Source organism: Coprococcus sp. OM06-34AC (genome assembly GCF_003462545.1).
GTDB classification, from domain to species: domain Bacteria; phylum Bacillota; class Clostridia; order Lachnospirales; family Lachnospiraceae; genus Coprococcus; species Coprococcus aceti.
The window spans coordinates 1-57,671 of the sequence record NZ_QTZF01000005.1 but is presented as its reverse complement, the minus strand read 5'-3'; the positions used below and the strand labels follow the sequence as shown (position 1 = coordinate 57,671).

At 40.5% G+C, this 57,671-nt stretch carries 44 protein-coding genes, 1 tRNA gene and 1 pseudogene (1 of these 46 running past the window's edge); 43 read left to right on the top strand and 3 right to left on the bottom strand.

Annotated features, from left to right (window positions below; genetic code table 11):
• Positions 1–285, top strand: partial view of a relaxase/mobilization nuclease domain-containing protein gene (locus DXB91_RS09385; protein ID WP_118017689.1) — the end only. 1,548 nt of this gene lie to the left of the window's left edge; the window shows 285 of its 1,833 coding nt (coding positions 1,549–1,833); its start codon lies beyond the left edge, outside the window; it ends in the stop codon at positions 283–285.
• A gap of 91 nt (positions 286–376) precedes the next feature.
• Here DXB91_RS09385 and DXB91_RS09380 read toward each other — a convergent pair whose 3' ends face one another.
• The gene (locus DXB91_RS09380) at positions 377–709 is read right to left on the bottom strand and encodes a hypothetical protein (RefSeq protein WP_118017687.1); all 333 of its coding nucleotides are present in this window, start codon (positions 707–709) and stop codon (positions 377–379) included.
• 127 nt (positions 710–836) lie between these two features.
• Here DXB91_RS09380 and DXB91_RS09375 point away from each other — a divergent pair, with 127 nt between their 5' ends.
• The 29 genes and pseudogenes from DXB91_RS09375 to DXB91_RS09240 all read left to right on the top strand — a co-directional run bounded on the left by DXB91_RS09375 (position 837) and on the right by DXB91_RS09240 (position 39,911).
• Positions 837–1,670, top strand: a complete 834-nt coding sequence (locus tag DXB91_RS09375) for a helix-turn-helix domain-containing protein (RefSeq protein ID WP_118017685.1) — start codon at positions 837–839, stop codon at positions 1,668–1,670.
• 205 nt (positions 1,671–1,875) lie between these two features.
• The gene (locus DXB91_RS09370) at positions 1,876–4,689 is read left to right on the top strand and encodes a Z1 domain-containing protein (protein ID WP_243003554.1); all 2,814 of its coding nucleotides are present in this window, start codon (positions 1,876–1,878) and stop codon (positions 4,687–4,689) included.
• Positions 4,679–6,766, top strand: a complete 2,088-nt coding sequence (locus tag DXB91_RS09365; RefSeq protein ID WP_118017681.1) for a hypothetical protein — start codon at positions 4,679–4,681, stop codon at positions 6,764–6,766. Before DXB91_RS09370 ends, DXB91_RS09365 begins: the two co-directional genes overlap by 11 nt.
• Positions 6,766–7,707: a hypothetical protein gene (locus DXB91_RS09360; protein WP_118017679.1), complete on the top strand. Its 942-nt coding sequence runs from the start codon at positions 6,766–6,768 to the stop codon at positions 7,705–7,707. Before DXB91_RS09365 ends, DXB91_RS09360 begins: the two co-directional genes overlap by 1 nt.
• A gap of 47 nt (positions 7,708–7,754) precedes the next feature.
• A complete protein-coding gene (locus tag DXB91_RS09355; RefSeq protein WP_243003553.1) occupies positions 7,755–8,435 on the top strand; it encodes a hypothetical protein in 681 nt (226 codons plus the stop codon).
• Positions 8,435–9,766: a DNA cytosine methyltransferase gene (locus DXB91_RS09350; RefSeq protein ID WP_118017675.1), complete on the top strand. Its 1,332-nt coding sequence runs from the start codon at positions 8,435–8,437 to the stop codon at positions 9,764–9,766. Before DXB91_RS09355 ends, DXB91_RS09350 begins: the two co-directional genes overlap by 1 nt.
• A gap of 3 nt (positions 9,767–9,769) precedes the next feature.
• Complete coding sequence (locus tag DXB91_RS09345) at positions 9,770–10,669, top strand: PD-(D/E)XK motif protein (RefSeq protein WP_118017673.1); 900 nt, start codon at positions 9,770–9,772, stop codon at positions 10,667–10,669.
• Between the two features lie 16 nt (positions 10,670–10,685).
• Positions 10,686–11,945: a DNA (cytosine-5-)-methyltransferase gene (gene dcm, locus DXB91_RS09340; RefSeq protein WP_243003552.1), complete on the top strand. Its 1,260-nt coding sequence runs from the start codon at positions 10,686–10,688 to the stop codon at positions 11,943–11,945.
• Positions 11,942–12,697, top strand: coding sequence for an HNH endonuclease (locus tag DXB91_RS09335; RefSeq protein ID WP_118017669.1), 756 nt, complete (start codon positions 11,942–11,944; stop codon positions 12,695–12,697). The genes dcm and DXB91_RS09335 overlap by 4 nt, the downstream gene beginning before the upstream one ends.
• 2 nt (positions 12,698–12,699) lie before the next feature.
• Positions 12,700–12,909 (top strand): helix-turn-helix domain-containing protein, encoded by a 210-nt coding sequence (locus DXB91_RS09330; RefSeq protein WP_012741086.1) that lies wholly within the window; start codon positions 12,700–12,702, stop codon positions 12,907–12,909.
• Between the two features lie 13 nt (positions 12,910–12,922).
• Entirely contained in the window at positions 12,923–13,372 is a 450-nt protein-coding gene (locus tag DXB91_RS09325) for a very short patch repair endonuclease (RefSeq protein ID WP_055306284.1), read from the top strand.
• Positions 13,373–13,454: 82 nt separating this feature from the next.
• Complete coding sequence (locus tag DXB91_RS09320) at positions 13,455–14,888, top strand: RNA-binding domain-containing protein (protein WP_118017667.1); 1,434 nt, start codon at positions 13,455–13,457, stop codon at positions 14,886–14,888.
• An 815-nt stretch (positions 14,889–15,703) separates the two neighbouring features.
• A complete protein-coding gene (locus DXB91_RS14135; protein ID WP_158564592.1) occupies positions 15,704–15,862 on the top strand; it encodes a hypothetical protein in 159 nt (52 codons plus the stop codon).
• Between the two features lie 871 nt (positions 15,863–16,733).
• Entirely contained in the window at positions 16,734–18,443 is a 1,710-nt protein-coding gene (locus DXB91_RS09310) for a recombinase family protein (protein WP_118017662.1), read from the top strand.
• Positions 18,444–20,141 (top strand): recombinase family protein, encoded by a 1,698-nt coding sequence (locus DXB91_RS09305; RefSeq protein WP_118017660.1) that lies wholly within the window; start codon positions 18,444–18,446, stop codon positions 20,139–20,141. It abuts the gene before it with no gap.
• A gap of 1 nt (position 20,142) precedes the next feature.
• Positions 20,143–21,771 carry a recombinase family protein gene (locus tag DXB91_RS09300; RefSeq protein WP_118017657.1) on the top strand — a complete coding sequence of 543 codons (1,629 nt, stop codon included), beginning with the start codon at positions 20,143–20,145 and terminating at the stop codon, positions 21,769–21,771.
• 55 nt (positions 21,772–21,826) lie between these two features.
• A complete protein-coding gene (locus DXB91_RS09295; protein ID WP_118017655.1) occupies positions 21,827–24,553 on the top strand; it encodes a hypothetical protein in 2,727 nt (908 codons plus the stop codon).
• On the top strand, positions 24,526–25,581 hold the full coding sequence (locus DXB91_RS09290) for a hypothetical protein (RefSeq protein WP_118017653.1): 1,056 nt from the start codon (positions 24,526–24,528) through the stop codon (positions 25,579–25,581). The genes DXB91_RS09295 and DXB91_RS09290 overlap by 28 nt, the downstream gene beginning before the upstream one ends.
• A 63-nt stretch (positions 25,582–25,644) precedes the next feature.
• A tRNA-OTHER gene (locus tag DXB91_RS14130) sits at positions 25,645–25,717 on the top strand.
• A gap of 77 nt (positions 25,718–25,794) precedes the next feature.
• Positions 25,795–28,023: pseudogene (locus DXB91_RS09285) on the top strand (DUF3427 domain-containing protein); the annotation flags it as partial.
• Between the two features lie 12 nt (positions 28,024–28,035).
• Entirely contained in the window at positions 28,036–28,437 is a 402-nt protein-coding gene (mutT, locus tag DXB91_RS09280) for an 8-oxo-dGTP diphosphatase MutT (protein WP_055224309.1), read from the top strand.
• Positions 28,438–28,524: 87 nt separating this feature from the next.
• Positions 28,525–32,112, top strand: a complete 3,588-nt coding sequence (locus tag DXB91_RS09275; RefSeq protein ID WP_118017651.1) for an AAA domain-containing protein — start codon at positions 28,525–28,527, stop codon at positions 32,110–32,112.
• A 73-nt stretch (positions 32,113–32,185) separates the two neighbouring features.
• Positions 32,186–32,953 (top strand): zinc ribbon domain-containing protein, encoded by a 768-nt coding sequence (locus DXB91_RS09270; RefSeq protein WP_118017649.1) that lies wholly within the window; start codon positions 32,186–32,188, stop codon positions 32,951–32,953.
• Positions 32,954–33,016: 63 nt separating this feature from the next.
• Positions 33,017–34,693, top strand: a complete 1,677-nt coding sequence (locus DXB91_RS09265) for a hypothetical protein (protein WP_118017647.1) — start codon at positions 33,017–33,019, stop codon at positions 34,691–34,693.
• Complete coding sequence (locus tag DXB91_RS14555) at positions 34,686–35,474, top strand: TPM domain-containing protein (protein ID WP_158564591.1); 789 nt, start codon at positions 34,686–34,688, stop codon at positions 35,472–35,474. The genes DXB91_RS09265 and DXB91_RS14555 overlap by 8 nt, the downstream gene beginning before the upstream one ends.
• Positions 35,475–35,690: 216 nt before the next feature.
• Positions 35,691–36,320 carry an RNA polymerase sigma factor gene (locus tag DXB91_RS14650; RefSeq protein WP_199414261.1) on the top strand — a complete coding sequence of 210 codons (630 nt, stop codon included), beginning with the start codon at positions 35,691–35,693 and terminating at the stop codon, positions 36,318–36,320.
• 161 nt (positions 36,321–36,481) lie between these two features.
• The gene (locus DXB91_RS09250; protein ID WP_055224298.1) at positions 36,482–37,507 is read left to right on the top strand and encodes a lysylphosphatidylglycerol synthase transmembrane domain-containing protein; all 1,026 of its coding nucleotides are present in this window, start codon (positions 36,482–36,484) and stop codon (positions 37,505–37,507) included.
• On the top strand, positions 37,504–37,800 hold the full coding sequence (locus tag DXB91_RS09245) for a hypothetical protein (protein ID WP_015533463.1): 297 nt from the start codon (positions 37,504–37,506) through the stop codon (positions 37,798–37,800). The genes DXB91_RS09250 and DXB91_RS09245 overlap by 4 nt, the downstream gene beginning before the upstream one ends.
• A gap of 92 nt (positions 37,801–37,892) precedes the next feature.
• The gene (locus DXB91_RS09240) at positions 37,893–39,911 is read left to right on the top strand and encodes a PAS domain-containing hybrid sensor histidine kinase/response regulator (RefSeq protein ID WP_117875369.1); all 2,019 of its coding nucleotides are present in this window, start codon (positions 37,893–37,895) and stop codon (positions 39,909–39,911) included.
• A 128-nt stretch (positions 39,912–40,039) separates the two neighbouring features.
• On the opposite strand, the gene DXB91_RS09235 is transcribed toward DXB91_RS09240, so the two are convergent.
• Positions 40,040–41,362 (bottom strand): sodium-dependent transporter, encoded by a 1,323-nt coding sequence (locus DXB91_RS09235; protein ID WP_118017645.1) that lies wholly within the window; start codon positions 41,360–41,362, stop codon positions 40,040–40,042.
• A gap of 239 nt (positions 41,363–41,601) precedes the next feature.
• On the opposite strand from DXB91_RS09235, the gene DXB91_RS09230 reads away from it, so the two are divergent.
• The 4 genes from DXB91_RS09230 (at position 41,602) to DXB91_RS09215 (ending at position 45,365) form a co-directional block, all read left to right on the top strand.
• Positions 41,602–42,114, top strand: coding sequence for a DNA-deoxyinosine glycosylase (locus tag DXB91_RS09230; protein ID WP_192934988.1), 513 nt, complete (start codon positions 41,602–41,604; stop codon positions 42,112–42,114).
• A 157-nt stretch (positions 42,115–42,271) separates the two neighbouring features.
• Positions 42,272–43,108, top strand: a complete 837-nt coding sequence (locus DXB91_RS09225; RefSeq protein ID WP_015533460.1) for an undecaprenyl-diphosphate phosphatase — start codon at positions 42,272–42,274, stop codon at positions 43,106–43,108.
• 117 nt (positions 43,109–43,225) lie between these two features.
• Positions 43,226–44,374, top strand: coding sequence for a glycosyltransferase family 2 protein (locus DXB91_RS09220; protein ID WP_118017643.1), 1,149 nt, complete (start codon positions 43,226–43,228; stop codon positions 44,372–44,374).
• Positions 44,375–44,384: 10 nt separating this feature from the next.
• Positions 44,385–45,365 carry a glycosyltransferase family 2 protein gene (locus DXB91_RS09215; protein WP_015533458.1) on the top strand — a complete coding sequence of 327 codons (981 nt, stop codon included), beginning with the start codon at positions 44,385–44,387 and terminating at the stop codon, positions 45,363–45,365.
• A gap of 63 nt (positions 45,366–45,428) precedes the next feature.
• On the opposite strand, the gene DXB91_RS09210 is transcribed toward DXB91_RS09215, so the two are convergent.
• Entirely contained in the window at positions 45,429–46,283 is an 855-nt protein-coding gene (locus DXB91_RS09210; protein ID WP_117875367.1) for an ROK family protein, read from the bottom strand.
• 492 nt (positions 46,284–46,775) lie between these two features.
• On the opposite strand from DXB91_RS09210, the gene DXB91_RS09205 reads away from it, so the two are divergent.
• The 9 genes from DXB91_RS09205 (at position 46,776) to DXB91_RS09165 (ending at position 57,570) form a co-directional block, all read left to right on the top strand.
• The gene (locus DXB91_RS09205; protein WP_022216305.1) at positions 46,776–48,155 is read left to right on the top strand and encodes an MATE family efflux transporter; all 1,380 of its coding nucleotides are present in this window, start codon (positions 46,776–46,778) and stop codon (positions 48,153–48,155) included.
• A 166-nt stretch (positions 48,156–48,321) separates the two neighbouring features.
• Positions 48,322–49,812 carry a helix-turn-helix domain-containing protein gene (locus DXB91_RS09200; protein ID WP_118017641.1) on the top strand — a complete coding sequence of 497 codons (1,491 nt, stop codon included), beginning with the start codon at positions 48,322–48,324 and terminating at the stop codon, positions 49,810–49,812.
• Between the two features lie 225 nt (positions 49,813–50,037).
• The gene (locus DXB91_RS09195; protein ID WP_158564590.1) at positions 50,038–51,939 is read left to right on the top strand and encodes a fibronectin type III domain-containing protein; all 1,902 of its coding nucleotides are present in this window, start codon (positions 50,038–50,040) and stop codon (positions 51,937–51,939) included.
• A 178-nt stretch (positions 51,940–52,117) separates the two neighbouring features.
• Positions 52,118–53,452 carry a glycerate kinase family protein gene (locus DXB91_RS09190; protein WP_158564589.1) on the top strand — a complete coding sequence of 445 codons (1,335 nt, stop codon included), beginning with the start codon at positions 52,118–52,120 and terminating at the stop codon, positions 53,450–53,452.
• 117 nt (positions 53,453–53,569) lie between these two features.
• Positions 53,570–54,115 (top strand): domain HDIG, encoded by a 546-nt coding sequence (locus DXB91_RS09185; RefSeq protein ID WP_022216309.1) that lies wholly within the window; start codon positions 53,570–53,572, stop codon positions 54,113–54,115.
• The gene (locus tag DXB91_RS09180) at positions 54,112–55,251 is read left to right on the top strand and encodes an SLC13 family permease (protein WP_118017636.1); all 1,140 of its coding nucleotides are present in this window, start codon (positions 54,112–54,114) and stop codon (positions 55,249–55,251) included. The genes DXB91_RS09185 and DXB91_RS09180 overlap by 4 nt, the downstream gene beginning before the upstream one ends.
• A gap of 78 nt (positions 55,252–55,329) precedes the next feature.
• Positions 55,330–55,884, top strand: coding sequence for a flavin reductase family protein (locus DXB91_RS09175; RefSeq protein WP_015533453.1), 555 nt, complete (start codon positions 55,330–55,332; stop codon positions 55,882–55,884).
• 185 nt (positions 55,885–56,069) lie between these two features.
• The gene (locus DXB91_RS09170) at positions 56,070–57,095 is read left to right on the top strand and encodes a branched-chain amino acid aminotransferase (protein WP_004853734.1); all 1,026 of its coding nucleotides are present in this window, start codon (positions 56,070–56,072) and stop codon (positions 57,093–57,095) included.
• Between the two features lie 268 nt (positions 57,096–57,363).
• Positions 57,364–57,570: a FeoA domain-containing protein gene (locus DXB91_RS09165; protein ID WP_055147308.1), complete on the top strand. Its 207-nt coding sequence runs from the start codon at positions 57,364–57,366 to the stop codon at positions 57,568–57,570.
• Positions 57,571–57,671 lie beyond the last annotated feature (101 nt).

Below are 57,671 nucleotides of genomic sequence, written 5' to 3'. Positions count from 1 at the left end.
AATGAGCCAGTGGACAAAGTTAGTTGGATTGTCAGGAAGATATCAGAGCTTGATGGTTATGAGAATGTCAGTGATTCTGTTAAGGCTGATATATTTGGATTTGATATTGCTGATGTAAGTGGAAGCATAAGGTTGTTCTCGGATGTAATGAAAAGGCTGGGGATAAAGCTGGATGGGGATGAGCTTTATGAAGAGTTTCAGAGGATTTATGATAAGAGTGTCGATAGAGATGCTGATAAGGAAAAGACTGGAGATAAGATTTGGAACAATGGCAGAGGAAGGTGATTCCTCTGTCATAACATCGTGTAGAAAAGTATTGTTTTAGCAAATGACTATATAATATATGGTAAAATGGAAACATAATACAAGTTTGGAATTATGTTGTGAAAAGTTTACGAACATTTTTCATAGCCATGGGACTGGCAACTGCTACTCCTAATACGCTAAATGGAATGATGGCAAAATATAGTAAATTTTGCCAGCGTTCATGATTACGTTGTTCGTAATTCTTATCCAATGATGTTAGCTTTTCTTGGGTGCTCATGTCGTTGGATGATTTAATTAGCATAGTTTTCGTTATGTATTTTTCTTTAGATGTATTTTCTGCATCAGAGATGGATTCAAATGCTTTTAGGCACATATTTTCAATGATGCTGTCCTGTAGGGTGCTGTTTTCGTCTATTGTTTGGATATAATTATTTTCATTCATGTGATGCCTCCTGATTAAAAATCTTTGAATTGACAAGATATATTTTAAGATTTATTCTTACAAATGTAAATACTAATAATGATATACAAATGATGTAAATAATAAAATTAGGAGGATAAAATATATTATGAATGATATAAATAAGGCGCAATGCTGGTGCAATCGCCTGTATAAATTGATGAAAGAAAAGAATTATACTCAAAAAAGCTTCTTAAAAGAATATAAGGAAAAATACGGAGGCGGAACGCAGGCAAATATAAGCAGATGGCTGCGTGTAGGAAGTAAAATTGAAAATGGAAAAACAATAGGGTTTCCTTCATATGAAACAATGTCAAATTTGGCAGATTTTTTTGGAGTATCAGTAGGTTATCTTATTGGTGAAACAGATTATGAATCATTTGAAATGGAAAAAGTGTGTAAGTTTTTAGGACTGGAGGAAGAAACCGTAAAAGCTATAAAAGGAATAACTTCTGGTGAAAATATGGGCATTGGAGCAAACAGTATGTGCGGCGAATATAAATCAGCATTTCGTTATATTTTAACAGCAAGTAGTTTTCCTGTTTTTATTAAAGAGGTTAGAGAATATGCAGAAAATGTCTACAGATTGAAGCATCCGATAAAATATATGGATATAGTTTCTGCAAAAATGAGAAAAGATTTATTTGATTTGGCTGTTAAGTGTATGGATTATCAATGCATATCAGATGATAAATATGGAAGAATAGATGATTTTGAGGAAAATAGTGTAGAACCTACAGAAGAATTGTTAGAGGCAATTAGGATACTGAAAGATGCACGAGATGAAGATTATGCTCAAAAATGTCATATAGAACAAATGGTTAAACTTTCTGAATATGAACTTCAGAAAATATATTTTGAAGTTATTAAGGAATTAACCAAAGAAGAGCATTTATCAGATATGGTAATTCCTGTATATATTGAAAAAGATTTAATAAATTAAGGTTAAAATTAAAATAGCTTTCTGCTTTTGAAAAGTTAGTGAGAGCAGTTTTTAAATTTTAATTTACCAGCAATTTTGATTGGAGACAACTCCTTGAAAAGTAAAAAACAAAGTTGACGATATAAAACTCTGGTTTTATAATAGGGTTATGGAAAAGGTAAAAAATTGTCGATAAAATTTCAAATATACCAATGGAGGAATGCATATGTCTAATTTTGGTTTGCCTGAATATGATCAACACAGAGAATGGATTCGTAATGCGAGAAATCGTAACATGAAGTGGGAAGAGATTGATTATGCGGGGCGTGGTAATGATGAAGGATTATCAGAATTCCTAACCCAACAGTCCTTATTGAATTTTTGGAAAGAAGTTAGTTGCAGTGAATGGAAAGAACTCGTTCACTTACAAAAAGAGGCAGAAGAACAGACACAGGTTATAGATTATCTTAGTGGTCAGGCTATGATTATGGGTGAAGGCGAAGATAATGATGTTACGGTACCAGCAGATCCACAATCCGCATGGCAGTTATATAGAAAAAAATTGATTAAGGGTGGTTTTAAAGAAGAAATCGTTGATGAGATGGAGAGAACTACATTAAAGATTTTGAAGAGACTGAGCAGTGACACAACCGAAATGAAACCAGTTAAGGGATTGGTTATTGGTAATGTTCAGTCTGGAAAAACTGCAAATATGGCAGCTTTAATGGCTATGGCGGCTGACTGGGGATGGAATATGTTTATAGTTTTATCTGGAACCATCGAAAATCTTAGACAACAAACACAAAACCGGTTATTAAATGATTTAAATTGTCAGGGCAATCTCAATTGGAATGGTTTAGAGCATTTATCTAAAAAACCAATGCTAGGACAAAGGACACAGGATTTGCACTTTGATAAAACGTCAAAACAGAGATATTTTACAGTTTGTCTGAAAAATCCGGGAAGACTTAGGGGGCTTATACAATGGCTGCAATCTGATGGTAATAAACAAAAACAGATGAAGATACTGGTTATAGATGATGAGGCTGACCAGGCTGGTATTAACACAGCAAATGTTAATAGTTCAACGATTAAAACAATTAATAGATTGATAAGAGATCTGGTAAATGGAAAAAATGAGAAATCGCAGGAAATCAGTAATAAATATAAGGCGATGAATTATATTGGATATACAGCCACGCCATATGCAAATATATTAAATGAGGCTGGAGAAGATTCGTTATATCCTAGAAATTTTATATCAACATTAAGTGTATCAAAGGAATATTTTGGACCACAACAGATATTTGGATTTGAGGGCGGGGATTATGATTATGATGGTTTAGATATCGTGAGAATTATTGATGAGGATGATCTTCAGGCAATCAAAGAAATTCATGAAGAAGGATCCCCGTATGTTCCGCTCGCGTTACAGGATGCTATATGCTGGTTTCTGTGTGGCGTAGCCTGTATGAGAATATGGGGATACGGAAAGCCGATTAGTATGCTGATACATACAAGTCAGAAAACTGATCATCATCAGAATATTGCAGAAGCGGTCAGAGATTGGATTGTGAGCAAAGATGTAGATGAGATGATTAGAAGATGTGAAAAAGTATGGAATACTGAAACCAGTCAATTTACATTTGAAAAGTTTAGAGAACAATATCCACAATACGATAGGAAGGATGAAGAAATAAACAGATATCCTTCATTTGAGGACATACGTAAGGAAATTACAATTTTGTTGAGTAAAGAACCAACTAATATTCCATTGGATGAGGACGATGAGTTCGCATATCACGAAGGAATTCATATGTGTATTGATAATTGCAAGAATAATGGAATTACCGACGATGGAATGTATGTCAGATTGGCATATCCTACGGCTGATAACATGCCAACACCAGCACCGGCGTTTATTGTTGTGGGTGGAGCAACTTTGTCCAGAGGTTTAACGATTGAAGGACTTATCAGCACATTTTTCCTTCGTTCTGTTAGTCAGGCGGATACACTTATGCAAATGGGGAGATGGTTTGGATACAGAAAAGGGTATGAGTTGTTGCCGAGATTATGGATTACATCTAAGACAAATGATCAATTTAAATTTCTTGCAGCGCTGGATCAGGAGTTACGTGATGAAATACATGAAATGGACACCTTAGGAAAGAGTCCTGCAAATTATGGACCAAGAGTGAAAAATACTCCTAAAGCAAGTTTTATACGTATAACTGCAAAAAATAGGATGCAGAGCGCACAAGCAACAGATATGGATTTCAGTGGCTCTTTTAATCAGACATATTTGTTTGATAATGATGTAGCAGCGCTGAAACATAACATTGTTGAGACTGAAAAGTTTATTGCTTCATTAGGACAACCGGAAGAACGAAAAGAATGCAATCAACATGCGGAAAATACTTTTATTTGGAGGAATGTTGAATTCTATTTGGTGAAAAAATATCTTGAAGAGTACAAATTTAATTCGAGATTAGGAGTTTTCAATGATATAGCTTCTGTTATTGCTTGGATTGAAAAAATTTCAGCAGAAGGGAAACTTGAAAATTGGAATATTATTTTGGCTGGAAAAGGTAGTGGTTCTGTTTGGAATTCACCAGTAGGTCCGGTAAAAAAAGTAAGCCGTACAAGGAAGAAATTGAAGAATGAATCGGATACGGTAATAAATATTGGTGTTTTAAGGGATCCAAAAGATATTATAGCTGATATAGATTTGGAAGGACAGCCGCAAGAGATTGTGAGCAAGGTTAAGGATTTTAAATCAAAATATGCAAAAGAGATTAGAAGTTTAGCTGGTTTAGATTCAACTCCACAGATGATTGTTTATATAATAGATAAAGATTCAAAAGCGGTAAAAGGCTCTGATACGAGAGAAGATCTAAATTCGGTTGAGGATATTGTAGGTATTTGTATGAATATTCCGGGTGGAAAACGCGGAACAGATTATACAGCGACTGTATCTATACATATGCAAAATAATCCATTTGACGACGAAGGTGACTTGGAGGGAACAAATGAAAATTGAAATTGCTGAACCTGGTAGAATGACCCAGTCGGGGAGTTCATTACTAAAATTGATACAAAATAATAATATGCCTATTTTAGATTTGTTGGTTCGAGAATCCATACAGAATAGTCTAGATGCAAAAAATGATACAGACCCATATGTGACTGTAGATTTTTTTACAGGAGAATTTAATAAAATATCTTTAAATAAGGAATTAGAGGGCATAACAGAAACTTTAAATAGAAAATATTGGAAAGACACGTACAAATTCATAGCAGTACGTGATTCAAATACTGTTGGACTGACAGGCAAGCTGCATTATGATGAAGTAACAGATAACCAGTATGGAAATTTATTAAAGTTGATTTATGAAATAAGTAAACCACAGGAAGCAGAAGGTGCAGGTGGTTCATGGGGACTTGGTAAAACTGTATATTTCAGAGTTGGAATAGGACTGGTTGTTTATTATAGCAGAATACTGAATGAAGAAGGAATATATGAGTCGCGATTAGCAGCTTCACTGGTGGAAAATGAAATGAATGCTGACTCACTTATTCCTGCTTTGCCGGGAAAATCAAAGCGAGGTATAGCATGGTGGGGACAGGAAATCGGCAGCAACAAAACAAAACCTATTACAGATGAAAAGTATATTGAAAAAATTTTAAATATATTTAGAATCGAACCATATGAAGGTGATTTAACAGGAACCACAATAATCATTCCTTATATTGATGAACAGATGTTACTTGAAAATAATCAGATAGAATATAAAGATAGTGAAGATAATAGAATACGTCCTTTTTGGAGATGCAGTATTGAAGATTATCTTCGAATCTCTATACAAAGATGGTATGCTCCGAGATTAAACAATGAAAAATATCCATATGGGAAATTTCTACGCGCACGAATCAATAAAAAAGGAATTGGTTTAGACAATATGGAACCTGCATTTCAGATTGTACAAGCACTTTACAATAGGGCTGTGTCAGAAGAGGCTGGGAATGATATTTTGGCACAAGACGGCGTGGAGTGTAAATCAGAAGACATTCTTTTGCGTAAGGTATTGGAAACAACAAAGGCTGGTACGATTGCGTATACGAAAGTTCCACGTAAAATATTGAAAACAGGATATCCAGATAACAAACCAGAGCCGTACATGTATTTTAATTGTGAAATAAAGGATAAAGAAAAGAATAAACCTGTTTTATTTTTTACTCGTAAACCAGGGATGATTGTATCATATGAGGATGTGGGAAACTGGGTTGATGGAATAAGTGCTTCTAGTAAAGATGAATTTATTTTTGCTATTTTTGTGCTAAACTCAGAAAATAAACTTACTAATACAAGAGAGCCATATAGTCTTGAGGAATATGTAAGAAAAAGTGAGATGGCCGATCATACTTCTTGGGGAGACTTTAGTATGGGTAATAATAACCCGAGAATTGTGTCAAAGGTACAAGCGCAGATTAATAGTAAAATTTCTAAGGAATTTTTTGTAGAGGAAGAAGATACAACTAGCAGATTAAACTCTGGTCTTGGAAAAATGTTTGGAGATTTGTTATTACCACCTGAAAATTTTGGTAAAAAGCCAAGTGGCGGAACAAGTGGTGGACAAGGCGGAAGTGGACACACCGAAACACATAAAAATGTTGTTTTTGGTTATGAATCATCAAAAACAAAATATTTTGCGAATGGGATGACGGTTAAGTTAACAATCAAATCGCGAAGAAAGATTTTGGCTACAGGGATTAATTTGGCAATAGATTCTGAGACAGGTGCAATTAAACCTAAAGACTGGGAAGAAAAAATGGGATTATCCATGCCGTTTGAGATAGTTTCTGCAGATATTGTTGTTACAAAAGTAGATAAACTTAAAACAAATTTAAAAATGGCAGTAGATAGCAGTAATGAAAGTTCTGGAATAAGTGACATTTCTTGTGAATTACTTAAAACGAAAAATGGTGCTGGTTATGGTATACATGTAAGGTCAGATGCTGAGCATTTGATAGAAATGGAACTTGATATTACTTTGCAGTTGAATAGAAAAGATATTAAACCATTGTTTAATGTTGAAAAGAATGAAGGTGATAAATAATGGCAGCGAATATTTCACTTTTTCCGGTAATAACGGATGATTTGTTAGGTAAAACTAGATTCCAGGCATCACCATATCAGCTTTATTATGTAAGAGATGATCAGGAATATGTATTGCGTACGGAAGAAGTTGATAGCAGTACTATAGTTCATAAAGTGATCGATGATGAGGGAATATGGTCTCCGGATGATTATCAGTTATGTATTGGAAGAAAGTATTCAATTCGTACATATCAGTGTTTGTTTGGACCAAACGGAATAGCATGTAATAATGCAAAACTGGGAATAGCATTAATATGGACATCCCCTGATTCAAAGCAAAGAGGTGTTATTCCGATTGGAGAGATAGAAAATTCCCAAAGAGATTTGGAATTTGAGTTAAATTATGAATTCTCAGAAGCTCAATTAAGAGGAAGTGTGGAATTTTCGACAATTATTTATTTGAAAGAAGCAGGCACTCCGCTTTGGGGAGAGGAACATCTGGCTAATCAATATGGATGTATTTTAGGAGAGTTAGATAATAAATTTGTAATAAGGCTAGATGGAAATGGCTCAGTATTTCCTATGTATGAAATACATGAACCGGGTCAGCCATTGTGGTATGTAAAATGTGATTGGATAGATCCAACATATGACCTGTTTTCAGACAGTGTTTCTATATACATAAATACTGCACACAAAAATTACAAGTATTTAGATAAAACGAAAAGAACATTTGATGAGCAACTTTTAAAGGAAATAATGGCAAGTGCACTAGGTGTTATTGTTACAAAATTAAAAGAACAGGAAGATTATTGGGATGCAACTACTTCTGGTGAGGATTTGCAAAATGGTAGTGTGTCAGAAGCTATCCACTATTTCATTGATACATTGGAGTGGGATGTTTCTGGACCGGAGGCAATGTCATTGTCTATAAGAAAATTTTTTGATCAAAGGATATAGAAAGTATGATTATTAAAACATTAAATCGTTCGGAGGCTCAGAATGCAATGAAAGAATGGGTTTTGAATTATCCTTCATTGCCGGAAGTCGAGGGAGATTATTTGAAGATACGTAAAGATATACAAGAGTTTAATCAAAAGGTGAGAAGTGAGTGCCCGGATAGTATAGCAAAAAAAGATTACTACATAGATGCTCACATTGGAATTTTGTTGTACGATTATTTGTGGCGTGTGCCGGGATTTAACCTTAGAGCTGCAGCTAATGACGATTTTTGGAGATATCTTTCGATAAAGGTTATACCAGATGTCGTTGCTGAAAGATGGGGATATGATAATGAGAGTCATTATTGGAGCAAACCTGCAAGAATATGGCTTAGATCAATTTGGTGGTACGTACATTTGTCGTGGCAGGGAGATATGCAGACAACTGCCAAAGTATTGGAGACTCCATGTTTTACAACCGACAGTATATTGAATTTAGAGGAAAGAACAGGACGTAAGGGAACGTTTATAAATGTATATAGATACATTATGTATTACTATAGTCATATACCGCAACAGGTTCTTGATGAATACAATAAGAACACAGAAACGCAGCAGGATGATTTATTCAGAATTGTAATGAAATTGAATACTGCTAAAGTGATGGTTGTGGATCCGGCATTATATTTGGGTGGCGAAAAAGAATATGTACGCTCTTTATTTATGGATTCGGGGGTGCGTGTGTAATGTTACCTAAAATTATTGATCTGTTTTCAGGGTGTGGTGGATTGGCACTCGGATTTGAAAAAGCGGGTTTTGATATTGTGGCAGGAATTGAATTGATGCCAGAAGCATGTAAAACCATTTCTTACAATCTTTCCTGGCGCTATGGAAAAAAAGAAACACATATATGCGGAGATATAACAGAAATAGAAGCAAGTGTGTTTAAAAATAGTTTTGGAGATGAAGGGTGTATTGTTATAGGAGGACCGCCATGCCAGGCGTATTCTATGGCGGGTCGCGGGAAACTTAGATCACTCGGTGAAGATAGAGTAAATATAAAAGATGCAAGAGGATATCTGTATCAGGATTTTTTGAGATTTGTATTCGAATTGGAAGCAAGAGCTGTTGTGATGGAGAATGTTCCGGAATCAACAAATTTTGGCGGTAAAAATATACCAGAAATAGTATGTACTGAGTTAACTAAAAAAGGTTATAAGGCATATTGGACAATACTTAATTCTGCCGACTATGGTGTTCCACAGGTAAGAGAGAGAGTTTTTGTTGTAGCAATCAAGGGGGATGAAGGAAAAGAGATAAAACTACCAAATCCAACACATCGAAATGAGGTTGATGTATTGACTCAGCATCAAAAACGATTTGAGGGATATAAGCAATGTCAATTTTTTGTGGAACCCAATGGAACAACAGATGAATTAAAACCATGGGTTACTGTAGGAGATGCTTTTTCAGATTTACCAGAAGTATTTCCGACAGCAGACTCAAAATACAAATTGGTGTCATTAAATATTGAGTATCCATATAAAACGGAAGCACAGAATGAATATCAAAAAATAATGAGAACCTGGTATGGTAAAGAGGGATTTGGTGTTTCGGCAAATGCATTCAGAAGGAATACCAGAGATTTCCCGATCTTTGAGAGAATGCAACAAGGAGATAATTATATTGCGGCGACAAAGATAGCAGAAGAGCTATTCTATGAAGAGGCAAAACTTTTTGGGTATGAGAAGGATAGTGAGGAATACATTAGTCTCTATAATAAAATGGTTCCGCAATATGATAAAGAAAAATTTGAGAATAAATGGAAAAAACTTGATGTAACAAAACCATCTCATACATTAGTAGCACATTTGGGAAAGGATACATATAGTCATATTCATCCAATTGAACCAAGAGGAATTACCGTAAGGGAGGCTGCAAGGTTACAATCTTTTCCAGATGATTTTTTCTTTGATTGTTCTATGGGCGATGCATTTAAGCAAATTGGAAATGCTGTACCTCCGCTATTGGCGTATGGAGTTGCAAAAACAGTGTTGAATACTTTTGAGGAGGAATAGGCTATGGGAATACTGGAGGAAATTAGAGAGTATTTCGCATCGACGCAAAATGGTGCAAGAGAAATTAAAACGTTACCAAAAGAATACTCAGCAATGGTTATCCGTGATAATGAAGGATATGGTGTTGCTATTGAATTTGATGATATCAGAGATATTTCAGAAAAATTTGCCAATAGCAGATTGTTTTCCAGAACTCTTGCGATTGGTGGGATAGAAAAAAAGTATCTTATTCTAAGTTGTATGTTGGATAGTTTACGATATGAATTTGCTACGGTCTGTGCGCAGTTTGTAGAGCCAGGAATTGACGGAATGGATAGAAAAAATCTTATGTCTGAACCATTGGAATGGTGGAAAAAGTGGCGTGAGTTAATGGGAAATACCATTTCTAATAAGGAAGCCTACAGTGTAATTGCAGAAATGATGGTTTTAGATGATTTATACACTCAGGATAATACTGTGGAATGGACAGCTGTTAATTCTGGGAGCCACGATATAGAGGGAAACGAGAGCAGCTATGAAGTTAAGTCAACAGTAAAACGTTATGGTGCTACTATTACTATATCTGGACAGCATCAGCTCCAAAGTTTAAAAAGATTACAGCTATATTTCTGTAGATTAGAACAGTCAAGAACAGGAATATCTATAAATGATATGAAGGATAGACTAGTTGCAGATGGATATGATAAAGATAAGATTGAACAGCAGTTATATCAGTTGGGATATGAGCGGGGTGCAAGTATAAGGGAAGAAAAATACAAAGTATTAGAAAAAAGAAAATATGAGGTCGATGATACATTTCCGAAGATAACAAAAGCCTCATTTAAGGATGATCATATACCGGAGTCAATAACGCAAATTACATATACCATTGATTTGGATGGCTTGGAATATACTGTATGGTGATCCCGGGAGAAAAGAAATGTTTAGAGTAATTGAAACTTTTAGTGGAATTGGCAGTCAGGCAAAAGCATTAACAAGAATTGGAAAACCTTTTGAAATTGTAAATACTGCAGATTGGGATATTAACGCAATACTGGCATATTGTCTGATACATAAAGGCAAAATTGATATTAATAAATATGCAGATATTTCAGATGAAGATGTTACAAATTTTTTAAAAGGTTTATCGCTGAGTTCCGATGGAAAGAAACCTATGAGTGATGAGGCGTTTAGGCGAATGCCAATGCATTTGAAACGAAGATTGTATGCAGCAATAAAAGAAACAAGAAATATGGTAAGTATTACGGATGTTATGGGAAGTGATATACCCGACAATATTGATTTGTTCACATATTCATTTCCTTGTCAGGATTTATCATTATGTGGATGCTGGCATGGGAATAAAAGTGGAATAGCAAGGGATGCACATAATCGTTCTGGTATGCTTTGGGAAGTTGAACGTATATTGCTTGAAATGAATGAAATGGGAAAAGAATTACCTCGCTTTCTGCTTATGGAAAACGTGACTAATATTCTGTCAAAACCACATGCTGCAGATTTTGGTGATTGGAAGGAAACTTTAGAAAATCTGGGATATTATAATAAAATATATAGGCTTAATGCTCAAAATTTTGGTATTCCTCAAAAAAGAGAAAGAGCGTATATGATCAGTATATTGTGCAAAAATAATGCAGAAACGATAGCCCAAGTAGAAAAGTACTTTGAAGAACATAATTTGGAAAAGGATGAAGCAACGCGTTTAAAGCAAAGAAATTTAAGGTTAAAAGACATTCTTTGTTTAGATTACGATGATGTTCCCCGATATAAGGAAGAAGCTGATGCAAGTAAACCTAATGATACGCCTTCCAGAAGAAAAATATGGGAAGATAATGAATTGTTGTATGATGGAAAAGAGATTAGGGACATCGTTGTTAATACAGTAACGACAAAGCAGGACCGTAATCCTAATTCCGGCTTGATTATTTATAAGAATCGGGCAAGAGGAAAGACAAAATGGAGATATCTGACTCCAAGAGAGTGCTTTAAGTTGATGGGATTTGATGAATCGGATTTTGACAGGATAATTAGTGATAATCCTATGGTAACAAAGAACAGATATTTGTATTCAACAGAGAAGCTTATTAAACTGGCAGGTAATAGTATCGTGGTTGATGTTTTGGAAGCTATTTTCCGACAGATAATGGATATTAATGGGAAGATTTTAGGTGAAAGAAAATGACAATAAATCAGAAAAAGTCTTTAGTGGCATTTTACATTTCAAAGTTTAATGATGATGCATTTCGTGAATTGGGATATAGTGGACCGGTGTCAAAAGCGATGGATGACTTATCAGTACGAATTACCGGTCCGGGTGTTGAACCTAATGCTTATTTAAGACGAAGACGGGATGAATTTGATGTGTTTTTTGATAATGGAAGAGCTGGACAACATAACAGAAAACCAACAGCGACTGTAACAGAACTTTATGAGCAATGGGATGTAATGGAGTTTAAAGAAATAACAGAAATTGTGAAATCAGTTTTGGATGGAACAATGGAAGAAACTCAGGTGATAAATTTAGATGTTGATGGAGAAAAAGTTTCAGAATATGATGTTGAACAGTATTTAAACTTTGATGATAATACAGCAGCATTAAATAAGACGGTAAAATCTGTGATAGAACGTACCTATTCTAAAAAGAAAGTAAATATGTTAAAGCGTCTATATGCGTATAGATGTCAGATATGTGGTCAAAATGTCGGTGAAGAACATGGCGTTAATATTGCGGAAGCTCATCATATTAAGTATTTTTCAAAGAGTGTTGATAATTCATCAGATAATCTTCTTATATTGTGTCCAAATCATCATAGTCTGATTCATGTATTAAATCCAAAATTTGATTATGATGAATTACAGTATATTTATCCAGACGGAAAGACTGATAAAATTATATTGGATTTGCATCTGACTCATGGTAAGGAGGAAGAATAAAAATGACAATATCTGAGCAAATAAAAGTATTATGTGTCAGACAGAAAATAAGTCTGGCAGAGTTGGCAAGGAGATTGGGAACAACACCTCAAAATTTTAATGCAAAACTGAAAAGAGAAAGTTTTACTGTGGCAGAGCTTGAGGATATAGCAGAAGCCGCGGGAGTTACTTTTGAAAGAAGTTTTGTGTTGGATGATGGAGACACAGTATAAGAAGGTGATATATATGGCGGATGTTTTGACTAAAGAACAACGGCATAAAAACATGAAAAATATTCATGGAAAGGATACTAAAATTGAAATTATCCTTAGAAAAGCTTTATGGGCAAAAGGTTATCGGTACCGGAAGAATTATAAAAAGTTACCGGGAAATCCGGATATTGTGTTGACAAAATATAAGATAGCAATTTTCTGTGACGGAGAATTTTTCCATGGAAAGGACTGGGAAGTATTAAAACCCAGGCTGGAGAAGAGCAATAACAGTGAATTTTGGATAAGTAAGATATCTAGAAACAGAGAGAGGGATGATGAGGTAAACAAAAGATTGTTGTTTGAAGGGTGGACTGTTATCCGATTTTGGGGTGATGATATTAAGAAGCATACGGATGAGTGTGTGAAGGTTGTCGAGGAGGCAATATTTGATTTGAATTTTGATGAAAGTGAAGACTTTAATTAAGAATAAAGTCTGAGTTATAATTTAAATAGAAAAAATGAGACTAATAGATAGCAGTTCTATTTTAGGAAAGGTGGATATTTGCATGGATTATAAAAGCAAAGTGAAAGAGCTAATTGAATATCCTAGAGAAGCGAATTGGTATGAATTCAAGACCAACTGGTATGAGCCAGCAGGAATTGGTGAATATGTTTCTTCGTTGTCAAATGCTGCCGCATTGGAAGGGCGCGAAGCCGGATATTTGGTATGGGGAGTAGACAATGATACTCATGAAATTATTGGAACAACTTTTGATTATACGGTTGATGTAAAGAATGAGCCACTAGAGCATTATTTGGCAAGACAGGTTTTTCCGGATAACAATTTTTCATTTCACGAAATTACAGTAGAAGGAAAAAGGGTTGTCATTTTAGATATACCTGCAGCAACTAAAGTACCGACCAGTTTTGATAATAACAGATATTTACGCATTGGATCCAGTAAAGTAAATCTGAATAAATACCCAGAGCGTGAGTCGAACCTATTTCATGTATTGCGTGTTGGGCTACCTACGATTTGTAATACAGAATCGGAGAATCAAGAATTAACATTTGATAAATTGTTTGTATATTATGCATCAAAGGGAATTACACTAAATAAAAGAACTTTTAAGAAGAATCTTGGCTTTTTGCTGGACAATGGGAAATATAATATGTTGGCGCAGTTAATGTCAGATAATAGCGGCATTCCGATACGTTTTGCAATTTTTAAAGGTAAAGATAAAACATCCACGATGTATTCTGTTCGTGAATTCGGAAATACCTGCTTGCTGATGTCGTTAGATAAAGTTCTTGAGTATGGTGGTGTACTGAATGTTCCACAGGCAGATGAACGAGAAAGAATAGTGGAGAGAAAAGAGATTCCTCTATTTGATGAAGAGGCATTCCGAGAAGCAATGATAAATGCATTTGTGCATAATCAGTGGACAACGGGGAATGCGCCAATGATAACAGCGTTTTCTGACAGAATAGAGATTTTATCCAGAGGAACAATTCCTCCGGGACAGACAATGGAAGGATTTTTCGCGGGTGAATCTGTACCGGTAAATCAAAAATTATCAGATATGTTATTGCAACTGCACATAAGTGAGCGTACAGGTCGTGGAGTCCCAAAGATAACAGAGGTTTATGGAAAAGGAACATATGAGTTCAGGGAAAATTCTATTGTCGTGTCCATTCCGTTTACCAGGGTATCAACAGAGGATGAGGACCCAAGATGGACCCAAGATAGGACCCAAGATAGGACCCAAGATGGAACTCAAGAAGATAGTAAGGGTAGTTCGGAGGATGAGAAAATTAAGCGTATTTTGGAATTTTGTCAAACCCCGAAAGGTATATTAGAAATCACAGAAATGTTAGGATATTCCGGAAGAAAGCCAACGAAGAAATATGTCAAACCATTGGTTGAACAAGGACGTTTGGCGATGACGATTCCGGATAAGCCTCAAAGTAAGAATCAAAAGTATGTAACCGTGAAGTAATTAATGGTGGGTGAATAGAACGATGGACTAGTTTGGAAGGGCATTTTAAAGAATAAGAAGTATTGTGCTTATTTCAACCAAAATCTGGTGCGTTTTCCTTAAAAAACAGCAACCCTGTCCATAGACAAACACAAAAACCCATCGTATAATGAATACACGATTTGCAAATTTCATACTTTGCCGAAGTGTACAATCACGACAGAAGGCAGTATGATATTTTTGCATAAATCAGAAAAAGGTCACAAACTGACACCTTTTTCGCAAAAATAGACCATGATAGTCCCTTGTGGACGACACTGGATTGGTTTATACTATATTCAGGCTTTAGACAAGCCAATAAGAAAATGAAAATTGACAACTGAATAGCAGTTACAGATTTGAGTAAAATTACGGATCATATACCCGCAGGATGAAAGTCACAGTTATCATATTAGTAGGCTGATGGATTGAGAGATGAAGGCTGAGAGGCTGGACGGAAGTTCGGGCAATGCGGGATCAGGTATGTTGCGTAAGGATAATAACCCATGAGGGGCGAGAAGTTCGTCCCGATCCCCGCAATGCAGGTAGGGGAGATAGTGCTTCTCCGGAATGGAGAAGGGCGTCGTGAACACAGATAGTGGCTCGTCTGTAATTCCCGGAGATGAGTACACCTTTACGTATACGGGGCGATGAGGGGTCAGAAAGACCGGCGTATACCTTCATAGGACGTTAAGAGAAGTCCAAAACAGAATAAGTGATAACCAGAATCGTTATCCATAGTTTATGCATTTTCAAATGAGCTATGGGTAGCGATTTTTTTAATGGAGGTAACGCAGATGGAAGAAAAAATAGATATTAAAGCAAAGACAATTAAGGTGGATACGGGTAAAGGAAATACCATAAAAGTAACCATGTCATACGGTGAACAATCAACTCTGGAAGAGTTGTTGATAGCATATCTGGGGCAGAAAATAGCAGGTGGAAGTGCAGCATAATAGTAGCTGCCTGATGATTTATAAGGGCTCGTGTTATGGTTGTGACTGGTAAAAATGCTGAAAATCATATTTTGTCAGAAAATGTGGAAAAAAGTGGTAGACAAATATTTGCTTGGAATGTAATATAAGCATGTGGTAGGAAATTAGATTAAAAAATAGCCACAATACCTGTAAAACATTGCGAACGTCCAGCCAACGTGATGACCAATGTTAAGTTTTTCTAATTGAATAGTTGACAGTAAGACAGCTTGAAAATGTCGGTGCAGATGAGACACCATGAAATAATAACCGCTGTCCATGGTCAACAAAGTAAGCGCAAGCTTACATACATATTTACATACGGAAACATCGTATGGATGCAGAGTATGGCGTCAGAGATTATAAGAATATATGACGTCAAAACAGTTTAAGTTGAAATGAATATCGAACCAAAATGAAGAAAAGATGTAAGTTATTTAGCTTTTCTGTATGGTTTGTGCTTTTCGGCTTTCGTGTGTAAATGTGATATGTAGCGCGGTTGTTACAGCAGATGTAACAAGAGACTTTGTTAACTATGGAGAGCGGTTTTTGTGTCTCATGATTTAGCCACAAGGAGGACATTTTCAGGCTGTTTTTCATTTTTGAAGGGAAGGAGAAGAGTGTATTTTGCAGGAAACAGATACGAAAGAGCTGAATGTGACGGAGGGTTCACAACATGATGCAAAACAGCAGGGAAAGGCGAAACGGTATGGAAAATATACTGTTCAGTCCACCTTTGCAGGAAGCTGTAGCATTACGGATGTTATGAATTGCTATATAGAACGGAAAGCGTCACTTAGATATCAATAGAAGCTATTTTTACAGCAGTTGAAGAACGACAGGAGGAATTGTAATGAGTAAGAAACAGATTGATATATACAGAACAGGAATTTATCTGAGATTGTCTCAGGGAGATGAAGATATTGATGGACTGGAGAAGAAGGAAAGCAACAGTATTTCCAACCAGAAACTTTTACTGGAGGGATTTATAGATGCCCATGATGATTTGAAACTGGTGGATATTTTTATTGATGACGGTTACAGCGGAAGTAATTTTGAAAGACCGGAGTTTCATAGGATGATGACATCCATGAAGGCGGGGAATCTTGACTGCATTATTGTAAAAGATTTGTCCCGACTTGCAAGGGAGCGTATTGGTGCGGATGAGCTGATACAGAAAACTTTTAAGAAATATAATGTGCGTTTTATTGCAATATCGGAAGGGTATGATAGCCTGACTGCCAGTAGCAGTGAGACGCATACGATCATTCCTTTCAAGAACCTGCTGAATGAGCAGTATAACGGTGATACGTCCATGAAGGTTCGTACCAGTCAGGGCATTTTGAGAAGAAATGGGCTGTTTATCGGCGCATTTGCACCATATGGTTATCAAAAGGCAGAGGATAATAAGAATCATCTGGTGCCGGATCCTTATGCAGCCGGTGTGGTTCAGGGGATATTTGCAAAGAAGCTTTCGGGAATGAGTGCATCAGGAATTGCAAAGATTCTTAACAAGAATTGCGTGCTTGCACCATCGGAATATAAGGCAAAATGTGGAGAAAAATACAGCACCAGTTTTAAAGGCGCAGGACAGTCAAAATGGTCTGCCCAGACAGTATCAAGGATTCTTAAGAATGTGGTGTATATCGGAACATTGGCACAGGGAAAGCGGACAACCGTCAGTCACAAGGTTAAGAAGGAAATAGCAGTACCGGAATGTGACTGGGTGGTAGTGGAGAATGCACATGAAGCAATTATCAGCAGGATGGATTTTGATGCAGTACAGGTTCTGATGAGTCGGGATACCATAGCAGTTGCTGGAAAAAACGAATCATATATGTATGCGGGAATTTTATATTGTGGTGATTGTGGCAGCAGTATGGTTCATCGCAAGGAGTCATACAAGGGCAGGGAATATATCAACTATATCTGTTCTAATTATAACCGGAACGGTAAAGATGCCTGCAGTCGTCACTGCATTCGTGAGGAGGACCTGAATCAGATTGTGCTGGGAGAATTGCAGGGATATATCAACAGTATGTGTGACTGTGAAAAGGTACTGGCGCATCTGGATGAGCTGAATGTGAATTATGATGAGGCCGTTGCCCATGATAAAGAGATTGTTGCCCTGAAGCAGGAGCTTACAAAATGCTCTGCATTTAAGGCTTCCCTCTATCAGGATTTGCGTGATGAGATTATCAGCAAGGAGCAGTTTACAAGGTACCGCGAGGAGTTTTCGGCAAAAGAGAGGGAACTTGAACAGGCAATCAGAGAGCAGGAGACAATCATCCGCGATATATATGAAAATGGAATTGCTGTGGCAAAGGACCTGGAGCAGTTTCGTGAAGGTCTGGTGATTGGAAATCTGGATCGTGTGGCACTGGTTTCATTTATTGACAGGATTCTGATTTATGATGATTTCAGGGTGGAAATTGTGTTCAAGTATCGTCAGGAGATGGAAAAGGTTGCCAGATTGTTTGATGTCGCAAATGAGAAGAATGCGGAGCCTGTGTACACCATGGTAGATGGTTTGCCAGTGTTGGAGCTTAAGGAGGCGGTGTAAATGGCGAGAACGAAGAATAGATTTAATGCAGTTCAGATACCAGAACCGGCAACAGCTGATATACCTGCAAAGCAAAGAAAATCCTTTCGCGTTGCACTTTATGCCAGATTGTCGGTGGAACTGAAATCAAGACCGTCGGAGTCCATAGCCAACCAGCTGAGTATTTTAAGAGAATTTATCAGGGATAAGGCTGAATTTATAGAATATCAAGAGTATGTTGACAGTGCAGTGTCGGGAACCAGTTTTGACAGACCTGCATTCGGGCAGATGATGGATGATGTCAGGGAGGGGAAAATCAGTTGCATTATTGTAAAGGATATGTCCCGTTTTGGCAGGGATTATATCGAAGCCAGCAATTATATTGAAACGATATTTCCGTTTCTTGGGGTACGTTTTATATCGGTAAGTGATCATTTTGACACAGAGGCAGAATTTAACCAAAATAAGGCACTGGAAATTGCATTGAAAAATCTGGTGAATGATATGTATGCCAAGGATATTTCAAAGCGTGTTTCAGTTAGTCGCAGGCTTGATATGGAAAGGGGCAAATTTACCGGAAGCAATGCACCATATGGTTATAAGGTGGATAGTGGGGATGCACTTCGTAAGTATGTGATAGACAGGGCTGCGGCGGCAGTTGTCCGCCAAATTTTTGAACTGGCAGCAGATGGAGTGACACTTAGGGAGATTGCGAAAGCACTTCAGGAGTATCGCATTGCATTACCGGGAGATTATCTGAAAACAGGGAATCTCTATGTGGAGGAAGGTGCAGAGGCAAAGGCATGGTATCCCGGTACGATTTCCAACATCCTGAAAAATCAGGCTTATATTGGAAACATGGTACAGGGGAAAAGACGTACCAGTCTGTATGATAATGAGGCAAGGCATGCTACGGATGAAAACGATTGGATTGTGGTTGAAAATACCCATGAAGCGATTGTGGATAAGGAACTGTTTAACAAGGTAAGAGCTGTTATGGATAAGAAGGTGGAAGAAAGCATTTTTACCTCTGACAGGGGAAAGAATCTGCCGATAAAAGAGGATATTTTTGCAGGAATTTTATTCTGTGGAAATTGTGGCAGAAGAATTCCTTTAGCTTCCAGAATCCTGGAAAAGGATGGAGTGTTGGAGCGTCAGTATTTTTATTCCTGCAGATACAATTATGATTTTGGTGGGAAACAGTGTGGCTGTACCATCATGGAGCAGGATCTTATAAAGGTGGTGCATAACCTGCTTACAACTCAAATTGCAGTACTGACCGACAGTGCCAGGACGGAGGCTTCCATGCGAGGCGTGATGGACAGGGAACTGAAAAATCATGACATGCGGATTCAGAAGATTCAGAAGCAGATTGACAGGAAAAATTACGAAGAAAGCAAAGAGTATCAGTCTTATGTTACGGGAGAGATTACTAAGGCTGATTTCAAGTGCAGGCAGGAGAAAAACGCTGATGCCATAATGAGACTTCGGGGACAGATATCGGATGAAGAGGCAAGCCGCAGGCGTGTGAAGAGATTTTGTGAGAAGAAGATACAATGGCTGAAAGCAATTTATCGTTTTCAAAGTGAGGTCACACTGGATAAAAATATGATTAAAATACTGGTCGACAGTATTTACCTGTATCCGGGTAAGAGGCTGGTAATTAACCTGAATTTTAAAGATGAGTATGCCAGGATGGCAGACGGAGAGGAGATTTAAAATGGAGCAGATAGCAATATATTTGAGATTATCAAAGGAAGATGAATTTGTAAAAGATGAGAGCAACAGTATTATCAATCAGCGTGCTTTTATCCGTGGATTTATTAATAAAAATAAGGAACTTCGCAAAATGAGTGTGGTTGAGTTTGTGGATGATGGCTATTCGGGTAAAAATATGGACCGCCCGGATATGCAGAGAATGCTGGAACTGGTGAAAAGAAAGCAGATTTCATGCGTTATTGTAAAGGATTTTTCCAGATTTTCCAGAGATCATATCGAGCAGGGAAAGTATATTGAACAAATATTTCCTTTTATGGGTGTGCGATTTATTGCCATAAATGATAATTATGACAGCGCAGATTACGTGGGTGGTATCGGTGAGATTGATGTTGCATTTAAGGGAATCCTGTATGATTTCTTCAGCGAGGAGCAGTCTTCCAAAGTATCATTGACACTTGATACAAAGCGTGGCAATGGTAAGTATATAGCTACTTATGCTCCTTATGGCTATGTGAAAAGTCCGGAGGACAAGCATAAGTTGGTTGTGGATGAGTTTGCCAGTCAGATTGTAAAGCGCATTTTCAAAGAGTTTCTGTCTGGAAAATCTATGTACAAAATTTCAGAAGGACTGAACCGGGATGGAATAGATACGCCGGGCGTGTATATTGCCATGCAAGTAGGAAGTGAAAAGCAACTTGCCAGATATCGTGAGAAAAAGCCTCTCTGGAATAATGTTGCAATAGGAAGAATCCTCGGAAATGAGCAATATACCGGCACGATGATTTACAGCCGCTTCAAGATTGAGAATGTTGGCGATAAACATGCAAAAGCACTTCCAGAGGATGAATGGAAGCGTGTGGAAAATTGTCACGAAGCAATTATAAGCAAGGAGAATTTTGAAAAAGTAGCTGCCATGCGAAAAGAAAATACATGTGCCAGTGCCAAAAGAAAGCATGAAACACATTGCCTGACTGGTAAAATGATCTGTGGTAACTGTGGGCATCGCCTGTCCCATACTTATGCCGGACGACCGAAGTATTATTGTGCAAATCATTATCTGGACAAGACTGATGAAAAATGCAATATCAGTGTGCTGGATGTGGATATGGAGAGCGTTGTGAAGAAAGCACTTCAGATGATGATTGATGTCCTGGTAGATTCCAGAAATGTTGTGGATATGCAACGGGAGAAACAGGCAGAACGATTAAAGCAGGCAGAGAAGCATCTTTCAGATATGGAGCATAGCCGTGAACTGATCGAAAAGGACCTGCGTGAAGCTTATGAAAGTTACAAGCTTGGCATGACGGATAAGGAAACATATTTGGAACAACGTAAGACATATGAGCAGATGCTGGCGAGCTTGCAGGAGAATATCGAAAAGCAGAGGGCAGCAGTTACCAAAATGGCAGATGTGGATGTGCCAGAAGTGGCAGGCCTGGAGATGCTGGAAGGAAAGTTGAAATTGACGGGACTTAACAGGGAAATGGTGGATGCTTTTGTGGAGGAGATTGTCGTGTATGCTAAGGATAGGGTGGAGATAAAGTGGAAGTTTAAGGATGAGTTTGGGGAGGTGGGAAAGGTCGAAAAAGATAGAATATTTGGTGGAGCAGATGGAAGTGGGGTGGTATAATTAACATTGGTATAGTATTTTTGCTTATGTATGGTTTCGTTTTGGAGGGTAAAATATGCAAGGAACAAGATTAAAAGAAAAAGTGAATATATTTATTAGTTCTAATTGTGGTGGAAGGTACACATTAGTTAGGGAAGCATTAAGATTGTTGCTTTTGGAAACAGGAATGTGTGAAGTTTATATGTTTGAGGAAGAAGGGGCAACAACAAGTGATGTTGTCTCATCATATATGAGAAGACTTGAACGATCCGACATTATTGTCTTTCTCATCGATAATAAAGACGGAATTGGCGAAGGTACAATGAAAGAGGTAAAGAGAGGAAGGGAATTAAAAAAGAAAAGCTTATTTTTATTTTGCGATGAGAATGAAAAGGAAGCAACGGAACTACAGAAAGAAATAATAGGCATGCCGAATGGAGAAAAATTCAAAGTGATTTCCCAGTTTGCTAAGTTTCCTGAAATTGCATATGAAAGTGTGATAAACGATATTATTGACACATATCTGAGTTATTGCAATGCAAAGGTTGCACGTATTGAAGCTGAAACAGATAGTGCTAATCCTGTTGAGAACACAGTGGGCGATATTCGAACAATATTGAATAAAGATGCTTTTAAGGGCTGTAATTATACTAAATGGTTGTTAAATAGTGAAGTCATTATTGGACGAGATTATCCTAAAAAAATAGATACTTTTGATAGACTTTGCGGTGAGTTGTTAGAGGTTATTCTGGGAAACAAAGCCGTAGAAGATATTGACTTTGATGGAATAAAAAAATATGTCAAGGATATGCATGAACCGGGGAATTTGCAAAAAGCAATAATATATAGATTGGACGCAATGGAATCGTATTGGAACGGTGAAATAAACAAAGCAATATCTTATTTAGTTAAAGCACTGAATATTGCTTTGGGAACAAAAAAAATCCCACGATGGTTTATAAATGACATTGCAATTGATTTAAGAAATATGAATGTTATTATCAATCAAGAGCGTAATGTTATAGAGTATTCTCCACAGGGGCAAGATGTTATAAATGAAAGTGACGAACCAGTTTTCTTTCCTGTAGTAGACAGATTTTCTTCCAATTTTTATGAAAATGTGGCAAAAGGAATGTTGGAGAATGCAATCGAGTCACCATTTACAATTAGATTTGGTGGTGTTGATTATATATTAGATCAAATTGTAGATATTTATGTTGCAGCCTTATTATATGGTTCGATAGTGCATACTAGTATGATTAGAGAAAAAACCGTATCTTATCTTCAAGGACTTTGTTTACAATATAGGGACCATAAGATTTTAGTTACGACAATTAAATTATTATTGATAGTGGGAGATGAAAAGAAATTATCAAAGTTTATAGAAGCATATGGTATCTGTACTGATAATGTGACCTCAGAAGATGTAAGCGATTGGATAGAGGCTGTGTCAAGGATAAAAATCAAATATAGAAGGATTAATTCGTTGTGTTTGTTGTTTGGTTTTTGGGGTTCATATTTTAGTGATAAACAGTTTGAAGATATGGCAACAAATTTGAAGTCTGAGATATTAACATGGGCAGACGAGCAATATGCGGGTGATTTAATATCAAAAGTGTATTTATCAGCATTGGAAAGAAATCAGTATAGAATTTCGCAAAGTGATGTCTTGGAAGTGGCATATTGTTTTAAGGAGAAAAAATTGAGGAGATGGTATGACAACATTTTTGGATTGTTAAGTAGAATTAGATTAGACAAGATTGGTACTACAGAAATAAATAGATATATGTCGTGGCTTATAGGATGTATCAATGATGATGAAATTAGAAAACAATGTCATAAACTTCCTGCAGCTGTTCAGAATGTAAGATTGCAAAGAGAGGACGTTTCGCTATTAGATGAAGTGGTTAAAGAAAAGTATGAGCACTTTTACAACAAAGAATACAGCTTAAATGTTTTTGAGCATGATTTGGAAGAAACAAATATACACATTGATAGACTAATTGAATGTATCGAATCACAGAATGAAACGCAAGGTAAGGGTGGGTGTTATAGTGAATATGTTACCAATCCATATAGAACAATAGAAAATATTCTTACTATGGGAAAAGTAAAAGTGCGTGTAAATGAGATAGAAAAAATCCTGAGGGCTGCAATAGGAACACTTATGGCGGAAAGGCAAACTTTGTCAAGCAAGATGGATGCTTGGAAATTAATAACAATAATATTTATGAGATATCCAAATGCAAAATGTGTAAAAGTAGCTAATGAGGATATTAATCAAAATATAGATGTATTTTTGCAAGGAAAGGATGTTTTGTTGGTAGCTGGATACAATGAGAGTAGTTTGCAGATAGCATTTCAGTTTTGGAAAATGTTCACTAATCAAAATTGTGAGCTAGAGGTAATAGAGGCTTTTTCTAATATTGCGAAGAACGATGATGCAAAAATAATCACAATACTTGGTTATTTATATAGCTTGTTAACAGAATGTGAAAAGTTAGGATTATCAATTAAAAATAGTAAATATATGTTACAGTCCCTTTTGGAATTCAGCCGGAATGAGAACAGTGAGGTAAGATTTTATGCATATATATCGTTAATCAAGCTAATTAATATAAATGAGGAATGTGAAAAATTGATTTTAAAACGACTGTCAGAGGCTATGGATAATGAAGTGTATAAAAATAAAGTTGCAATAGTAAGCAGAGTGTCAAATAAAAAAGGTAAGCAGATAGAATATATTATTTCCAAGGGAAAGGTTGATAATCACTTTTGGGTAAGAAATGTAGCAAACAGATAAAAATAATTGTTGAAATATACAGAGAGAAAAGGGTGATAAATAATTTGAATGAAAATTTATTAAATAGAAATTATTCTTTGACATGGTTTGAAGAAAAATACATTGATTTGCTTGAAATGAGTCCTCGAGAAGATTCTTTTCAAGACTTAATAGTATATCCATTAATAGATAGCATTCTTGCTAATAAAATAATGAATGAATATGATATTGTAGATAGTAAAAATTTTCGTCAATTTAATACAATAGAACATGATAGAAGGAAATATTCTGTTCTTACAAAGGCAGTACCAGATATGTTAATCGCAAAGGATTTTTTTTATAAAAATAGAAATCCGAAAATACAAGAGTTGCTACAAGTAAGATTGACTTTCGAAATTAAAGAACCGAATAGCAATGAAATGTTAAATGGTAGTCTAAAAGGCGATTGTGGAAAATACTATAAAAATTCATTGTATTTAGAAATAGTTCCATCTCTTTGGAAAAATGGCAGGTCTATATTGACAAATTTAAGAAGATGGCATTTCTTTGATATAGCCGGCATGAAAGATAAGAAATATGATGAGTTGAGGAATGAAATCAAAGAGTATATTTTAATACAAGAGCTATGTGGGTTTGATAATATTGACGAATGTTATAACAAAAATGCAGGTAAGAAAGGAAATCCAAGTTATGTTCCAACTGCTGAGGCATTGAATAATCATAGAGATCAGTTATATAATGCTATTATAAAAAATAGAGAAATGCATGAAATGATACATAATGCTTTGGATTCCGATGTGTCTATAAATGCTTTTAGAAACATACAAAAGGATGCAGATAATTATTATTTTGAGTCTATTAGAGAGTTTCTTTGTGAAAGCGAAAGTTGTGATCCAATTGATTTAGTGAGAAATGAAGGAAAAATGGTAGTAGATAGAGTAGGCAATTTGGATGATAATAATTCAAAAGTAATAACAGATATATCAGATTTGGACGTTAATGTTGCTGATTGGAATATGTTGATATCGTATATTGATAAGTTCATTTAAAATAGTATAGCGGTGTAACTCAGGTGATTGTAAAGCGGGAGTCATAACCCGCCACCGCTTTAAGCGAGGATAGCGCAGCGGAGAGGCGCAGTACCAGTTTTGGTAAAGGACGCAGGTTCGACTCCTGCACCTCGCCTTTACAATTAAATATTGCTATTGGTAAAGATGCCATTTGAGAAAACGAAATTTTCTCAAAAACTTCCCATCACACCCTTGACACGAAGGGGTACGGGAAAGACTTATGCGTCGGCATTTGCAATGCGTGAACTTGGATTTAAGAGAGTGTTATTTCTTGTCCATCGAGCGTCACTTGCTGTACAGGCAAAGAAATCGTATCAGAGAGTTTTCGGCAGTACGATTTCTGTAGGGTTGGTAGGTGCTGGCTATCATGAATACGATAGAGATTATATATTTGCCACTGTGGAGACGTTAAATAGGGATGTGCATTTGCAAATGTATGATCCGGCCGAGTTTGATTGTATTATTCTGGACGAGGCCCACCATAGCTCGGCAAATACATATCAGAAGGTTATGAATTATTTTACTCCACGTCTATTCCTTGGCATGACAGCTACGCCTGACAAGAGGAATGACAATGATTCTGGGGAAAATATTTATGAGATATTTAATCATCAGATAGCCTATGAGATTCGTCTGCAGCAGGCAATGGAAGAGGACTTGCTGTGTCCATTTCACTATTTTGGAATTACTGATTTATCCGTTGTACAGGATACCAAGTCAAAGAATCTATCAGAAGAAGATTTTAATAAATTGGTATGTGACGAGCGTGTAAAGCTTGTTATAGAGCAGTCGAATTACTATGGTTACAGCGGAGAACGCGTAAAGGGCCTGATATTTTGCAGCCGTAACCGGGAGTGTAAGGAACTTTCAAAGAAGTTCAACGAATTAGGATATAGGACAGTTGCACTCAGTGGTGAGGACTCAGAGATGGTTAGGCAGGATGCGTTTGAGAGACTTGCTATGGATGAGAGAGACGCAGCGGTAGATAAGACTCCTATAGATTATATTTTCTCTGTGGATGTCTTAAATGAAGGTGTTGATATTGTCGAGGTAAATCAGGTCATCATGTTGAGACCGACTCAGTCTCCAATTGTTTTTATACAGCAATTGGGAAGAGGCCTTCGAAAAGCAGAGGGGAAAGAATACGTTGTAATCCTTGATTTTATTGGAAACTATAACAACAATTTCATGATACCGATTGCCTTATCAGGAGATCGAACATATAACAAAGATAATATCCGTAGATATGTCATGGAAGGTGAACGGATGATTCCTGGTGCCTCCACGATTCATTTTGACGAAATAAGTAAAAAAAGAATTTTTGCGTCGGTTGATAACGCAAACTTTAGTGATATAAGGCTTATCAAAGAGAATTATACGAACCTCAAGAATAAACTTGGACGTATTCCCAGATTGAGAGATTTTGATGAATACGGCGAGATGGATGTTATTCGAATCTTTGATAACAACAGTCTCGGATCGTATTATAAGTTTTTAGTGAAATATGAGAAAGAATACAAGACTCGCTTGCCAGAGGATGAAGAAAAAGTAATCGAATTTGTTTCTAAGAAATTGGCAAATGGAAAAAGAATTCAAGAACTTCAGATGTTGAAAAGAATACTTACATATGCCCGGGGCCTAGCTAAATTTGGTTTGTTTGCCGGCCTTTCAGAGGACATGAGGAAGTATGGGAAAGATGTCAGTCAGGATCAGAAGGAAAACATTGTAAATGTTATGACTAATGAATTCCCGGCTGGAGCGAGCAAGAAAACTTACGCGCAGTGCGTATTTATTGAGAAAAACGAAAACGATTATTGCCCAACAAAGTCATTTATACAAATGCTGTCAAATGGCGAATTTTATGATATCCTTCAAGAACTTGTTGAATTTGGTATTAGCAGATACGAGCGTGATTATAGTAATACATATGATCAGACGGACTTTGTTTTGTACCAGAAATACACTTATGAGGATGTATGTCGTCTTCTCAATTGGGAGCAGAATGAAGTTCCGTTAAATATTGGTGGATATAAATATGACAGAAAGACGAAGACATTTCCTGTGTTCATCAATTATGATAAGGCAGAGGATATTAGTGACACCACGAAATATGAAGATCATTTTGTCCCGGGCTTCAGGGATCGATTGATAGCTATTTCGAAGTCTGGCAGAAGTTTACAATCAGAGGATGTACAGAATTTCCTTAAAGCGAAGGAAAGAGGGATTCATGTAGAGCTTTTTGTAAGAAAGAATAAAGATGATAAGATTTCTAAGGAGTTTTATTATCTTGGACATATGACAGCAAGTGGAAAAACTAAAGAATTCAAAATGGCGAACACAGAGAAAACAGCAGTGGAAATTGAATGGATACTTGATGTTCCAGTGCGTGAAGATATTTACGAGTACATTGTAAATTCTTAATTGGAGGATGTTATGAAGACAATAAGAGTAGTTGCTGCAGTAATTGTAAGAGAAAAAAACAACCAAAAGCAGATATTTGCAACCCAGAGAGGATACGGAGAACTTAAAGGGGGATGGGAATTCCCTGGAGGTAAAATAGAAGCTGGTGAAACTCCTCAAGACGCGCTGGTCAGGGAGATAAACGAGGAACTGGATGCAAGGATAAATGTTGGAGAGTTGCTTGATACTATCGAATATGATTATCCAGCTTTTCATTTGTCGATGGATTGTTTCTTGTGTGAGTTAGCGGCAGATCATCTGGAGTTAAAAGAGCATGAGGATGCGAAATGGCTCACTATAGAGGAACTTGATTCGGTCGATTGGCTGCCGGCGGATGTGACACTAGTGGATAAGATAAAGGGTAAGCAAATGTAAAAACAGAGTCAAAAGTGAGGTTATAAGAAAGATCGGAAGATATTTCAAGAAAGAAGATTAGGGGTTACACCACAAGGAGCACACCAAATGGAAAACAAGCAAAAGGCAGCAGTCCTGGAAATCTTAAACTACTGGAAAATCACGGAATTCCTAGGTCAGACCGACATTCCACAGGAAAGTACAGAGAACAAAAAGCTAATTAAGAATATTAAGAATGGCAAAGAGGTTAAGGCAGAGAAGATCGAGGTCTTCTTTGATTTGCCAGTTTTGTCATCTCCTGATATTGATCTGGAAATGATCCTGGAAAATGACAGGGACGGCTATGCGAAGTTTCCTTCGGTTGGTGATGAGATCCATTTTTGTCTGGGTAAGGTAGAGAGGAATACAGTAGTTGATTATCTTGAGAAGTTTATAGAGGATAAATCCGATAATCCTGAGATAGCTTATCCGAAAAAGAGCGCGATCGCATGGTGCTCATTCAAGACAGATACGAAAGGTGTGTATCTTCAGAACAGTTTCCAGCTGTCATCGATACTGTGGGCAGTTGCCAAGTGGGATGAGGCAAGAGCGCATAATAGTCATGACTTTTCTCTCGATACTAGCGAGTATGAAGAACTTGTTGGAGAGATCGATGAGGAACTGCAGAACCAGAATGTCGATGAGTTCATTTCAACCATATATGAAAAGATTTTTAACGAGTATGTGAAACACAGATTCTTAGATGATCCTCAGGAATCGATGGGAATTGCCGAATACAACAGGTATGCGAGCGAACAGGCCAGAGATGCGGACGAAGACGTAGTTGATTATGCGGCTCAGGGTAAAAGCTTCTTTTTGAATGACATTATCCAGTTGTCAGAGCTGGTTCAGAACGGGAACTTTGGCGATGGGAATGAATATGAGAAGAAAGTGATCGAGTACATTCTAGCAGGGTACGAAAAGTCGAAAGGCTCAGACGATTTACCGAGAACGATCATCTCGCCGGATGCGGGAAAAAGTGAGATGAAGTTGTTCTTTGACAGAATTCTTAACGTTACAAATTCGCCAAGGGGTAAATGGCCGGCCAAATATATGCCGGCGTTGATGCAGCAGGTTGCGGTCAATATAGCGATCAGACAGGACGGGGATGCTCCAGTTTTTTCTGTAAATGGACCTCCCGGAACGGGAAAGACTACATTGCTCAAGGAGATCGTGGCAAGCAATATTGTTGAGCGTGCCAGACTCCTCGCTGAGAATGCAGAAGATCCAGACTCTTTATTTGAGATGCATTCATTTTCGCATGGACCGCTAGAGGCAAATGCGAATGCCTATTATCAGTATGCGCCTCATTATTATTCGATAAATGTTGATGAGATCAACAATTATAGTATGCTGGTCGCGTCATGTAACAATGCGGCGGTGGAAAATATCACGATAGATCTTCCGAAGTCGAGGGATATACTTGACAGTCTGGAGTCGTCTGGGGATGACGAAGAGGAGATCCGCTGCGGTCTGGATGAGGTTCATGATTTGTTTGATATCAACAAGTCAGGTGATGTGGAGACTATAACCAGATATGGTAAGAGCCATGAAGAGAAGGACATTTATTTTACGCGTTATGCGGATAAGCTTTTAGGTGGAGTTGACTGCTGGGGATTGATATCCGCTCCGTTTGGCAGGAAGGCAAATATCCGTAAGTATTGCAATTCGGTCCTGAAGCCATTTGTGGAGGACTACAGATCAAATGATGTCAGAGAGCAGCATAAGGCAAAATATCTGGAGGTAAGAAAAAAGTTTTTATCTCAATATAAACTAGTGGAAAGCCTGCGAAATGAGTTGGAACAGATCTGTGCTCTGGCAAGTTCGGTTCCTGTGGAGCTGCAGGAAAATGCACCAGAGGATTTGTCATGTGAAATAGGTAATGTGGAAAGAAAGCGGCAGATGCTTGAGCGTCAGTTATTTGCTGAACAAAAAGAGCTGATCGAGCTTGAGGAAAGCAGACCGAAGGGATTGTTCGCAAGGCGTAAGGATACATCCGCAAGAGATATATTCATTCAGGAGAAGAAAGCGACAATATCAAAACTTAATGGAGAGATAACTTCTTTGAACAACAGGATATCAGGCCTGCAGAATCTTCAGGAATACCAGCGGCGTATTTCAAAATACTCGCATGGGCAGATGAAGATGACCCCGGTGGACGCTGTATTTATGGAACGTTATGTATCCGAGGATGATCAGCTGTCAACAAAAGCACAGATAACCAATCCATGGTTTACCGCCCAGTACAATAGAGAGCGTGAAAAGTTATTCCTGTATGCATGTAAGCTGCACAAGGAATTCGTCATTTCTTCAAAATGCATGCGGCATAATATCATCAACCTGATGATTGCGTGGAATGTGTTTGATGATTGTGGTGAGAGGATGAAGCTTGCAGACAGAGAAGAAGCCATGCCATACATGCTTCAGAGCATTTTCCTGCTCACCCCTGTAATATCCACAACATTTGCATCAGCGCAGACATTTCTGGGCGATGTGAAGAAAAGCGGAGTGCTTGGAACTCTTATCATCGATGAGGCGGGACAGGCACAGCCGCAGATGGCGGTTGGTGCGATGTTCAGATGTAGAAAGGCGATCATAGTCGGAGATCCAAAGCAGATCGAGCCTGTGGTTACCGCAGAGACTGACATGATAAAACAGCTGCTTACCGCAGAGATATTGGCAGGTTACAAGGATAAGAAAATCTCTGTGCAGGCATTTGCTGACTATATAAATCCGTATGGAACTTATCTTGGAAAAGATGAGGAGAAAGAGTGGGTAGGCTGCCCGTTGGTAGTCCATAGGCGCTGCATTGACCCGATGTACACAATCTCAAATGTGCTTTCATATGATGGAACTATGAAGCAGCAGACGGCAGCTCCTAAGGAGGACAGGGCAAGAACATTTATCCTGGACAAGAGCTGCTGGATAGATGTAGCCGGTGCTGAGAATTCGGGCAAGAAGGATCATTTTGTCAAGGCACAGGGGGAGCTTGTGCTGAAACTTCTGGCGAGAAAATTTGAACGGGATCCTATCGATATCCCGAGGCTGTTTATCATCACACCATTTACATCGGTGAAAGAGGGGATGCTGGAGATGATAAAGAAATCGGAGTTATATGGAAAGGAGCCAAGAGTCAGAAAATGGCTTAATGCCAATAACATTGGAACAGTGCACACTTTCCAGGGCCAGGGAACGGATGAGGTTATATTCCTACTCGGATGCGACAGCAAATCTATGGGAGCCGTCAACTGGGTGAACAATAATATTGTAAATGTCGCAGCGACAAGGGCAAAATTCAGATTCTACATGATAGGAGATAAGTCGGTATGGACTTGCAGGCCGGTGAGGGTTGCGAGAGAGTGCACAGCAGAGATACTAACAGCTAAAGAAGTCGAGGATGTATTTGGTGGTAAGCCCCAAGAGATCGAAGCTATATCTGACGGTACGCAAAAAAAAGGCACTAAGACCTCCGATCATTTAAAGAAGAACGGCAATAAAATGCCGCAGGACTCAAGTGGAGATATTAAGTCTGCACCTGCAAAGATGTCTATGATATGCCCGGAATGCGGGAAAAAGTTGGTTGAAAGATCGGGGAAATTTGGCAAATTTATAGGTTGCTCTGGCTTTCCGAAATGCCGGTTTACGCAGTCGGTATAGGAACAGAGCAACACCCCGTTGCTTTCCCCAATCCCCGCAATCTGTTATGATATCCATAACGGAGGTGAGTACAATGGAGACAAAGGATGTTATATTAGAACTTCGAACCAAACGGGGATTATCCCAGGATGACCTGGCAGAGAAAGTCATGGTCACAAGGCAGGCGGTATCGCGCTGGGAGAATGGCGAGACGGTGCCGAACACAGATACGCTTAAGCTCCTTTCAAAGGAGCTGGACGTATCAATAAATACACTGCTGGGGACACCGAGAAAACTCATTTGTCAGTGCTGCGGAATGCCCATTGAGGACGATAACATTATGGGGCGTGACAGCGATGGTTCACTGAATGAGGACTACTGCAAATGGTGTTATGCTGACGGTACTTATACCTACAGCAACATGGATGACCTGATAGAAGTGTGTGTGAAGAATATGGTGGGGGAGAATTTCACTGAGGAGCAGGCGAGAGCATACATGAAAGAACTTCTGCCAAAACTCGATTACTGGAAACGATATGAGTCACTCAGCGATGGCGGACAGTTTGAGGCATTTAAGAGGCAGCTTATAGATGAGATAAATGCCCTTCAGATAGAGGGGATGCCCCGTCTTGAAAGACTCAATGCGCTTGTTGGCAAATATGTGAATCTCGAGTATCGTCTGCCAAATGGCATGAATGTCAGATTCCTTGATGACGAGAAGACATATCTGGGAAATCAGCTGGAATGCGAATTCGGCGGAGACAGATACTTTGGAGTTCTGGCGGATATGGATTTTATTTTGATATCGACATATGAGGCGGAAGGGACAAATCCGGAACTGGTTATATATAAAAAGAGGTAGTATAATGAGTTAGGTTATTTCGTCAATAATCTTTCACAATTTATATTACAGGGGGAAATACATATGATACAATGTGCAGGATGTGGCAGCAATCTGGTATATGATATAGCAAGAAAGAAAATGTACTGCAAAGCATGTGGAAATGAATACGAGCCGGAGAGTGTCGACAAGGATGAGGACAGCGAGGAACGCAAACTTATGGAGCTTACTGTATTCATTTGTCCGCAGTGTGGTGGGGAGATATACAGTACAGATGAATCAGCGACGGGATTCTGCAGTTACTGCGGGGCAGCAACTATGCTTTCCAGCCGGCTGAAAAGCGAGAGAAGACCGGATTATGTGATACCGTTTGCGGTGACGAAGGACATGTGCAAGGCATCATATGCCACAGTCATGAAGAGGGCGATATACGCTCCGAACAGGCTGAAACACAGACGAAATGTGCAGGAGTTCCGTGGAATATACATGCCGTATTGGCTGTGTGATGTTGACCAGAAAGGTAAAACAGCTGTCAGGGCGACGGACAGCTATAGCTCAGGGGTTGATACAGTCAGTCATACATATAATGTAAGATGCTTTGCGGATAATCATTATGAGAATATAACCATGGATGCATCATCGCTGTTTCCGGATGATCTCAGCAGTAAGGTGGCACCATTTGACTCGGCGGATATGAAACCATTTTCCATGGGATATCTGAGCGGGTTCTACGCGGATCTGCCGGATGTGGATTATGGTGTGTACAGGGATAAGATAGCGCAGGTGACAGGTGATATGGCGTATGATGTGATGATGAGTAAGATAAAGCATCATCTATGTACATACGATGCTATCTGTGAACCGGAGGAGCCATTGTCAGAAACGATGGATATAAAGATCACTGGAGCAAAGACCGGGTTGTTTCCTGTGTGGCTTTTGTCATACAAGAACGGTAAGCGTATTGCATATGCAGCGGTAAATGGCAGCACAGGAAAAGTGGCTGCGGACATACCGCTTGATATCGGCAAGTTCCTGCTGGGATGCCTGATAGGAGTGGCTCCATTATACTTTTTGCTGAACTTATTTCTTACGGTGAGACCTGGAGTTCTGCTGGCATTTGTATCTGCGATAGGTGCGCTTGTGACCATGATATATTGCGATGAGATGGAGAAGATAGCGGATGTAGAGACACATGAAAATGATGTGGGATTCTTCGCAAGGCATACACTCAATGTAAAGAAAAGTGGAGGCAGGAAGAAAAAACTACAAATAAAAAAGCTACAAACAAAAAAACCACAAAAAAATACAAAAAGAAAATTAAAAAATAAGATAACTTCATTTATAAAGTTTTCTTGTTTTCTTGAAGTCATACAGCTGATAGCATGCATGATATTATTTTTCTGCCTGAAGTTTGGAATAAATCCTTTACTTTTTAACTGGGATATTATGGGAAAGGCCAGTTATGTTGTGGCGGTCATCTCGTGTCTGGTTGCCATTTATGGAGCAGTAAAAGGCATAGCAAACGTGAGAAGAGTAAAAAGAAAAAGTGGCGTCATGGGATTATTTATTGCATTTGCCACCATTCTTTCTGTAGCGGTCGTGTTGATAAAACCTGTTATGGACAAGTATTATTATGGATGCGTGCTCCTGGTGTGTGCTGCAACCATTCTGACGCTTATAGATCTGGTGATCAGCCACAACCGGATGTCCACAAGACCACTTCCACAGTTTGAGTACAAGGGAGGTGATCATCGTGCGTAGAGCGGTAATTGCCAGAGTGATGATCACTGTGATGATCATGCTGTCGTTTCTGGTTGTGGGGTCTGATTGTGCAGTACATGTTCACGCATCTGAGAAGGATCAGGATGATTCGTATAGCTACCACAATAAAGTGATAATCAAGGACTATGCAGATGTGTTGACTAAAAGTCAGGAAGAACAACTGATGGAGACTTTGCAGGAGACAGCCCGTTATTGTAATGTGTTATGCGAGATATCGGAATTTGCATTCCATTCTTCAGCGTACCATGCTGAGTCATCCTACAAAAGGGAATTGGGAACCCTGGATGGTGTTATGTTCCTCATTGATTTGTATAATAGACAGATATACATCTATTCTTATGGCGAACCGTATAAGATCATCACCAAGACAAATGCGTATACGATAACAGACAATGTCTATGAATATGCAAGTGAAGAGAAATATTTTGAGTGCGCAAATGAGGCATTCAAGCAGATAAATACGCTGCTGGCTGGAGAAGAGATAAGCCGTCCTATGAAGCATATCAGCAATATACTTCTTGCAATAATATTTTCTATATTGCTTAATTATCTTCTGCTGAAGAAAACATCAAAAGTACATGATATGGGTTCAAAAAATCTGCTTATCGGTACAAAGGTTTCATATAATATGAATCAGAAATATGATATGCTCACTGAAACGAGAAGTACAAGATCCGGATCCGGCGGTCATGGCGGAATCGGCGGCGGTGGATTCGGAGGCGGAGGCATCGGTGGCGGCGGTGGAGGCCACAGCTTCTAGTCAAAGAGAAAAAGATCAGACAAAATATAAACGATGAAAAATGCTGTGAAGAATTTTCGAAATTCACAGCATTTTATTTTCATAAGGAGGGCCCCACGTAAGTGGGAGGATTCCTTGTGAAGTACGCAGACGCCGCGCGAAGCGCCTTACATGCGTCTGCTCCTTTTGTAACGTTTTTCAATTATACTGGTCTTATATGTGAAGGGAGGTAAAAACTTGGCGTCAGGAAAAGAAAAAAATGAAATAGAAGAAATATACGAAAAGTACTACAAAGACGTATATCGTTTTGTGCTGGCACTGTCTAAGAATCCCCACATAGCCGAAGACATAACACAGGAGACATTTGTTAAAGCGATAAAAGCTGTGGATCGGTTCAAAGGAGACTGTGATATAAAGGTCTGGCTCTGTCAGATAGCCAAGAATACATACTTTACATATGCGGGCAAACAGAACCGGGAGCAGGTGGACGTTGACGCGGTAAATAACCGGTCAGAGTCACAGGCTGCACTTATGGGGGCTGCGGAGTATGATCTCATATCTGAGTCGGTTGAGGATAGCGGTGTATTCAAATTTTATCTCGGGGAGCAGGGGCTGACATCACTTGATATATTTGGAAATGCAAGGTCGTGGATGTCAAGTGAGGCGTATCAGAGCTTTGGAGGATATAGAGAGGGCGCGGCTGTCCCTCAGACAGAACATAAGGATACAGACAGTTCAGATATATACTATGGCGATGAGGAGCCAAGAGTTATAAATAAGATTGTGTATTGTCACAAGGATGGAACCGTGGTTGCGACTCTCTGGGAGGAGAGCCAGAATCTGCCGATCCTGAACAGTGAAAAATAGAATGTGTATGCCACATAAAACTCACATTACAAATAATTAAAGTAAAAACCACCCTTTTTTGCCATTTAATTGAATGATCCATGATATACTAGCATTGTGCATGACGTTCACGCTGTATTTAAAGGGGTATTGCCCCAGTTATGAAAAGGATAGTAAGCTAAATGGGAAATAAGAAAAAGATGGTGTTCAACGTATTGTTCCTGGTTCTCATATTTGCCGGAACGATATACGGAGTGTTTCACGGCGAGGATATAGGACAGATATCTGATATACTTCAGACGGTGAATCCTTGGTGGCTCATACCGGGAGTGGTATGTGTTGTGGTATTTATATGGGGAGAATCAATTATCATTCATTATATGATGCGAAATCTTGGAGTGAATGTAGGCAGGGGAACCTGTTTCCTGTTCTCGTCGGTTGGATTCTTTTTCAGCTGTATCACGCCATCTGCATCAGGTGGACAGCCGGCTCAGATATATTATATGAAGAAAAAGAAGATCCCTATTCCGGTGTCAACTCAGGTACTGCTCATAGTGACGATCATGTACAAGCTGGTGCTGGTACTTCTGGGACTTGGAATAGCTATATTTGGACAGAGTTTTATACATACATATATAGATGATGTGCAGTGGGTATTTTATCTTGGACTTGTGCTGAACGTTGTGTGTGTGGCAGGAATGGTGCTGTTCGCATTTCACCCGTCGCTTGCAAAGGCATTTGTGGTGAATGGCAGTAGACTTCTTGAGCGGATGAAGTTTTTAAGACACAAGAAGTCCCGTGAGGAAAAGCTCGCGGCATCAATGGAAAAGTACAACCAGACTGCGGATTACATGGTAGGACATTTCGGGATGCTGGTGGTAGTGTTCATTATAACAGTTGTGCAAAGATTCTCACTATTTGCAGCTACATGGTTTGTGTACAAGGCGTTTGGACTTTCAGGATCATCATCATGGCTTATCATTCTCATGCAGGGAGCCATAGCAGTTGCGGTGGATATGCTTCCCCTTCCGGGTGGTATGGGAATCAGTGAAAAACTCTTTATGGAGATGTTCTTGCCGATATTTGGCAGCACATTGCTCCTGCCGGGCATGATACTCAGCAGAGGACTGGGATACTATACTGAGCTGATAATCAGTGCAATATTTACAGTGGTGGCAAGCTTTGTGATAGGAAGGAGATCTGAATGAAACCAAGATCAGAGATGAGCATGGAGCTCTATGAGATGATGCTTGACCGGGGATATCCCGAGGAGTTCTGTGATCTCATATCAAAGAATCTGAATACGGATTTTACGGCGGGCAGGATGATGGGCTATCTGTCGCATTATCAGGAGCTGCCTCTTGAGGAGATTGTGGATGAGATGTTGTCCATTCTCGCAGACCGGAACCGTATCATGCAGAAGAAGCAGCTTGAGAGCAACAATGCCGAGTGGAACCGTTTTCTGGAGGAAGGCTTCGGACTGGATGAAGATGATGAATAATCTTTATAATAGTTGAGTTTCTTAACTGGTAAAATCTGTCGTTATATGGTACAAATATTTATAGAAAAGTATATGGAAAAAGGATTGATATAATGACGGAAAATGAAGCTAATCAGAGCGCTGAGGAACAGGAGAAAAAGGTACAGAGTGAGATAGAAGAGACCTTGGCCGGGGCCGGTATTGGTATGTGGACCATGGTGCTCATGAACGACGGCAGATCCATGCTGTATGCGAACAAGAAGATGAACGCTCTTCTTGGAACGACTGATGATCTGTCGCCTGAAGATAGATATGTAAAGTGGATAGCAGGCATTACTGAGGAGTCACAGCAGGCCACCGCTGAATACATGGAGACCATAAGACGCGACGGCAAGGCTGAGGTTATATATACCTGGATGCATCCAACCAGAGGACTGTTGCACATAAGATGTGGCGGTGTTCGGGACAGGAGTTTTACCGATGGCATAAAAGTCAGAGGCTACCATCAGGATATAACCGCTGTGCGCAATGCGGAACAGGCTCACAAGGAGAAACTCCGGGAGCAGGATTCGGTTATCAAGGCTGTTAGCAGCATATATTTTATTGTGTGTATATTCGATCTTCAGACCGGTAAGGTGCGGGTTATCAAGGAAGGTGATACCTTCAGAAAGCCGGCACAGAATGCGGATTACGAAGCAGGAAAGACAATAGAAAATGTGATAAATGACTGTGTGGTTGAAGAGGATCGTGAGCAGATGCGCAGATTCTACAATCTGGACAGGCTGGCGGAGAAACTCAGGACGGAGAAGAGCGTCAGTAAGGATTTCCGGGACACTTTATATGGCTGGTGCCGTATAACGGCGATTCCAGTCAGGACGGATGAGGAGAGTGAACTCACCCGTATACTCATAGGTGTTCAGGAGATCGACGAGGAGAAGAAGGAGGAGATCCGTGCCCAGAAGCTGCTTGCCGAAGCTTACGAAGAGGCCAAGCGTGCAAATACAGCGAAGACGGAATTTCTTTCACGCATGTCACACGACATAAGAACACCTATCAACGGAATCCTTGGAATGTCACGAATTGCCGAACAGTGCATAGATGACAGGGACAGAGTGATGGATGCGCTGTCCAAGATAGATGATGCTGGAAAACAGCTTGAACTGCTCATCAACGATGTGCTTGATATGAGCAGACTTGAGAGCGGAAGAACGGAGCTCACCAGTGAACCGTTTGACATAATAAAGGTTTTGAGAAGTGGATATGATCCAATCCTGGTCATGGCACAGGAGAACGATGTGAAGCTTACGGGTGCTCATTTCAATATAAAGCACAACATGGTTATAGGCAGTCCGCTTCATCTTCAGCGGATCTCTCTCAATATACTGACAAATGCCATCAAGTACAACAAGCCGGGCGGAACGGTAGAGGCGTGGATGGACGAGATACCTGTAGACGGCAGGCATTCCAATTATGTGTTCAGGATAGCTGACACAGGAGTTGGAATGAGCCAGGAGTTCATCAGCCACCTGTTTGAGCCATTTTCAAGGGAGCACACTGATGCGGGAACAAAGTATCAGGGAACAGGTCTTGGCATGGCTATTACCAAGGAGCTTCTCGACCTCATGGGTGGAAGCATAGAGGTTGATAGTAAGCCGGGTGTGGGTTCTACATTTACCATGAAGATACCATTTGAGATCTGTACAGATGTCGTTGAGCCGGAGAAGCCAGAGGATCACGAGGCAGTCAGACTTGATGGAATGAAGATACTGCTGGTTGAGGACAATTCGCTCAACATGGAGATAGCAACATTTATGGTGGAGACGGCTGGTGCTGTTGCCACAACTGCGGCAAATGGCCGTGAGGCTGTTGAGATATACAGATCACATCCGGCTGGAAGCTTCGATGTGATACTCATGGATGTGATGATGCCGGAGATGGATGGCCTTGAGGCCACCAGGCAGATAAGAAGCTCAGACCTTGAGGATGCCGGAACCATTCCGATCATTGCCATGACTGCAAATGTATTCGCAGAGGATGTGAAGAAGTGCAAGGCGGCGGGCATGAATGAGCACATAGCAAAGCCACTTGATGAGGATAAGGCATTACATATAATTGCGGGATACAGACATTAAACACAATAAGATACACGATTAAAGAGATAATGATACAGTAAGTAAAAAGCAGTCTGCGGACATCGCCAGTGTTATACATGGTGATGATCCGTCAGACTGCTTTTTATTAATTATATTGAAATGTCTGTCTAGCCGATGCCTCCGAGAAGGATACCAAGTATCAATACAAGGAGACATACAGGACAGTAGATGTATTTGCATATAGGCACGAACTTCTCTGTGAACTTCTTTTCCCTTCCGGTGTTGACCTGTGTCTCAACATATTTCTTGCCACATACCCAGAAGAACATGATTCCGGCAAGTCCTGCGCCAAGTGGGCAGATGTAGATGGACAGTACATCCATCCAGTCAGATACGATACCCTGTATACAGATGGATACCACAACTGCTATGACACCGATGATGGCACATGCAGGTTTTCTGCCAACTCCAAGCTTCTCCTGCACCGTTGCGATTGGTGCTTCGTACAGGTTGATTAGTGATGACAGTCCCGCCATGAACACAGCCACAAAGAAGAGTATGGCAACAATATAACCGCCAGGCATGGACTTGAACAGGCATGGCAGATAGATGAACAGCAATCCCGGGCCGCCCTGGTTGAGCTGTGCTCCGGCAGTTGCCATGGCAGGTATGATTACCAGTGCGGCAAGCATGGCAGCAATCGTATCGAAAAGTGCAACACGTCCGGCAGCCTCCGGTATATCCTCATCGTCTGGCAGATATGAGCCGTATATCAGAGTTCCGTTTCCCGCAACTGAGAGTGAGAAGAATGCCTGTCCCAGCGCAAATATCCATGTCTTTGGATCTGCAAGTACCTTTGGCTCTATTCGGAAGATGTATTTGTATCCCTCTATGGCTCCCGGCTGGCATGCCGCATATATGGCCAGGATGATGAACAATACGAAGAACGCCGGCATCAGGACCTTGTTGGCCTTCTCAATACCGTTGCCCACGCCGAACATAAGGATGGTGATTCCGATGGCAAGTGCAATGATCTGCCATGCATTGTTGCCAAATGAAGATGCCATTCCGCCGAAGCTTGAAGCAAAGCCGTCTATATCCTCCGGTGACAGTGTGCTTCCGGTGAAAGCTCCGATCATGTATTTCAGTATCCAGCCCATGACGACCGTGTATCCGATGGCCATTGCCAGTGCGCCGAGCACAGGTATGCCGCCCAGCAGTTCACCGAGCTTTCGCTTGCCCTTTTTCTCCATGGCGATTCCAAATGCATCGATTGGACCGGATCTTGTAGCTCGTCCGAAGCTCATCTCTCCGATAACTCCGGTGAATCCGATGAGTACCACAAATATAAAATATGGTATGAGATAGGATCCGCCGCCGTATATGGAGACTCTTGTAGGGAACATCCAGATGTTGCCCATGCCCACGGCAGAGCCGATGCAGGCCAGGATGAAGCCCCATTTGTTGTTAAAAGATTCTCTCTTTTTCATGTATAATTCCTCCCAAATGTGTTCGTTACCGCATTGGCGGATCTCGCTCATAGTCCGTAAATTACGTTAACTTAATTAATATACATGAATATCATTTGGAAGTAAATTAAATAATGTGGACATGACTTAAAACATAGCTGCAAAAGCAAGAATTTAATTGAAAAATAACCGGCAGGTGGCGTACAATGTACCAGAAAAATGGAAAAAGTTATTTGAATATTATCTGAGAGGTGAGAAGATTGACAGAGGACAGATATGAACATATAGTACATCCATTTCCCCCACTATACGACGAGAAATCAAGGATACTCATACTGGGAAGCCTGCCATCGGTGAAGTCCAGGGAGCAGATGTTCTTCTACGGACATCCGCAGAACAGATTCTGGAAGGTCATCAGCAGAGTGCTTGGCGAGAAACTTCCGGTGACCATAGATGAGAAGAAAGCCATGCTGCATGCACACCACATAGCCCTGTGGGATGCGATCTACAGTTGTGACATCATAGGTTCAAGCGACAGCAGTATAAAGAATGTTACGCCCACGGATCTGTCGAAGATAGTGGAAGCTTCCAAGGTCACAAAAGTGATATGCAACGGCAAGACCTCAGGAAAGTATTATGCAAAATATCAGCAGAAGATACTTGGCATAGAACCTGTTGTACTTCCGTCCACAAGCCCGGCAAATGCTGCGTTTTCGGTGGATAAGCTGGTTGACATCTGGGGTGCTGAGATACCGGATATATGCAAATTATAGACAGAAGATAAACTCATACATAACATTTTCAAAAGCTTTCTGTAGAATGATGTACAACGAGTGAGAATATGTTATCATAGAGACCGCAGCCGGATGGAGTCAGATATCCGCTGTGAATATAGAATACTCATAATGAAGTTAAAAGGAGAGAGAAGAGATGGCATTAAGTTTTATCGAGATACTTAAGGTAGTATTCCTTGGTATCGTGGAAGGAGTCACAGAGTGGCTCCCGATCAGTAGCACAGGACATATGCTTCTTGTGGATGAATTTATCTCACTGAATGCGAGCACTGATTTCAAGGAAATGTTTTTCGTGGTGATACAGCTTGGAGCGATACTTGCTGTCGTGACCATATTCTGGAATAAGATGTGGCCTTTCCAGCTCAAAGACAAGACACAGCCTGTCATGAAGAAAGATACCTGGAGTATGTGGTTCAAGACAGTTGTTGCATGTATACCTGGAGCGATAGTTACGATACTGTTTGATAATTACATAGAGGCGCATTTGCACACAGCGGTTGTCATAGCGATTGCCCTTATTTTCTATGGAATAGCATTTATTGTGATTGAGAACTGGAACAAGACCAGAACACCGAAGGTTGAGACGCTGAACGACATAACATACAAGACAGCATTTCTTATAGGTATGTTTCAGGTGCTCTCCATCATACCGGGTACATCCCGTTCAGGTGCCACCATCATAGGCGCCCTGCTCATCGGTGTATCAAGAGTGGCAGCAGCGGAGTTCACATTCTTCCTTGCGGTTCCGGTTATGTTCGGACTCAGTGCTCTGAAGATGATCAAATTTGGACTGTCATTTACAAGTGCTGAGTTCGCTATACTTATTATAGGTTGTGTCGTTGCATACCTTGTATCCATTGTTGTCATCAAGTTCCTGATGAGCTACATCAAGAAGCATGACTTCAAGATATTTGGCTGGTACAGGATCGTGCTCGGAGTTATAGTTCTTGCATATTTTGCCTTATTTGCATAGCTTATAAATAAATAAAATCAAAAATTGCATAATATATATAGTATGTGCTATAATGCCCATGAATTGTGCATTATAGCACATACTAACATTGTGATAAAATTTTATGGGAGAAGAAAGATGGCAAAGGTTTCAATCATCATTCCAACATATAACGTAGAGATGTATCTGGTGGAGTGTATGGATAGTGTTGTAAATCAGACATTGAAGGATATCGAGATCATATGTATCAATGACGGATCTACAGATAGTTCACTTGAAATATTAAAGGGATATGCGGAGAAAGACGACCGTATCATTATTGTTGACAAGGAAAATGGCGGTTATGGAATAGGCATGAATATCGGTCTTGATAAGGCTACAGGTGAGTATATTGGTATAGTTGAGCCTGATGATTTTGTGCCACTTAATATGTATGAGGAACTGTACAACAAGGCGGTTGAGAACGACCTTGACCTTGTAAAGGCAGATTTCTATAGATTTAAGCGCAACGATGACAATGGCAACATGACTTTGGTGTACAACCACTTGTCACCGAATGCAGAGGATTATAATGTTGTGTTCAATCCAAGCGAGACACCAAGTGCGATCCGTTTCATTATGAACACATGGAGTGGAATTTACAAGAGAAGCTTCATAGAGGAGTATCATATCAGACACAACGAGACTCCGGGAGCATCATTCCAGGACAATGGTTTCTGGTTCCAGACATTTATATATGCCAAGAGAGCTATGATAGTGAACAAGCCATATTATATGAACCGCAGAGATAACCCGAATTCATCTGTTCACAGCAGAGAGAAGGTATACTGTGTCAATGTTGAGTATGATCACATCAGAGATATACTTGTAAAGGATCCTGAGATCTGGGAGCGTTTCAGAGGCGTATACTGGCTCAAGAAATACCACAATTACAACGAGACGATCAGGAGAATCGGACCTGAATTCAAGAAGGATTATATAAGAAGATACAGCTCCGAGTTCAAGAGAGCAATGGAGATGCAGGAGATTGATCAGACTATATTTACAAAGCTTGAGTGGGCGAACATCCAGTTTATCATCAAGTCCCCTGACGATTACTATTATACAAGAATCGGATGTACAGATCGTGAGCGCAAGCTTGAGAGAGAAGTCAAGAGACTCCGTGGTCTGGTTCATCAGACCCGTGCAGATCTGGACAGAGTGAAGAAGACACCTACATTCAGGATCGGTGCGGTCATTATGTTCATACCTAGAAAGATCAAGAGTTTATTTAGTCGAAACAAATAGAGGTAAAGCTATGGGTACAAAGGTATCAGTTATTCTTCCTGTTTACAATGTGTCTGATTATCTGCGCCAGTGCATGGACAGCATAGTGGGTCAGACACTTAAGGATATAGAGATCATTTGCGTGGATGATGGCTCCACAGATGATTCTCTGGCGATATTGAAGGAATATGAGGCGAAGGATCAGCGTGTAAAGGTTATACAGCAGGCAAATGCCGGAGCCGGGGCAGCGAGAAACAAAGGTCTTGAGATCGCGACCGGAGAGTATCTTTCATTTCTGGATTCCGATGATTTCTTTGAGCCGGACATGCTGGAAAAGGCATGGAGCAAGGCTCACGAGACCAGAGCTCAGGTAGTTGTGTTCAGATCAGATCAGTATAGAGAGGATCTTCAGGAATTTGTTCAGGTCAGATGGACACTTCACGAGAAGGAGCTTCCACCGTACAGACCAATGTATTTTCGTAATTTCACGGGAAATATATTCAAGGTATTTGTGGGATGGGCTTGGGATAAGCTCTTCAGCAGGGAATATGTTGAGGAGAACCATTTCCGATTCCAGCAGCTCAGAACTTCGAATGATATGCTGTTCGTATTTTCAGCGATAGCATTTGCAACAAATATAGAGATAGTGGACGAGGTGCTTGCACACCAGAGAAGAAACAATCCAAAGTCATTGTCCAACACCAGAGAGAAGTCATGGCAGTGCTTCCACGAGGCTCTTGTGGCACTCAAGGCGGCGCTTGAAGCACACGGCAATTTCTGGGAGTATGAGCAGGATTACATCAACTATGCACTGCATTTCAGTCTGTGGCATCTGGAGACCATCACAGGACCAAAGAAGGAGGTTCTGTTCAACAAGCTTAAGGAAGAGTGGTTCGAGGAGTTTGGTATCAAGAGTCTTTCAGAGGAGTGCTTCTACAACAAGACCGAGTATGGCAAGTACAAGGTTATAATGGATAAGACCTTTGAGGAGTACGAGAAGGCAACAGCATAGAAAAGAAAAAACAGTTTCACCAGTCGATCGGTGAAACTGTTTTTTTGTGGACAAATGTGTGTATCAGAACAGGTTCATAGCACCTATGATGCCCTGATTTCCCTCGAGCCCTGCGGGAACAATGTATGTGTCGGTGTCCTTGACCTGTGGCATGTCAATGTAACCCGACAGCAGTTCAGTGTAGTAATTGCGGATCATAGGGAACAGGAATTTGTTGTCCATGACTCCGCCGCCAAGGACGATCCTCTCAACTGAGTAGCACATGGTGTAGTTGACCAGTGCCTCAGCTATATAAAATGCTTCAAGATCCCATACCGGTGAGTCGGCTGGGATGTCTTTGCCTTTCATTCCGGTTCTGCGCTCAAGCATAGGGCCGGATGCAAGACCCTCTACACAGCTCTGGTGGAATCGGCAGGTACATGGTATATCATCTCCGGTTCGTCTAGGGATGAGGATGTGGCCTGTCTCCGGGTGTTCCATGCCGTGAATGAGTCTGCCATCGGATATTATACCGCCGCCGATGCCGGTTCCAACAGTGAGGTACATTCCCGAGTTGAGTCCTTTCAGTGCTCCATACAGGTATTCACCCCAGGCTGCTGCGTTTACGTCTGTGTCCACCACAACCAGGCAGCCAAGCGCATCCGTAAATGCTTTGTAAAGGCTGAATCCCTCCCAATCTTTCTTGGGACTCCTCATGATGGAGCCGTAGGTAGGGGAATTAGGATTGATGTCGGCCGGGCCAAATGTACCGATTCCGAGAGCGGATATGTCATATTTCTTAAAGTAATCTATCATGGCAGGCACGGACTGGTCAGGTGTGCCCGTCGGTATGGATATTCTGTCTATTATATTCTTGTCTGCATCGCCTATGGCACAAACCATCTTGGTGCCACCGGCTTCAAGTGCGCCGTAGTACATATTTCCTCCTTGGTGCCATGTTTATATGGCAGAAATTTTTCAAAATTATATACATTATATATGCCGTGTCACTTATCTTCAAGCCCGGATTTGCGTCGGTACTTGTGGAATATAAAAGAGAATTGGTGTACGCTTTTTTGGACACTTGACAAGATAAGATAGAGCCATATTAAGGAGCTTGATAGAGGCTTGAAGCTTGGAAGATAAAGTGTACAGGAGGCGTGATCATGATAAAAGGATATTTTGTTTCGGAAGGGTATATGGGATATGTGGACGGAGAGTACCAGCTTTTCGCTGATGAAAGAGATTATGTTGAGTATATAGAAGATTAGCCATTTAGCTTCTTGACCTTAGCATAACTTATGTTATGATGAGGCATATGGGTTAATACACAGGGATTACAATACGGATGGTGCTGCTATGAAAATCTGCAAGGTGATTCATGAGTTTGTATATCATGGATAATCTAAATATATACAAGGAGCAAACATAGTGGAAAAGGTATTGAACAAAAAAGAATATGTTATGGATATGACAGAGGGAAGCAGTATGAAACTGATCATGAAGTTCTCAGTTCCGCTACTTATAGGCAATCTATTTCAGCAGGTATACAGCCTGGTTGATTCGATAGTGGTTGGTCGTCATCTAGGGGCAAATGCGCTTGGCGGTGTGGGATCAGTTGGAATGATCAGTTTCCTGTTTTTTTCTTTGTGCAATGGAATGGCATCTGGAATAGGTGTTGTCATATCAAGATATTTTGGAGCGAAGAAAGAAGAGCAGGTAAAAAAAGCCATAGCAAATGCATTGTTTGTCATATTGGCGGTTGGTGCACTCATGAGTATACTGGGATATTGTTTTGCGGGGCCTATTATAAGGCTCATGAAGACCCCTGCAGAGACATTTGACTACGCATATACATACATGAGGATCACCTGTGGATTTACGATAGCGGTGGCTATTTATAACGGAATTTCTGCTGTGCTAAGGGCACTTGGGGATTCAAAGACCCCTCTTATATTTCTCATGATTGCTTCTGCCATAAATGTTGTGCTTGATATAGTGTTTGTCATATACATGGATATGGGCGTTGCCGGTGCCGCATATGCAACGGTTCTCAGTCAGATCCTGTCTAGCGTTGGCTCTATATGTTATGCGGTGAAAACCAATCCCTATTTCAGACTGAAGAGAGGCCATTTCAAGTTTGACAGAGATATAATGAAGGAAGATTTCAGTATCGGTATACCAATGGCGGTTCAGACTTCCATGATATCAATATCCTGCTCAATACTGCAGACCCTTATAAATGGATATGGTCCGGAGGTCATGGCTGCATATACTGCAACAGGAAAGGTTGAGGGAATCATATTCCAGCCGTTTAGTTCTCTGGGACTTGCATTGTCTACATTTGCAGGACAGAACTGTGGTGCACGCAAGTACGAAAGGGTGCGCAGAGCGGTATGGCAGACAGAGCTCATCACGCTGGCTCTTGGTGCAGCATTGTTCTGTCTGGTAGCAGTTTTCAGGGAAAATGTTGTGGGATTTTTCGTGACGGAGGAGAATGTCATAAGGCTTGGCGCAAAGGGACTTGTGATATCCGGAAGTATGTATATTGCACTTGGAACGATATATACCATGAGAGGCGCATTAAATGGAATGGGGGATGTGGTGTTCTCCATGCTGAATGGTGCTCTTGAGGTGGGAGGAAGGATAGTATTTGCACTGATACTGATGTATGTGTTAAAGATGGGATTCTGGGGAGTGTGGTATACGAATATATTTACATGGATTGTGATAGCACTCACCGCATCTGTGAGATTTTCTGTGTATATAAGAAAGTGTCAGAGAGAAGATGACGGTACGGAAAATGCATAGATAATAATTAATATAGCAAGGACGCCTTTTGGGGGGCGTCCTTCTTCGATTCAATCACATTGATACTCCAAGGGGCATAGGTGTTATGAATTAGCATACTTTATATTTTGACAAAAATTCAGCGCTATATTATCTTTAATACAGAATAAACAGGAGATGTCCATATATGTCAGGGGAAAGATCAGTGGATGTTGAAAAAATAAATAATAATGAAAAAGGCTTTGAACCGGCGCATATCAGAAGTGTGATCTCGCTGGCTCTGTTCAGCTTTGTATTTCTGGGTATGGAATTCTTCTTCGACAGCAGAGCTGCGGAGTTTGTGGATGCCAGAAGTGTTCTGTTGTATCAGAGTGTGATACTGCTGGCCAGTGCGGTGGGACTATTCATATATGCACTGATTGAGAGATATGTCGGCAGCAAAATCAAACAGATAATAATTATTACTTTGAATATAGTGGAGGTTGCCGCGCTCGCAGCGATAATACTGTGTTCCGGCAAATTGATACTGTTATATGGAATTATATTCTTTATTGTGTGTGGTGTTATGGGAGGACGCGTGTATCACGATGTGAGCCGCGATTATACGGATAGAAAGCATCTTACGGTAATTGTGGGAATTTCATATGCACTTGGACTGCTTCTGCAGTATATCAATTATAATCTTATAGACAATGTGATCCTGCGTATGGTTATGTTCTCGCTGGCCATAGTGGCACTTGCAGTGATACTTTTTCTGGCCAGAGATGAATACGCAGAAGCGGAAGTGGACACATACATGGTAGATGAGCGGAACAAAACGGATTGCAAAGAAAAATGTGACGAAACAACTCCTGATAGCGGATCGGTGGCTGTGGCGCTTGTGATGGTTGTTCTTCTTATGACGTTTATATTTTCCGCACTGGATAATGTTGTGACCGTTGTCCACGCTGAGGGCGGGGCAGATGTGGGGCAATGGCCAAGGTTGTTTCTCGCATTAAGCGGAGTTGCAGCAGGCTTCTTGTTTGATATAAAAGATCAGCGCTTTATGAATCAGATGATGTACTGCGTTACAGTGTTGTCCGTTATAGCCATGCTTATCATAGAGTTTGGAGGGGCATTTATCATAGGTCTGATTGTATTCTATCTTGCAGCCGGATTCTTCGTAGTGTATTTCACGACAGGATTCATAAATGTATCCTATGGAATGCGTTGGTCAGCGCTTTGGTCTGGTGCCGGAAGGGCAGTCAACAACATTGGTGCGGGTATTGTGGGAATAATATCATATATGCTGATAGATTTCCCCGGAATCATGGTTATGAGTGTAGTGGTCATATTGTTGCTCGTACTTATAAGCATTGCGGTATTTGTGCTTGAAAATCTACAGAAGGAACAATATAGACGATATGATGAAGAAAAAGTGACGAAATCGGCGGAGAATTCTAACGCAAGAGTTGAGGTTGATTTTGAATGCTTTGCAGATGCTCATCACCTCACTGGACGTGAGCGGGAGGTGTTGCAGAAGCTGCTTGTATCTGATGGCAGTGTACAGGATATAGCGGATGAGCTGTACATATCAAGGGCATCCCTATATAGGCATATATCTTCCATGAATGAGAAGACTGGAACGAAGACCAGAGTAGGCCTTATTCAGTATTATTATGGATGGCATGAGGAATGATGATTGCGTGAGAGTTGATTGCTATGGAAGTATAAGTGTGCCAGATTGAAAATACACATATGGATTAGATAAAAGTGATGAATGAATGTAAAATTGAATATATAGCACATATTGAGACATATGTAACGTTATGAAAACGACAGCAGATGACTATAATCTATGACATAAAACAACAGGTGAGTTACTTACCTGTAGACGAAGAATATCATAGAAGGGGGAATGACTATGAAGCATTTCAGGAGATTGACATTTCTGCTGTCGTTTATTTTTATTCTGACGGTAGGCGGTGTCGCGGCGATGGCCGCAAACAATGGCCCGTGTGAGGATGAGGAGTGGAGCTTTGCATATGTTGAGTTCTACAATCCGGATAATAACGAAGCGATATATGTGTACAGCTTCAGGACTCCGCAGGCAGGAACAACTACCAGTGCCAAAGGTGCGGTGTATGACAAGAGTACGAACACTTTGACACTCACCAATTGTAATTTGCCGGATTACAGGGTCGTTACCAATATGATGGGCGATGATTTTAAGATCAAGCTCGTGGGAACGAGTCATGTAAGTGCATTGTATGCATGGGGAGATGGATATGGCGGTTCTGTGGAAATCGTTGGTGACGGTAAATTGTATGTCAACGAGAAGCAGAAGTCAACTGACGCAATAGTTTTACAGCCGGAGGGAACAAGATCATACTTCAAGATAAGCGGAAATGCTGAGGTACACGCATTTGCGGGAAAGACGGATGGCAACCTTGTTCTGGCCATGAACACAACGGTTGCAGATTGTTTTGCTGTAAATGGTTTGACAGGTCTTCAGAAGACACAGGCAACCAGAATGAACTATGAGCAGATACAGAGCATAGAGATTGATCTGAGCGGTGAAGGTGACATTTGTCAGGTGTACAAAAAAGCTGATGATAAGAAATTGTATACTGTGACGGAGGGGGTGCGTACCGAGTATAATCCAGATGGAACGATAAAGGCAGAGAATGTGCGTATATATACAGAGTATGAGCTCATGCCTATACCAGGAAACGATGGAAAGTATTATATGCATGAGCTGAAGACTACAGAGGGTACATTCAACGCTGAGGAGTGTGGATACACCGATACACAAGAATCTGTTGCCGGATATTCTTTAAGATCCTCTTCACCTGCATATGTGTACATTGAGGAGAAGACGGGCGATAAGTGTGTATTTTTATATAATTCAATAGATAATAACTACAAAGATTATGCATATTTCAAATATGACATAGCAGGTGTACTTGGCGATGTGACAGACAAGTATGGAAATGTGTCATCATATTATATGGTGGAGAAGTCAGAAGACAATGTTTCATTTACAAGAGACCAGTATTACAGCAATGAGTATATGTTGTCACAGGGTTACAAGGTATCCGGTGAGCTTGAATATATACAGAACACTTACGTGGTGTATAGTAATGCCGCGTCTGGCGTCCTCACAGCAAAGACGACCGTATGTAAGCACGCCACAAAGGTGAACACTGTGACAACAAAAGCAACAATGTCGAAGGCTGGCGTCATCACCACAACGTGTAGGTCATGCGGCAAAAAGCTTTCGACATCCAGAATATCCAAGGTGTCTACAATTAAGCTTAATGCGGCTTCGTATGTATATAATGGAAAGGTCAGAACACCGGCGGTTACAGTAAAAGATGCCGCTGGGAATATTCTGACAAAGAATAAGGATTACAAGGCCACCTACAGTGCGGGGAGAAAAAATGTAGGAAAATATTCGGTCAAGGTCACATTGTGCGGAAATAAATATAAGGATTCGAAGACAATGTATTTCACCATAAATCCGAAGGGAACCACCATTGCTGCGACTGCGTCCGGCAAGGGCAGCATGACAGTCAGATGGAACAAGCAGATGACACAGACAACGGGTTACCAGTTACAGTATTGTGCAAATAAGAATTTCAGAAGTGGCACAAAGGTAAAGACTGTAAGCAAGAACAAGACGATCAGAACAAGTGTCAAGAAGCTTGCGAGTAGAAAGACATACTATGTACGTGTGAGAACCTACAAGACAGTAAAGATAAATGGAAAGTCAGTGACATTTTACTCTGCGTGGAGCAAGGCGAAATCAGTTAAAGTAAAATAGCTTAATTACATCCTTTTGAACAACGGGGCGTATACAGAACATAACAACAGTTTTGTATACGCCCCACTTTTGGTGTGCAAAAATTGCAGATGGTATTATAATATACAAAGGCGATGTGAAGCTTCAGCCATGTACAAAGATGGATGGCTGGTGCTTCAGTATACAGACAGGAGTTATTATGAAGAAGATACTTGTGGCGGTTGACTCTTTCAAGGGAAGCATGACGAGTCTTGAAGCGGGGAATGCCATAAAAAAAGGAATAAAGTCAATATTGCCGGATACAGAGGTCAGGGTACGTCCTGTGGCTGATGGCGGAGAGGGCACTACTGATGCTCTTATATATGGAAGAGATGGTGTCAGCAGAGAGCGATGTTATGTGACCGGACCGCTTGGTGATAGGATCACTGCGGAATATACAATATATAATGCCGCAGACGGGCGAACTGCTGTCATGGAGATGGCAGCGGCGGCGGGGCTTCCACTTGTTCCGGAGAACCGGAGAGATCCGATGCATACGACTACATATGGTGTCGGTGAGATGATAAATGATGCTGTTTCAAAGGGATGTGAGCGTTTTATCATCGGGATAGGTGGTAGTGCAACGAATGACGGCGGGATAGGAATGCTTCAGGCTCTTGGATTTTCCTGTCTTGACGTGAATGGTCATGAGGTGCCATATGGGGCAGAGGGGCTTGGAGTCCTTGAAAGGATTGTTATTCCAGGGAAGATGCTTGTCCGTAAGAATTCATCAGAGCTGGCTGTAGCAGATCCTGTCGATACGCCAATTGTAGGCACTGCTGCGATATCTGGTGCAGGTGCTGTCGATGAGTCATGTGTAGATGATGATGACTTTGCATACAGACTATCACGCTGTACATTTAGTATCGCCTGTGACGTGACTAATCCCCTTGTGGGGGAGCTAGGGTGCAGCCGTGTATTTGCACCGCAGAAGGGTGCAGATGCGGAGACGGTGGAAATCATGGATGGCTACATGAAAAACTATGCTGACGTTGTGGAAAGATCAGCTGAGGGAAAGTCTGACAGAAACACTCCGGGTGCTGGCGCTGCGGGCGGACTTGGATATGCGTTTCTCATGTTCCTAGGTGGAAAACTTATGCCGGGAATAGATATAGTTCTGTCAGAGATAGGGCTTGAGGCGGATGTAGAGTGGGCAGATACTGTCATAACCGGTGAGGGCAGGATAGATGCCCAGACCATGATGGGCAAGACCCCATTGGGAGTCGCAAAGCTTGCAAAGAAACACGGCAAATATGTGATCGCCATAGGAGGATGTCTTGGGGATGGTGCGGAGAACTGCGTCAAAGAAGGATTGTTCAATGAGTGTTACGCAGTGAACAATGTGCTTGGTATAGATGACAGTGATTCGGAGCAGGTGAGAACGGCGATGAAGCCTGAAAATGCTGCGGCGAATTTGACGACGTGTGCCGCAAAGATCACAGAACTTAAGGAACAGATGTCGGCACGTGTGTGCAGACCTGCACTGCTTAGATAGATATGGGATTGAATTTGTTTGAAACAGAATCAGAGGCGTGTGAATTTTTTCTGCAAAAAATGAAGAGATATGCAAGGAAATAAATTTACTACTATATAATACGAGGAGAATAAAAAGATGACAAGAGAAGAAGCGTGGGAATTACTCACAGAGTACAACAAGGATGAGTTTCATCTGGAGCATGCACAGATCGTAGAGGGAACCATGAGGTATTTTGCAAGGGAACTTGGTTATGGCGATGAGGAAGAGTTCTGGGGAATAGTCGGACTGCTTCACGATCTGGACTTTGAACAGTATCCTGAGCAGCATTGCATCAAGTCCCAGGAGATCATGAGAGAGCACGGTGTTGACGAGAGGATCATACATGCGACGGCAAGCCATGGCTATGGTATCACGGTTGACATAAAACCAGAACATGAGATGGAGAAGGTTCTCTATGCTGTGGACGAGCTTACAGGACTTATCGGAGCGGTTACACTTATGAGACCATCAAAGAGTGTTCAAGATCTGGAACTCAAGTCAGTTAAGAAGAAATACAAGAGCAAGGGATTTGCTGCGGGATGCTCCAGGGAGGTCATCGAAAGAGGTGCAGATATGCTTGGTTGGTCACTTGATGAATTGATCACCAAGACTATAGAGGCACTCAGGACATTCAGACCATGATCGGGGGTATAAAGAAAATCGGAGAATTTGTCCGCAAAGAGACAGTGCTCACCGTGGCACTTCTGCTGGCGGTGATATCGGCATTTATCGTGCCTCCGGACAGCGCGTATGTGGACTACATAGATTTCAGGACACTTGCGATACTTTTCTGTCTTATGACAGTGGTCGCGGGATTTTCACAGCAGGGGATGTTTGGCATCATAGCGAAAAGTATGATAAATCGTATGGGTTCGCTCCGGACGGTGACAATTGTCCTGATATTCATGTGTTTCTTTTTCAGCATGTTTATCACAAATGATGTGTCGCTCATAACATTTGTACCGATGACACTCACGGTCCTTGGTATGGCAGGGGAGGAAGTACTCACCAGATGGATGGTGCCGGTGATAACCCTCCAGACCATAGCTGCGAACCTTGGCAGTATGCTGACACCCATAGGCAATCCGCAGAACCTGTATCTGTACGGACTTGCAGGGATCAGCGCAGGCAGGTTTGTATTGCTTATGCTGCCATATACAGTGGCATCGGCAGCGCTTCTTGTAATATGTGTCATAGTATGCATGAAAGGAAAAAACAGGCAGCTTGAGATCAGACTTTCAGGCAGTGATATACAGGTGAACAGGAAGCTGGTGGGTATATATAGCATACTATTTGTGCTGTCGCTGCTCACCGTGGCGCGGATCGTCCCATACTGGGTGACATTTGCGGTAGTGCTTGTGGTAGTCCTTATATGCCAGAGAAGATTGCTGCTGAAGGTAGACTATTCGCTGATATTCACATTTGTGGGATTCTTCGTGTTTATCGGAAATATGGGAAGAATCGATGGATTTAGGACATTTGTAGAGAAGGTGCTTGGTGGGCATGAGGTGATAACTTCGGTCCTTGCCAGTCAGGTCATAAGCAATGTTCCGGCTGCAGTATTGCTGTCAGGATTTACAGACAGGTACACAGACCTGATAGTCGGTACCAATCTCGGCGGACTTGGAACTTTGATAGCATCTATGGCGAGTCTGATCTCATTCAAATATGTGGCGAGACAGGACAAGGGTGCCAGAGGAAGATATCTGGCGTATTTCACATTTGCAAATGTGCTGTTCCTGGCGGTGCTTATATGCATGTGGGGAATAATATTTTAGCCAGAAAAATATTGCCCTTAGATGGCAGTAGTCATAAAATAGAATGGTAAGTTTCTTCAAATTAAGGAGGCAGATAATATGAGTAAGAATCTTGGTGCAAAACCTATGCTGGTGCCACAGCCGGTCATGATGATCGGAACATACGATGCCGATGGCAATGCAAATGTCATGAATGCGGCATGGGGCGGAATAGTCGGAGCAAATGAGATCATATTTGACCTTGGAAGTCATAAGACTACCGAGAATATAAAGCTGAACAAAGCTTTCACAGTTGCCATTGCTGATGCAGAGCATGTGGCAGCCTGTGACTATGTGGGAATCGTGTCGGCAAATGACGAGCCAGACAAGATGAAGAAGGCTGGTTTTACAACCAGAAAGAGCGAGTTTGTAAATGCTCCAGTCATCAACGAGCTTTCACTGACAATGGAGTGCAAGCTCAAGGAGATCATAGACGGGGACAAGTTCCTCGGCGAGATTGTAAATGTTGTTGCAGACGACCGTATCCTGGGCGATGACGGCGAGATCACATATGAAGAGTTCCATCCGATCGTGTTTGACACCATCGGACATGGATATTTTGCACTCGGCGACAGGGTTGGCGATGCTTTCTCAGAGGGTAATAAGTTGAAGTAGGAAAGCTTGTAACTTGGGAAAATCATCAAATTGTACATTGTAACATGAAAAAATTAGCCGTTTTTGGAAGAAAAACCTTAATTTTTCAAGCAAATGTTAAATATACATATGGAAAAAGGCGAAATAATGTGATATAACAGACACATACAAAAAAGCACAAGCTAAAGTGAAAGGAAGATGTAGATATGGATAAGAAGAATATCGATTGGGCAAACCTTGGATTTGGCTATGTTCAGACGGATAAGAGATTTGTAGCAAATTATAAGGATGGAGCATGGGATGAGGGTACACTCACAGAGGATCCTAACGTAGTATTAAACGAGTGCGCAGGTGTTCTTCAGTACGCTCAGACAGTTTTCGAGGGAATGAAGGCTTACAGAACAGAGGATGGTCGTGTTGTATGTTTCCGTCCTGACCTCAACGCAAGCAGAATGGCAGACTCAGCAAGAAGACTTGAGATGCCACCTTTCCCAGAGGATAGATTTGTACAGGCAATAGTAGATACAGTAAAGGCAAATATTGATTATGTACCACCTTACGGATCAGGTGCTACATTATATATCAGACCATATATGTTCGGTTCAAATCCAGTTATAGGTGTTAAGCCGGCAGACGAGTATCAGTTCAGAATCCTCACAACACCAGTTGGTCCTTACTTCAAGGGCGGTGCAAAGCCTATCACAATCAAGGTTTCAGATTTCGATAGAGCAGCACCTCACGGAACAGGACACATCAAGGCTGGTCTTAACTATGCAATGAGCCTTCATGCAATAGTTACAGCACACAAAGAGGGATTCGATGAGAATATGTATCTCGATGCAGCTACAAGAACAAAGGTTGAGGAGACAGGTGGAGCAAACTTCATCTTTGTTACAAAGGACGGCAAGGTAGTTACACCTAAGTCAAACAGTATCCTCCCATCGATCACAAGACGTTCACTGATGGTAGTTGCAAAGGATATCCTTGGACTTGAGGCTGAGGAGAGAGAAGTATACTTCGATGAGGTTAAGGATTTTGCAGAGTGCGGTCTGTGCGGTACAGCAGCAGTTATCTCACCTGTAGGCAAGATCAACGATCACGGCAAGGAGATCTGTTTCCCAAGCGGTATGGAGAAGATGGGACCAGTTATCCAGAAGCTGTATGATACTCTTACAGGAATCCAGATGGGCAGAATCGAAGGCCCAGAGGGATGGCTTAAGGTAATCGAGTAATTCGGTGTGAGATAATAATTATTGAGAACATTATACCCCACAGATGTCTGATGGTAAGTCGGATGTCGGTGGGGTTTTTGTGTATCCAAGTTAGTTCGGTGTAAGAAAGATTAGCCCCATATACTAACAATTAGAATTGACTTGCACCGACACTGAAGAGTTATAATTGTATAGACAATAGAAGAAACGAAAGATAAATTGTATATCGGATAGTGCGTTGATACATAAGATGATTCATGAAATCAATTATTTTGAAGGGGTGGTTACTATGATGTCATTATCAGATGCAGTAAACGGTTTCTCAGGTGAGATAGCTTGGAACTGCGCGGACAGATCCCTGTTCGGCGCATGTCAGCTTGAGACCGGAGATCAGGTGCAAGTCGTATCGTCTTACTTTGGCAATGTGATAATCAAGGCAAAGGGAAAAAGACTTGCTATAACAAGAGATGCGGCGGAGCGGATAAAGCTGGCTTAGATTGAAAGTCAGAAGAAACGGGAAAAAACGGTAGTTGCTGGAGAACAGTGATATGTACCCAGAATCCTGGACACATATTTATGAACTAGGCTGAACACATG

Excerpts from the sequence above, each read along its gene's own strand:
- DXB91_RS09220 (WP_118017643.1), top strand. The coding sequence starts at position 43,226 with ATGGCAAAGGTTTCAATCATCATTCCAACATATAACGTAGAGATGTAT.
- DXB91_RS09270 (WP_118017649.1), top strand. The coding sequence starts at position 32,186 with ATGGAGACAAAGGATGTTATATTAGAACTTCGAACCAAACGGGGATTA.
- DXB91_RS09275 (WP_118017651.1), top strand. The coding sequence starts at position 28,525 with ATGGAAAACAAGCAAAAGGCAGCAGTCCTGGAAATCTTAAACTACTGG.
- DXB91_RS09365 (WP_118017681.1), top strand. The coding sequence starts at position 4,679 with ATGAAAATTGAAATTGCTGAACCTGGTAGAATGACCCAGTCGGGGAGT.
- DXB91_RS09250 (WP_055224298.1), top strand. The coding sequence starts at position 36,482 with ATGGGAAATAAGAAAAAGATGGTGTTCAACGTATTGTTCCTGGTTCTC.
- DXB91_RS09350 (WP_118017675.1), top strand. The coding sequence starts at position 8,435 with ATGTTACCTAAAATTATTGATCTGTTTTCAGGGTGTGGTGGATTGGCA.
- DXB91_RS09295 (WP_118017655.1), top strand. The coding sequence starts at position 21,827 with ATGCAAGGAACAAGATTAAAAGAAAAAGTGAATATATTTATTAGTTCT.
- DXB91_RS09300 (WP_118017657.1), top strand. The coding sequence starts at position 20,143 with ATGGAGCAGATAGCAATATATTTGAGATTATCAAAGGAAGATGAATTT.
- DXB91_RS09195 (WP_158564590.1), top strand. The coding sequence starts at position 50,038 with ATGAAGCATTTCAGGAGATTGACATTTCTGCTGTCGTTTATTTTTATT.
- DXB91_RS09225 (WP_015533460.1), top strand. The coding sequence starts at position 42,272 with ATGGCATTAAGTTTTATCGAGATACTTAAGGTAGTATTCCTTGGTATC.
- DXB91_RS09165 (WP_055147308.1), top strand. The coding sequence starts at position 57,364 with ATGATGTCATTATCAGATGCAGTAAACGGTTTCTCAGGTGAGATAGCT.
- DXB91_RS09175 (WP_015533453.1), top strand. The coding sequence starts at position 55,330 with ATGAGTAAGAATCTTGGTGCAAAACCTATGCTGGTGCCACAGCCGGTC.
- DXB91_RS09245 (WP_015533463.1), top strand. The coding sequence starts at position 37,504 with ATGAAACCAAGATCAGAGATGAGCATGGAGCTCTATGAGATGATGCTT.
- DXB91_RS09200 (WP_118017641.1), top strand. The coding sequence starts at position 48,322 with ATGTCAGGGGAAAGATCAGTGGATGTTGAAAAAATAAATAATAATGAA.
- DXB91_RS09310 (WP_118017662.1), top strand. The coding sequence starts at position 16,734 with ATGAGTAAGAAACAGATTGATATATACAGAACAGGAATTTATCTGAGA.
- DXB91_RS09170 (WP_004853734.1), top strand. The coding sequence starts at position 56,070 with ATGGATAAGAAGAATATCGATTGGGCAAACCTTGGATTTGGCTATGTT.
- DXB91_RS09265 (WP_118017647.1), top strand. The coding sequence starts at position 33,017 with ATGATACAATGTGCAGGATGTGGCAGCAATCTGGTATATGATATAGCA.
- DXB91_RS09215 (WP_015533458.1), top strand. The coding sequence starts at position 44,385 with ATGGGTACAAAGGTATCAGTTATTCTTCCTGTTTACAATGTGTCTGAT.
- DXB91_RS09370 (WP_243003554.1), top strand. The coding sequence starts at position 1,876 with ATGTCTAATTTTGGTTTGCCTGAATATGATCAACACAGAGAATGGATT.
- DXB91_RS09180 (WP_118017636.1), top strand. The coding sequence starts at position 54,112 with ATGATCGGGGGTATAAAGAAAATCGGAGAATTTGTCCGCAAAGAGACA.
- mutT (WP_055224309.1), top strand. The coding sequence starts at position 28,036 with ATGAAGACAATAAGAGTAGTTGCTGCAGTAATTGTAAGAGAAAAAAAC.
- DXB91_RS09240 (WP_117875369.1), top strand. The coding sequence starts at position 37,893 with ATGACGGAAAATGAAGCTAATCAGAGCGCTGAGGAACAGGAGAAAAAG.
- DXB91_RS09360 (WP_118017679.1), top strand. The coding sequence starts at position 6,766 with ATGGCAGCGAATATTTCACTTTTTCCGGTAATAACGGATGATTTGTTA.
- DXB91_RS09355 (WP_243003553.1), top strand. The coding sequence starts at position 7,755 with ATGAAAGAATGGGTTTTGAATTATCCTTCATTGCCGGAAGTCGAGGGA.
- DXB91_RS09330 (WP_012741086.1), top strand. The coding sequence starts at position 12,700 with ATGACAATATCTGAGCAAATAAAAGTATTATGTGTCAGACAGAAAATA.
- DXB91_RS09305 (WP_118017660.1), top strand. The coding sequence starts at position 18,444 with ATGGCGAGAACGAAGAATAGATTTAATGCAGTTCAGATACCAGAACCG.
- DXB91_RS09185 (WP_022216309.1), top strand. The coding sequence starts at position 53,570 with ATGACAAGAGAAGAAGCGTGGGAATTACTCACAGAGTACAACAAGGAT.
- DXB91_RS09210 (WP_117875367.1), bottom strand. The coding sequence starts at position 46,283 with ATGTACTACGGCGCACTTGAAGCCGGTGGCACCAAGATGGTTTGTGCC.
- DXB91_RS09190 (WP_158564589.1), top strand. The coding sequence starts at position 52,118 with ATGAAGAAGATACTTGTGGCGGTTGACTCTTTCAAGGGAAGCATGACG.
- dcm (WP_243003552.1), top strand. The coding sequence starts at position 10,686 with ATGTTTAGAGTAATTGAAACTTTTAGTGGAATTGGCAGTCAGGCAAAA.
- DXB91_RS09320 (WP_118017667.1), top strand. The coding sequence starts at position 13,455 with ATGGATTATAAAAGCAAAGTGAAAGAGCTAATTGAATATCCTAGAGAA.
- DXB91_RS09380 (WP_118017687.1), bottom strand. The coding sequence starts at position 709 with ATGAATGAAAATAATTATATCCAAACAATAGACGAAAACAGCACCCTA.
- DXB91_RS14135 (WP_158564592.1), top strand. The coding sequence starts at position 15,704 with ATGGAAGAAAAAATAGATATTAAAGCAAAGACAATTAAGGTGGATACG.
- DXB91_RS09325 (WP_055306284.1), top strand. The coding sequence starts at position 12,923 with ATGGCGGATGTTTTGACTAAAGAACAACGGCATAAAAACATGAAAAAT.
- DXB91_RS09375 (WP_118017685.1), top strand. The coding sequence starts at position 837 with ATGAATGATATAAATAAGGCGCAATGCTGGTGCAATCGCCTGTATAAA.
- DXB91_RS09345 (WP_118017673.1), top strand. The coding sequence starts at position 9,770 with ATGGGAATACTGGAGGAAATTAGAGAGTATTTCGCATCGACGCAAAAT.
- DXB91_RS09335 (WP_118017669.1), top strand. The coding sequence starts at position 11,942 with ATGACAATAAATCAGAAAAAGTCTTTAGTGGCATTTTACATTTCAAAG.
- DXB91_RS09235 (WP_118017645.1), bottom strand. The coding sequence starts at position 41,362 with ATGAAAAAGAGAGAATCTTTTAACAACAAATGGGGCTTCATCCTGGCC.